Source organism: Azospirillum sp. (assembly GCF_035627195.1).
Taxonomy (GTDB): domain Bacteria; phylum Pseudomonadota; class Alphaproteobacteria; order Azospirillales; family Azospirillaceae; genus Azospirillum.
In genome coordinates, this window is sequence record NZ_DASPMG010000148.1 from 1 (window position 1) to 41,660 (window position 41,660).

The 41,660-nt window shown below is 66.0% G+C and carries 25 protein-coding genes and 1 pseudogene; 20 read left to right on the forward strand and 6 right to left on the reverse strand.

The features are described 5' to 3' along the window. Nucleotides 1-277: 277 nt before the first annotated feature. Entirely contained in the window at nt 278-1,525 is a 1,248-nt protein-coding gene (locus VED21_RS13740; RefSeq protein ID WP_324882936.1) for a glycosyltransferase, read from the reverse strand. 384 nt (nt 1,526-1,909) lie between these two features. On the opposite strand from VED21_RS13740, the pseudogene VED21_RS38970 reads away from it, so the two are divergent. The 13 genes and pseudogenes from VED21_RS38970 to VED21_RS13800 all read left to right on the forward strand — a co-directional run. Then, nucleotides 1,910-2,017: pseudogene (locus VED21_RS38970) on the forward strand (hypothetical protein); the annotation flags it as partial. Nucleotides 2,018-2,098: 81 nt separating this feature from the next. Beyond that, the gene (locus VED21_RS13745; RefSeq protein ID WP_324882937.1) at nt 2,099-3,754 is read left to right on the forward strand and encodes a hypothetical protein; all 1,656 of its coding nucleotides are present in this window, start codon (nt 2,099-2,101) and stop codon (nt 3,752-3,754) included. A gap of 41 nt (nt 3,755-3,795) precedes the next feature. Then, a complete protein-coding gene (locus tag VED21_RS13750; RefSeq protein ID WP_324882938.1) occupies nt 3,796-4,392 on the forward strand; it encodes a hypothetical protein in 597 nt (198 codons plus the stop codon). A gap of 265 nt (nt 4,393-4,657) precedes the next feature. Beyond that, nucleotides 4,658-6,778 (forward strand): glycosyltransferase family 2 protein, encoded by a 2,121-nt coding sequence (locus tag VED21_RS13755; RefSeq protein ID WP_324882939.1) that lies wholly within the window; start codon nt 4,658-4,660, stop codon nt 6,776-6,778. Between the two features lie 2 nt (nt 6,779-6,780). Further along, the gene (locus VED21_RS13760) at nt 6,781-8,535 is read left to right on the forward strand and encodes a type I secretion system permease/ATPase (RefSeq protein WP_324882940.1); all 1,755 of its coding nucleotides are present in this window, start codon (nt 6,781-6,783) and stop codon (nt 8,533-8,535) included. Further along, complete coding sequence (locus VED21_RS13765) at nt 8,535-9,845, forward strand: HlyD family type I secretion periplasmic adaptor subunit (protein WP_324882941.1); 1,311 nt, start codon at nt 8,535-8,537, stop codon at nt 9,843-9,845. The genes VED21_RS13760 and VED21_RS13765 overlap by 1 nt, the downstream gene beginning before the upstream one ends. A 14-nt stretch (nt 9,846-9,859) precedes the next feature. Continuing rightward, on the forward strand, nt 9,860-10,621 hold the full coding sequence (locus VED21_RS13770) for a hypothetical protein (RefSeq protein WP_324882942.1): 762 nt from the start codon (nt 9,860-9,862) through the stop codon (nt 10,619-10,621). Nucleotides 10,622-10,688: 67 nt separating this feature from the next. Then, the gene (locus VED21_RS13775; RefSeq protein WP_324882960.1) at nt 10,689-11,930 is read left to right on the forward strand and encodes a glycosyltransferase family 4 protein; all 1,242 of its coding nucleotides are present in this window, start codon (nt 10,689-10,691) and stop codon (nt 11,928-11,930) included. A 12-nt stretch (nt 11,931-11,942) separates the two neighbouring features. Then, nucleotides 11,943-15,425: a glycosyltransferase gene (locus tag VED21_RS13780; protein WP_324882943.1), complete on the forward strand. Its 3,483-nt coding sequence runs from the start codon at nt 11,943-11,945 to the stop codon at nt 15,423-15,425. A 41-nt stretch (nt 15,426-15,466) separates the two neighbouring features. Then, the gene (locus VED21_RS13785; RefSeq protein WP_324882944.1) at nt 15,467-16,333 is read left to right on the forward strand and encodes a glycosyltransferase family 2 protein; all 867 of its coding nucleotides are present in this window, start codon (nt 15,467-15,469) and stop codon (nt 16,331-16,333) included. A gap of 284 nt (nt 16,334-16,617) precedes the next feature. Beyond that, nucleotides 16,618-19,338, forward strand: a complete 2,721-nt coding sequence (locus VED21_RS13790; protein WP_324882945.1) for a flagellar hook-basal body complex protein — start codon at nt 16,618-16,620, stop codon at nt 19,336-19,338. 52 nt (nt 19,339-19,390) lie between these two features. Next, a complete protein-coding gene (gene flgK / locus VED21_RS13795) occupies nt 19,391-20,791 on the forward strand; it encodes a flagellar hook-associated protein FlgK (RefSeq protein WP_324882946.1) in 1,401 nt (466 codons plus the stop codon). Beyond that, a complete protein-coding gene (locus VED21_RS13800) occupies nt 20,791-22,806 on the forward strand; it encodes a hypothetical protein (protein WP_324882947.1) in 2,016 nt (671 codons plus the stop codon). Before flgK ends, VED21_RS13800 begins: the two co-directional genes overlap by 1 nt. 62 nt (nt 22,807-22,868) lie before the next feature. Here the strand turns inward: VED21_RS13800 and VED21_RS13805 are convergent, their stop codons facing one another. Further along, entirely contained in the window at nt 22,869-24,506 is a 1,638-nt protein-coding gene (locus VED21_RS13805; RefSeq protein ID WP_324882948.1) for an HD domain-containing phosphohydrolase, read from the reverse strand. A 514-nt stretch (nt 24,507-25,020) separates the two neighbouring features. On the opposite strand from VED21_RS13805, the gene VED21_RS13810 reads away from it, so the two are divergent. The 5 genes from VED21_RS13810 (at nt 25,021) to VED21_RS13830 (ending at nt 31,000) form a co-directional block, all read left to right on the forward strand. Then, nucleotides 25,021-26,022 (forward strand): ABC transporter substrate-binding protein, encoded by a 1,002-nt coding sequence (locus VED21_RS13810; RefSeq protein ID WP_324882949.1) that lies wholly within the window; start codon nt 25,021-25,023, stop codon nt 26,020-26,022. Nucleotides 26,023-26,025: 3 nt separating this feature from the next. After that, entirely contained in the window at nt 26,026-26,853 is an 828-nt protein-coding gene (locus VED21_RS13815; protein WP_324882950.1) for an ABC transporter ATP-binding protein, read from the forward strand. Next, the gene (locus VED21_RS13820; RefSeq protein WP_324882951.1) at nt 26,837-27,613 is read left to right on the forward strand and encodes an ABC transporter permease; all 777 of its coding nucleotides are present in this window, start codon (nt 26,837-26,839) and stop codon (nt 27,611-27,613) included. Before VED21_RS13815 ends, VED21_RS13820 begins: the two co-directional genes overlap by 17 nt. Before the next feature lie 221 nt (nt 27,614-27,834). Continuing rightward, nucleotides 27,835-28,953: a 4-oxalomesaconate tautomerase gene (locus tag VED21_RS13825; RefSeq protein ID WP_324882952.1), complete on the forward strand. Its 1,119-nt coding sequence runs from the start codon at nt 27,835-27,837 to the stop codon at nt 28,951-28,953. Nucleotides 28,954-29,878: 925 nt separating this feature from the next. Then, nucleotides 29,879-31,000, forward strand: a complete 1,122-nt coding sequence (locus VED21_RS13830; RefSeq protein ID WP_324882953.1) for an AbrB family transcriptional regulator — start codon at nt 29,879-29,881, stop codon at nt 30,998-31,000. 121 nt (nt 31,001-31,121) lie between these two features. Here VED21_RS13830 and VED21_RS13835 read toward each other — a convergent pair whose 3' ends face one another. Further along, complete coding sequence (locus VED21_RS13835; protein WP_324882954.1) at nt 31,122-32,276, reverse strand: tricarboxylate transporter; 1,155 nt, start codon at nt 32,274-32,276, stop codon at nt 31,122-31,124. Between the two features lie 476 nt (nt 32,277-32,752). Here VED21_RS13835 and VED21_RS13840 point away from each other — a divergent pair, with 476 nt between their 5' ends. Beyond that, the gene (locus tag VED21_RS13840) at nt 32,753-35,182 is read left to right on the forward strand and encodes a methyl-accepting chemotaxis protein (RefSeq protein ID WP_324882955.1); all 2,430 of its coding nucleotides are present in this window, start codon (nt 32,753-32,755) and stop codon (nt 35,180-35,182) included. 60 nt (nt 35,183-35,242) lie between these two features. Here the strand turns inward: VED21_RS13840 and VED21_RS13845 are convergent, their stop codons facing one another. Genes VED21_RS13845 through VED21_RS13855 form a run of 3 tightly spaced genes read right to left on the reverse strand, consistent with a single transcriptional unit; the run spans nt 35,243 to nt 40,634 of the window. Beyond that, nucleotides 35,243-37,003: a tetratricopeptide repeat protein gene (locus VED21_RS13845; protein WP_324882956.1), complete on the reverse strand. Its 1,761-nt coding sequence runs from the start codon at nt 37,001-37,003 to the stop codon at nt 35,243-35,245. Beyond that, the gene (locus tag VED21_RS13850; RefSeq protein ID WP_324882957.1) at nt 37,000-38,664 is read right to left on the reverse strand and encodes a tetratricopeptide repeat protein; all 1,665 of its coding nucleotides are present in this window, start codon (nt 38,662-38,664) and stop codon (nt 37,000-37,002) included. Before VED21_RS13850 ends, VED21_RS13845 begins: the two co-directional genes overlap by 4 nt. After that, complete coding sequence (locus tag VED21_RS13855; RefSeq protein WP_324882958.1) at nt 38,661-40,634, reverse strand: tetratricopeptide repeat protein; 1,974 nt, start codon at nt 40,632-40,634, stop codon at nt 38,661-38,663. Before VED21_RS13855 ends, VED21_RS13850 begins: the two co-directional genes overlap by 4 nt. A gap of 128 nt (nt 40,635-40,762) precedes the next feature. Here VED21_RS13855 and VED21_RS13860 point away from each other — a divergent pair. Continuing rightward, on the forward strand, nt 40,763-41,660 hold an 898-nt coding region (locus VED21_RS13860; RefSeq protein ID WP_324882959.1), incomplete at its 3' end, for a tetratricopeptide repeat protein.

The following is a 41,660-nucleotide window of genomic DNA, read 5'->3' on the forward strand; positions in this document are numbered from 1 at the left end:
TGTCGGACGTCGCACGTCCGCCCCCCCGGCTCGTCTCACGAGGAACGGACTTGTCGCAGGAAAAATCGGACACGGTCGCACGGACGAACGGCCTTCGGAGCCGCAAAAACCCTGAGTCTCAAGGACGAACGGACCGTGTCAGTTTTTAAGGCGGAGGATGGGGCGCAAGCGCCCGGAACAGCCGGAGGCCGCTCATCAAGCCGGAGCGACAGCTGTGGCGGAAGTTATTCTATTGCTCGCTTCCTTTCTGTTCGAAAGCCTCGACTATCTTGGGAATTCAAGGGGTGTTGACGGCGGGACGGCGCCCCTCGGCAAGGCTGGCCGCCATGCTCAAGAAGGCCGGCAGGCAGACCGAGGCCAGATCGTAGCGTTCCAGAATGGTTTGGCGGGCGTTCGCCCCCAGGCCGTCGCGGTACGACGGGGAAGCCAGGAGTTCGATGATCGTCTCCGCGATCCGTGGGGGCGAGAAGAAATCGACAAGAAGTCCGTTGAAACCGTCGACGATCACCTCCTCGACCGGCGGCGTGGCCGATCCGACGATGGCGCATCCCGTCGCCATGGCTTCCAGCAGCGACCAGGACAGGACAAAGGGATAGGTGAGGTAGACATGCACCGATGAAACCTGGAGGACGGCCAGGAAGCGGTCATACGGTACCGACCCCAGGAAGTGCAGCCGGGCGGGATCGATCTGCCCGCCCACCTCGGCCATCATGCGGTGCCGATGGGTTTCGCCGTTCGGCAAAGGCTGGCCGTAGCTGACGCCGTCGCCGCCCACCACCACGACATGCGCGCGGAGATCGCGCCTGTGTATCTCCGGAACCGCCCTCATGAAGCTGTGGAAGCCCCGGTAAGGCTCCAGATTCCGGGCCACGTACGTGACGATCCGGTTCTCCCTCGTCAGGGAATTGGACAGGGCGGGCACGGAAAGCCCGGCATCCGGGCGCGGCTTTACCTTTTCCGTGTCCACCCCCTCGTGAGCCACGGAAATGACGTCCTGGTAGTGCGGCGGATGAAGGCTCCTTTGCCAGTGGGTCGGGCTGTGGCCCCAATCCATGGCATCCAGTCCCATCAGGAACACGGCGTTGTTGGTGCGAAGCCGGTACGCGCTGTCGGGAGGCGAAGGGAATTCGGGGTCAAACCCGACGTCGGCCTCGCCAAGGCGATAAAAGAACTCGCAATATCCAAGCAACGGAGTGTTTGGCCAGACGTCCTTTAAATAAACAGAATCACCCCAGCCCAGATGAGTCGCCATGATGTCAGGAGTGAAGCCCTGGCGGCGCAGTTCCATTGCCGCGCGCCGAACGGCATCGGCGCTGAGCACGCCGTCTTCAAAACGGTGGACATAAGGATGAGCGGAAGGAAGTGGCCGGCGGTCGGGCTGATAAACGATGGAGTGGACACCGGAAATCCGGCCTCCTCTATTTTTGGTCAGAAAGATAATTTCATTTTTTGGATCAGCCGCAATGCTTTGAATAACATGCTTGTACTGTCCAGGAAAATGGCGATGGACAAACAGGTATTTCATGAAAATTCGACCATAGCGTGGAGCGCCACCATAGCTTTGCCAATGAGATGGCATCGTCCTGGCAAACAGGCCGTTTCTGCGGAAACCTGTCCACTCCGCAAAGGCAAAATGCCGCACGCCCACAACTTTATCGAACGGTCTGGACCGGCTGCAATGCTGGAAATATTCCGTATCCGTTGACGCATTAATAGAATTTCTCGTTTTTGGTGTGGAGCGCTTTGCGGAATTTCCGTGGTTTCTGGAGACATCGGCAAACCAATTCCGTTGTTCACAACAACTCGCTTTGGAGAGCCTCGAACGACCTTTCATACGATTGCATGGCTTGCGGTTGCACCATATAACGATTGTCAGTCAGCTTAAGGCCGACCATTGGAGATTATTAATATGGCAAAAGTTACAGGTACAGCTGGTGGTGAGGCACTGTCAGGCACGCACGACAACGATACCCTGATCAGCGGCGGAGGAACAGATACCCTTACAGGTTCATTTGGCAATGATGTTATCAACTATAAAACGTCACGAACCCGCAATGCCGGTATCGCCAATGGTGGGGAAGGGTCGGACATCGTCCGCTTGAGCAACGTCGGCATGCGGCTGACGTCCATTGACATTGAGAGCGTTCTGGGCGGCAGCGGCGCCGACGATATCCGCCTGGGCCGCGCGCAGGCATCCGGCCTGATCGATCTGGGTGGCGGGGCGGACCGTCTCTCCCTCGCCAACGGCGCCAACCGGCTGACGGTGCGTCAGGTTGAAACCATCGCGGGCGGCCGTGGCACCGACCACATTCATGTGACGACCGCCATGGCGGGTGGTGTCGTCAACCTGGGGACCGGGCTCGACCGGATCGATTTCACGGCGGCAAACAACATCGCCACGGTTGCGAACGCGGAAGCCATCGTGGGCGGCGCCGGCAACGACCGCATCACCCTGGGCACCGGCATGACCGGCGAGGTCCATCTGGGGGCGGGCCGCGACACCCTGATCCTTGGAGCCGCCGCCAGGCACGTCCTGGTGGCCAGCGGCATCGAAACCGTGATCGGCAACCGGGGCCAGGACCGCATCGACTTCGGGGCGGGCAACGATACCGTCCACATCAAGAACTTCGAGGCGATCATCACCGGCGCCGGCAACGATCGCATCACCCTGGGTGCCGGCATGACCGGCGAGGTCCATCTGGGGGCGGGCCGCGGCGATACCCTGATCCTTGGCGCCGCCGCCGGCTACACCTTGATGGCCAGTGGCATCGAAACGGTGGTGGGCAACAGTGGCTCCGATGTCATTACCCTGCGGGGCGCGGTTACGGGCGGCTTCATCAACCTGGCCGGCGGCCAGGAGGACAGCCTGACGCTCGCCGCCGGCGCCAACGTTCTGACGGCCTCTGGCGTGGAATACCTCTACGGCTGGAGCGACGCCAGCGGCGACGTCATCACGCTCACCGGCGCGTCCGGTTCCCATGTCGTGGGTGGCGATGGAGACGATGCGATCTCCGCAGCCGCCGTCACCGCCGCCGTGACCCTCGACGGCGGGGCCGGTTCGGACGTGCTGGCCGGTGGCCCGGGCAATGATACGATCATCAGCGGCCGAACCGGCGCCGATACCCTGATCGGCGGCTTCGGCAACGATCTGATCGGCGATTCCGATGACGACAGCGGCGTGCTGATCTTCGCCGGCCTCGCCAGCACGGCGGGTATCGGCGGGGTTTACGCCGAAAGCCGGGATTCGACGCGAACCCAGAACCGGATACAGCCCGGCGGCGGCAACGACACGCTCGTCGCCTCCGCCGGCGAGGACTTCTTCCAATTCATCCGGAGTTTGGCCGGCACCGCTCCCATCGATGTCCATGATCACTGGACCACGTTCGGCGTCGACACGATCCATGGCTTCCGCATCGGGCAGGACCGCCTGAGCTTCTCGGACGCCACCGCGTCCGGCGGGAGTCTCGCCTACAGCCTGACCGGCGACCAGACGACCGATCCCAAGGTCGCCTTCGCCACCCCCACGGGCACATCGGCGGCCATGGCCGCCTTCTTCACCACCACGGCGGCGGGTTCCGCGTCGGCGGTGGATCAGGCCGGCGAGTGGCACTGGAACGGCGACAACGCGGACAAGCGAGGAACCCTTACCCTGGGCATGGCCGGCGACGACACGCTACGGATCGAGTTCGTGGGCATCAAGGGAACGGTCGACCTCGCGGTCCTGGCGCTGAACGACCTTCTATACAACTGGTAATCAGCTCCCCCTATGGCAAAGACACTATGGAAAGGTGATCCATGGCGACAGTCCCCAGTGGCGTGACGACGCTCTCCAGCGGAACCAGCGGCCCTCTCGATGCGGGCACGGGCCGCGCGGTTCAGGGCGAAAAGGCGCACATCGTCGGCGCCGGCGGCGCGGCCACGGATGATGACGACGGCGCGGGCGACCATTCCCTCCTGGTCTTCGGCGGCACCGGCGACGACCCCGTCGCGGGCGACACCGGGAACGACCCCGTCGCGGGCGGCGCCGGCGACGACCTCGTCATCGGCGGCACCGGGAACGACCTGCTGATCGGCGGCGCCGGGAACGACGTCATTCACGACGGTTCCGGCAATGACGTGATGGTGGGCGGCAAAGACCGCGACGTCTTCGTCATCGCCACCGGCGATGGCCACGATGTCATCACCGACTTCGCCACCGGCGATGTCCTGGAGATCGCGCACGATGTCGATGGCCTGAGCGTCGCCGCGCCGAACGATCTTGTGGCCCTGATCAACACCGACCCTTCGGGAAACGCGGTGATCTTCCTGGGGGCCGAGCATTCGATCACCCTGCTCGGCGTCAGCGCGGACGACCTCATCCGGCACATCGACGACTATATTCGCATCATTTGATGCGTCCACCCCTGGGACAACCCGGCGGAACCGCGCTCGAATTGGCCGCGTGAATCCGCGCCGGACGTGCTTCCTCGGGTGATCGGCTGACGAGAATTGTCAGGCGCGCGTTCCGTCGGTGCGGCCTTTCACGTGATTTGAGCTTATGTTGATTTCCCAGACCTTCCCCGATCACACCTCTTCCGTTTTGCGGCGATTGGGCAGGGATGTTGTCTGCTTTTGGGGGGCGCTGACCGAGGATGACCCACCCTTGGGCCGGTGTCGCGTGACGGTCGACTCCCACCCCGTGGGTCCGCCGACCCTGTTGCGTCTGCCGCGGCAGAACGGGGAAAACCATGTGCTGACGGTGGCGCGCCTGCCGGCCGACCATGACGCCCGCGATTACGATATCCGGTTGCTCACCGCGGCGGGGGCGACGATCCTGCGGGCCGGGCACCACGGGGCGGACGGCGTGCCGGTTCTGGAGCCCGAGGAGCTGGTATCCCCGCTGACGCCGGAGGGTCGACGGCGCATCTTCCGCCATTTCCTTGAAACGGTGGGGGTCCGGTTCCAGTTGCCGGCCGATCCCGATTATATCCGGCTGTGCCGACGTTTCATGGCGCTGTTGCAGCCGCGCGCTCTCCCGCTCACGCGCATGGTGTCCCTGTCGCCGGATTTCATCTTCGGCCGCGTCTCCAGCGATCGCCTGACCGGGGCGCCCGTGAGCGCCGTTCTGATCGACGAAACCGTGATCCGCCGCAACCCTCTGCGTCCCACCCGGCTCGGCCCGTCTCTCGACGGTCGGGGCGTGGAGCTGGAAGTCATTCTGGCGCGACGGAAATCACAAGGCCGGCAGAGCCATCTGCTGATCTTTGACGACCGCGCCAACCTGGAGGTCTGCACGGTCGGGTCGGGTGGCCAGGAGCTTTTGCCCTATTTGCAGTCCCTTCCCGCCGACGCGGCCATCCGGGTCCGCAACCATCTGCTGGCGAGCCTGAAGCCCTTCCTGGGCCGGGATGAAACGTTGCGCGCCGGCTTGCGGGAGGCGCTGGCGCTCTTCCCCGAAGCGCCGCGCCCCATCCTGCCCAAGGGGCGACCGCTGGGCGCCGGGATCGACGCTCTCGTCCGCACCGAGGACGGCGGCCTGTTCGCCAAGGGCTGGCGGGTGGACCCGTTGGGCCTGATGGCCGCTCTGACCCTGATATCGCCCTCCGGCACCCGGATTCCACTGGACATCAACCGTTTCCAGTGGCCGGAGCCGGAGGGCGGCGTTCCCGCCCACCCGGATCGCACGAGCTTCATCGCTCATGCCGGCCTGTCTCCCGAACCGCTCCCCGGAGGCGCGTACCGTTTCGAGGTTCGACTGCGCAGCGGAACGACGCTGATGGGGGTGACCCCGATGCCGCCGGCCGATGCCACGGCGGCGCGCGGCGCCGTGCTCGGCAGCCTGCCGGCGCAGAAGGCGCGGGGGGCGTGCATGGCCGAGGCGATCGCACCGGCGGTGGCATCCTTGCAGCGGACGCATCTGTCGGGACCGCGGGTACGCCATCAGGACGGCTGGGGTGAACCGGCGCCGCGACCACGCGTCTCGGTGGTGGTTCCCCTGTACCGGAACCTGGAATTCCTGCGCCCGCAGATGGCGGCCCTGGCCATGGACCCGGATCGCGCCGACATCGACCTGATCTATGTGCTCGATTCACCCGAGCAGGAGGAGGAGCTCGTCCACCGGCTGCGGCAGCTGTTCATCGTGTACGCCCTGCCCTTCCGCTTGCTGATCCATGGGCGCAACCACGGCTACGCCCCGGCCGTCAACACCGGCGCCGGTGCCGCGCGCGGCGACTTCCTGATGCTGCTCAATTCCGACGTGATTCCGGCGCGGGCGGGATGGTTGCCGGCCATGGTCCAGGCCGCCGAGGCGAATTTGTCCATCGGGGTGGTGGGACCGAAGCTGCTCTTCGCCGACGATTCCGTCCAGCACGCCGGGCTGTACTTCGCCCCCGACGATCGCGGTCGCTGGTACAACCGCCACTTCTTCAAAGGCTACCCGCGCGACTACAAACCGTTGAACGTGGCGCGAGAGGTTCCGGGCGTGACGGGAGCCTGCGCCCTGGTCGGACGCGCCCTGTTCGAGCGGGTGGGCGGCATCACGGAAGACTATGTCGTCGGCGACTATGAAGACTCGGACTTTTGCTTGAAAATCCGCAGGGAAGGGCGGAGCTGCTGGTATTTGCCGCAAGTGGAACTCTATCATTTCGAGCGGCAGTCCATCCAGCTGCACGAAGGGTACACAAAAACCCTGGCGTCAGAATACAACCAATGGCTTCACTCGTCCCGCTGGCTGCCGGACATGGCCGCCTTGATGGCCGGTGAGGACCGCTGGCGCGTCCCGCTGAACAGGGGCGCCTGATCATGGCGGAACCGGGGTCATCGCCGAACCGGACCGGGGCGCAAGCCCTGACGCGGACGTTGCGCCGTTGCGTTCCCGGCCTTCTTCTGGCCACCGGGATTTCCTTTTTCACCAGCCTCGCCAGCCTGCTCAGCCCCATCTACATGACGCAGGTGTTCGACCGGGTGCTGTCGAGCGGCAGCCTGAGCACGCTGGCGGCGCTGACCCTGATCGTGTTCTTCGCGATCCTGCTCAACGTTTTTCTGGAATTCATCCGCCTCGAAGTCCTGGGAATTCTCGGCAACTGGCTGTCGCGCCGCCTCAGCCTCGACGCCCTGGAAGCGATCGTCACCCGTTCGCTGCGCGACAGGGGCAACGCTGGGCAGGCCTTGCGGGACATCAACGACCTGCGTCACTTCATGGCCGGCGGCCGGGTGGTGTCGGCCATGGAGTTCTTGTGGTCGCCGTTGTTTTTCGCCGTGCTGTTCATGCTGCACCCGGCGTTCGGCGTCTTCGCCCTGGTCAGCGGCGCCGTGATGGTGGCGATCGGCGTTCTCAACGAGATCGTGACCCATCGCCCGATCACCGAGGCCAACAACGCCGCCATCCGCAGCTACAACCAGTTCGGCGCCGCCCTTCAGAACGCCGAGGTGATCGAGGCCATGGGCCTGATGGGGCGGATCGCGCGGCGCTGGCAGGCCAGCCACGACCGCACGCTGGCGGCGATCGCCCGGGGAACGCGGCGAGCCAACCTGATCACCGCCCTGTCGCGGGCCTTGCGCATGATGGTGCAGGTCGGCACCATCGGCCTGGGGGTGGTTCTGGCGCTCGACAACCTGACCACGGCCGGCAGCATCTTCGCTGCCATGATCATCATGAGCCGGGCCCTGGCGCCCTTCGAACAGCTGATCGACGGCTGGCGTCAGTGGCTTCACGCCTGGGCCGCCTATCGCCGGCTGGGCGGAACGTTCGACGGGGCCGACCTCCTCCAGCGTTCCACCATGGCGCTGCCGCGCCCGGACGGGTGCCTGGAGGCCGATCGTCTGGTCTTCGTGCCGCCCGGCCACCGCCGCGCCGTGGTGCGCGGCGTGTCGTTCCGCCTCGATCCCGGCGAAAGCCTGGGCATCCTGGGGCCGTCCGGGGCGGGCAAATCAACGCTCGCCCGCCTGATCGTCGGCCTGTGGCAGCCCACGGGCGGCGCCTTGAAGCTGGACGGCCACGAGGTCCACCTGTGGAACCGCGAGAGCTTCGGGTCCTACGTCGGCTATGTGCCGCAAAGCGTGGCGCTGTTCGAGACGACGATCCGGGAAAACATCGCCCGCTTCGCCGAGGCGGACCCCGCCGAGGTGGTCCGGGCCGCCAAGATGGCCGACGTCCACGACCTGATCGGCGGCTTGCCGCTGGGCTATGACACCGTGGTCAGCGACCGGGGCTTTTCCCTGACCGGCGGCCAGCGCCAGCGGATCGCGCTGGCCCGCGCGCTGTTCGGCAACCCCAGCCTGCTGGTTCTCGACGAGCCGGACTCCAATCTGGATGAGGCGGGCGAGGCGGCGTTGCGCCGGGCGATCGAAACGGCGACGGCGGAAAACCGGATGGTGGTGGTGGTCACCCACCGGCGTTCCCTCCTGGCGGCGCTCGACAAGCTGCTGGTGCTCAAGGACGGCGCCCTGACCGCCTACGGCCGGCGAGAGGAGATCCTGGCGTCGCTGACGGGCGGGAACAGCGGCACGAAGACGCCGGTCGGCCTGGTGTCCCGGCCGCGCGCGGGTGAGCGGTGATGACCGTGCCGCCGACGATCGAGGACCGGCCGCGCCTGGGAAGAGTGCTGAGCTGGCTTCTGGGCCTCTGCCTTGCCGCCATGGCCGGCTTCGGCGCGTGGGCGACGCTGATGCCGCTGAACAGCGCCATCATCGTCCGCGGGACCCTCCAGGTGGAAACCCACCGCAAGAGCATCCAGGTGCTGGACACCGCCTCCATCAAGACGATCCTCGTCAAGGAAGGCGATCGGGTCGAGGCCGGTCAACCCCTCATCGCGATGGACGACACGCAAGCCCGCGCCGCGCGCGCCGTCCTCCAGAGCCAGCTCGACGCCACCCTGGCCCGCCGGGCGCGGCTGCACGCCGAGCGGGAAGGGGAGGACACCATCGCCTTTCCGGACGACCTGCGGTTTCGCCCGGACAGCCCCGACGTGGCACTCCTCCTGCACCAACAGCGCGAGCAGCTCCTGGCCCGCCGCGCCGCGCACCAGGGCAAGATCGCCCTGCTGGGCAAGCAGGCGGCGCAGACCGGCGAGGAGATCGAGGCCTTCAAAAGCGAAATCACGGGAACCCGATCCCAGCTTCAGTACACCCGCGAGGAGATGGCGGCCGTCAAGGAGCTGCTGGACAAAGGCCTGGAGCGCCGGCCGCGCTATCTCTCCTTGCAACGGACGGCGGCCGGACTGGAGGGCGACCTGGGACGCCTCGCGGCCTCGCTCGCCCGCTCCCAACGCGGCATCGAGAGCGCCCAGCTCCAGATCATCGACCTGGAGAACCAGCGGTCCCGGGAAATCGCCGACGAGCTGGAAACCGTGGACAAGGAGTTGGCGGACCTTCGGCAAAGGCTGGTCGCGGCGGAGGATGTCCTGCGCCGCGCCACCGTCACCGCTCCCGAAAGCGGCGTCGTCGTCGATCTCAAGGTCTTCACCAAGGGGGGCGTGGTGCGCTCCGGCGAAACGATCATGGAACTGGTCCCCCAACAGGACGACCTGCTGATCGACGTCCGCGTCCAGCCGCAGGACATCGATGTCGTACACGCCGGCCTGCCGGCCGAGGTGGCTCTCACCGCCTTCAACCGGCGCAAGATGCCCCCTCTGTATGGGGAGGTCGTGCGGATTTCGGCCGACCAGCTGGTCGACGCCGCGACGAGTGAAGCCTACTACAGCGCCCGGATTCGCCTGAAGGCGGATTCCCGTGCCGCCATCCGGCACCTGAAGCTTTCTCCGGGCATGCCCGCGGATGTGATGATCGTTGTCGGGGAGCGCACCGCCCTCGACTACCTGATCTCTCCCATCACCGACGGGCTGCACCGGGCGATGCGCGAACCTTGATCGGTAAAACCGCCATGCCCGACATCATGGAAGAAGATCGCCGTCAGTCTCTCGAAGACAGCGGGTCCGGGCCGCAACCGGGGGCTTGCGGCTTCATCGATGCCATCGAGTCCGGCCGTGTCTACGGGTGGGCCTGGAATCCCGGCGACCCTTCGCGGATTCTGGAGGTCGATCTCTATCGCGGCGACCGGCTCATCGGGACCGAGACGGCCAACCGCTTTCGCGGCGATCTTCTGGACCTGGGCATCGGCGACGGCCGCCACGCCTTCGTGTTCGACCTGCCCGCCGAGCTGAGGGCGGCGCCCCCTCTTGAATTCAGCGCCTGTTTCCGGGGCACCACCCTACCGCTGGCGCGCGGCGCGCGGGTCTGCGCGCCCGCTCCCGCCGACGGGGCCGACGGCTTGCGGACCGATAAGGAAAAGCAATCGGCGGCCCTGCGACACCGGGTCGAGCAGACGGAGCGAAGCCTCGTCGAAACCATGGACCTGCTGTCGCTTCTGCATCGGGAGGCCGGCGCCCTGCGCACCGGGGTGGCAACGGCAAGCCGGGATGTCGAGGAGGTGAAACGATCCCTGGCGACGGCCGAGCGCTTCCTCCTCCGCTTCGATGAGTTTATGAAAAACCAGATTGAACTCGGGGAAACCGACGCAAGAGAGGGCCGCTGTCTTCGGCATAAGGATTTCGCCTTCAGACTGATCGCGGTCTTCTCCACCGTCGGCTTCGTCGGCGCCATGGTCGGACTGGTGACGATGGTCGCCCGCCTGTTCAGCGGCTGAACGGCGCGAATGCGGAAAAACCGGCATGCCCCCGCGATGCCGCGTATTGGGTTGAGAGATGAAGCCGATGCGAATCCTGTACGTTTGCCATAACGACCCCCGGCTCCACGCCGGCGGGACCGAAATTTTCGCGCGGGAATTGATGCGGGCCGTCGCACGCCGGCCGGGAGTGGCGACCTTCTTCATCGGCGGGGTCGACCCGCTTCACCGGCTTCGTCAGGCGGGAACGGTCTTCCAGACGGTGGATCGCGGCGCGAACGACATGCTGTTGTGGGCCGGTCACTTCGACCCGTTCTTCATGCAACAGGCCGACGTCTTCGGTGTGTTCACCGAGTTCGCCGAATTCCTGAAGGAATTCGAGCCGGACGTGGTCCACTTCCATCATCTGCTGCTGATCGGCGTCGAGGCCATCGCCCTGGTCCGGCGCCTGTTGCCCAAGGCCAGGATCGTCGTCACGCTGCACGATTACTATCCGCTGTGCCATCACAACGGCATCATGCTCAAGGTGCCGGAGCTTGACCTGTGCGACCGCCCGACGCCGGGCGCTTGCGCCAGATGCTTTCCCGACATCCCGATGAACGCCTTCCGCCTGCGCGAGATCAACCTCAAGACTCACCTGTCGGCGGTTGACCGCTTCGTCGCCCCCAGCCGGTTCCTGCGCGACCGTTATGTCGCCTGGGGGATCGATCCCGACCGCGTCACGGTGATCCGCAACGGCCGAGCCCTGCCGCCGCCGGTCCCGCCGCGCGCCCTGCCGTCGGGCGGACGCCGCGACGCCTTCGCCGTGTTCGGCAACGTCAGCCCCTTCAAGGGTACCCGCGTCGCCGTCGAGGCGGCACGGCTTTTGATGGAAAGCGGTGAGACGGACTTCACCCTGACCATCCACGGCGGCCTGGATTTCCAGGCGGACTCCTTCCGGCAGGGCTTCCTGGACGACGTCGCCGCGGCGCGGCGGGTCGTGCGCCATGGCGGCAAATACACCGCCGATCAGGTGCCGCGACTGATCCGCGACGTGGACTGGGTGATCATCCCGTCGATCTGGTGGGAAAACGCGCCTTTGGTGATCCAGGAAGCTTTCCATCATGGGCGGCCGGTGCTGTGCGGCGACATCGGCGGCATGGCCGAAAGCGTGCGCGACGGCGTCGATGGCCTGCATTTCGCGCGCGGCAATCCCGACAGCCTGAGGGCCGTCCTGAAGCGGGGGCTGACCGAGCCCGGTCTGTGGGAGCGATTGGCGGGAGCGATCGCGCCGGTGGTGGGCATCGACGAGTGCGCCGATGGCTACTGGCCTCTCTACACGGCATCTTGAAGGATACGTACAATGGAATCCGTGCTTGATCTGGCCAAATCTCGCGAACATCCCATTTGCGTGCGCGTGATTTTCCCAGATTTTGCAAAAGAGCTTTCCGGCTCCATTGAGATTGAAGGAGACCACCAGGAGCTTTTCATCGAAATCCTGGCGCGCGGAATTGTCTTGGGAAAGGCTGAATGCAAGGCGGTCGAACCGCGGGGCGATGGAACGGGGGGGGAGCCCTCGTTCAACGCCCTGTTCCAGGTCCCCGCCTGGGCGTTGCCGCTCAAGGCCGACGACATTGTGATCGGCCTTCCCAAAAGCAACGCCGGAACGGGCAACATACGGTCGGTCACGGTCAAGCCCACGGATTCGGATGCCGCTTCCGGGCTTCCCCGGCCTGTCCCGGCCGGAGAGGCTTCCGACCCGCCGCGGCCGGCATCTTCCCGCAAGCGCGCCCGGAAAAAGACCTCTCTCTCGAAGGGAGCCAGGAAAATTCCCGGCCAGTTGGATGGCTTTTCCTCCACGGGAGCGATCTCCGGTTGGGCTTTCTCGGACTTGGCGCCGGTTACCGTCGATATCCGCGTCGACGGTTCGCCAGTCTTGACGGTGATCGCGGACACGTTTCGCCGCGACCTCGAGGAAGCGGGATACGGCAACGGCCGCTGTTCCTTCGAGGCATACCTGCCGGCCCGGTTTTGTGACGGCCGGGAGCATGAGATATCGATCGCCTGTTCCGAAGCGGCCGTGTCCATCGGGCCGGCGTTGCGGGTTTGCATCCCGCCCCTGCGCTTCGCCGTCGACACGGTGACCGGCACCGGCCTGATCATGGGCTGGATATGCGCCAACGCCACCGACACCCCGTATTCGCTCATCCTTACCATCGACGGCGATCACCGGGAGGAGGTGACGTCCAGGCACATCCGCCCCGACCTGGCGGCGATCGGCCTGCCAAGCGGCTCCCACGGGTTCACCGCCCAGGCGCCGGAACGATTCCTCGACGACTTGCCGCATCGCGTGGAACTCACCGCGGAAAATGGCGAAGACCGCGTAGCGCTCCTGGATCGGGAAATCGTCCTCCATCACCCCGTCCGGCTGCTTGGCTGGCCCTACAGGGGCGGTGCAGGAAAGGCTTTTCCGCGGTCAATGCCGGATGGCCGCCCATGGCCCCGGATTTCGATCGTCACCCCCTCCTTCAACCAGGGCGCCTTCATCGAGGAGACGATCCTGTCCGTCCTGCGGCAGGACTATCCCAGCTATGAGCACATCGTGATCGACGGCGGGTCCACCGACGACACCCTGAAGGTGCTCGACGCCTACCGCGATCGCCTGGCCCATCTGGTGTCCGAGCCGGACAAAGGGCAGAGCAACGCGATCAACAAGGGGTTCCGGCTCGCCACCGGCACCATTCTCACATGGCTGAACAGCGACGACATGCTGGCCCCCGGCGCCTTGTACGCCGCCGCCCTGGCCTTCGCTGAAGGCGATGCCGACATGATCGCCGGCATCTGTCAGGTGCAGCGCGGCGGCGTCATCAGGCATGAGCACCTGACCGCGTGCGACAACGGCGTGTTGCCCATCGACGACCTGCTCGACATGGAAAATTGCTGGCTCAAGGGGCAATTCTTCTACCAGCCCGAGGTCATGTTCACGAGAGAGCTCTTCGAAAAAGCGGGCGGTTACATCGACGAAACCCTCTACTACTCGATGGACTACGATCTCTGGGTGCGGTTTGCCGCCCAGAAGGCGCGTTTGCGGGTCGTCGGGCGGCCGATCGCCATTTTCCGGGAGCATGGGCAGCAAAAAACCGCGTGCTCCTCCTACAAGGGCGAACTGCAAGAATGGGCCGAGGCGCTGCGCCGGACATACGAGAGGCCGCCGCCGCGCCCGGTGCTCCGGACGGCGAACGCGCCGCTTCGGCTGGCGTTCTTTAACGACGTCGCGTTCAACGGCGGGGCCGGGATCGCCCATCGACGCCTTGCCGAAGCCTGCCGCCTTGCCGGACACGAGGTCTTGCCGGTCGCGATGAACGACCGGACCTATTCGCGCATCGCCTTTGCGGAAGCGGCCTCTTGCGTGGAAACCATCGCAAACTTCGCACCCGACCTCATCGTCGTCGGCAACATCCATTGCGCCCAGCCCGACAGCGCGATCTTATGGCCGCTGACCAGCATCGCGCCGATTCTCGCCGTCATGCACGACCAGTGGTGGATCACCGGGCGTTGCGCCTACACGAAGCGATGCGCCGCCTTTGTCGAGGGCTGCAAGGACGACTGCTCCACCCCGACGGAATACCCGCCGCTTACCCCGTCGAAGATCGCCGCCGCCTGGCGGCAAAAGCGCGATTTCTTCGCCTTGCCCAACGTCCACGCGGGAAGCGGCAGCCTTTGGCTCGCCGAGTTCGCGGCGCGGCACCTGTCCCCCTCCAGACCGGCTTGGACTGAGGATTTTTGCTTCGGCTACGGTCTCGACACGCAGGCCTTCATGCCCGGCGATCGCGTGTGGCTCCGCCGGCGGCTCGGGCTTCCGGAGCACGCCTTCATCGTGTTGATGGCGGCCTACGCTTTCTCCGACGAGCGCAAGGGCATGAAATACCTGCACGAGGCGCTCGACATCGTCGGCCGCCATCGGGTGCAGATCGTATGCGTCGGCTATCAGCATGCGGTGCCCCCGGCCTTGCTGGCGGAACTGGAGGGCAAGGTCATCTTCACGGGCATCTTGCAGGAGGATCGGATGCCCGACTATCTCGCGGCGGCCGACCTGCTCGTCGGCCCCAGCCTGGAAGAGGCGTTCGGGCAGGTCTTCATCGAAGCCGCGGCCTGCGGAACCCCCGCCATCGCTTTTCGAACCGGCGGCGTTCCCCAGGCGATCGAAGACGGCGTCACGGGCATTCTCGTCGATACCATCGACGCCGCAGCGCTCGCCGCCAGCATCAACCGCGCCCTGCGCGACCAGGATCTGCAACAGACCGTGGCGACGGTCGGGCGCCTGCGCATCGAGGCCCATTTCAGCCTCGAAGCGCTCTACCACCGATTTTACCATTTCCTGGAGCGCCGGGGGATACTCAAGGAACCGCTTCCCCGCAAGATCTCGTTCGATCGCGCCGCCCCGCCCCTGCCCGCCCCCGTGATGCCCGACATCGACCATCAGCGCTGGCGCCCGGTGGGCGGCATCCACGAGCGGCTGGCCCCGGCTCATTCCTCGATCCTGCCGCCGATCTACTGGTGGCTGTCGGAAGAAGGCAAGATCGAGTTCGCATCGCCCCCGCCCGGCAAACGGACGGTCCGGCTTGTTCTGCGAAACTGGTTGGCGGATCAGGTTCTGACGGTTTCGCAAGACGGTCGGGAGATCGGCCGGTTCTCCGTGCCGGTCGCCCATGAGCACGCGCCCACATCCGAAGCGGTCCTTGAATTCCAGTGCGCCGGATCGCGCCTGACGTTGCGGGCCTCGCGATGGGCCCTTGAAGGTGAAAACCGCTTATCCATTCTCCTGTTGAAAATGTTGCTTTCATAGAATGGCCTAAATATCCGGCATGATACTATAGGGAGGATCTCGTGAAGTTCACCATTGTCACTCCATCATTTAATCACGGCTCTTATTTTCGAACGGCAATCGAATCGGTCCTCAGCCAAAACTACACTGCCGTTGATTATATCGTGATGGATGGCGGATCGACCGATGGTTCGGCCGAGATCATCAAGGAATACGCCGGCCGGCTGCACGGCTGGCGGAGCGCGCCGGACGGCGGGCAGTATGCCGCCGTGCAGGAGGGCTTCGGCCTGTCCGACGGCGAGATCATGGGCTGGCTCAACGCCGACGACTTCTACCTGCCCTGGACGTTCCGTCTCGTGGCCCGGATCTTCGATCAATTCCCGGAGATCGAGTGGATCACGTCGCGCTTCGCCATGGTTTGCGACGCCTTCGGCATCGTCCACAGCTGCCATCCCATGCCGGGCTTCAACAAGGACGACTTCGCGAAAGGCGAGAACCTGGGAGGGCTCGGCCTGCCGAGCACGGGGTACATCCAGCAGGAAGCCACCTTCTGGCGCCGCCGTCTTTGGGACGCGGCGGGCGCGTCGTTCGACAAGGGCCTCTCCCTCGCGGCCGACTTCGAGCTGTGGTCGCGGTTCTTCGATCTCGCTCCGCTGGTCGCCGTGGACGCGCCGCTCGCCGTGTTCCGCCGCCACGACCGCCAACGATCCCAAGAGCAATCGCAGGCCTACCTCGCCGAGGCGCGGAGCGTCCTTGAAAGGAAAGGGAAAATCGACTGGGACGTGCGCAGCGCGAAGGTGCGTGTCCTGGCCAAAAGCTCTTTTCCCCCGGAGATGAGGCAACTGGGCATTTCGCTGGGCCTTTTCCAGCCGTCAAAGCGCCTCGTGTACGATCCGGAGGAAGGCAAATTCAACGTGGTCAGCTACTGATCCGGCGGGATTGCGGCTTATCGTCACACCGCACGCCTCCCGGCGCCCCTGATACCAAAGGCGATTGATGGAAGCCGTGAACCCTGTCCGGCATGGCCGGGCCGGTGTTCCGCCCTCCCTGGGAAAATCTGACCCGGGCACCCGGCAAAAACCCCCATCCCGGGCACCATGAGCCTCGGATAATATTGCCTTTTTTCAATGACTTAGCCGATAGCGCCGAGTGGCCCGAAGTTTGCAAGCCATCCTGACCAAAGAATGGTTTTGCCTGGTGGAGACCCGGTAACATGAGCATCTTCGGCGCAATGGCCACGGCCGTCCTCGGGTTGAACGCGCAATCGCGTTCGCTCGGCCACATCTCCGACAACATCGCCAATGCGCAGACCGTGGGCTACAAGCGGGTCGACACCAGCTTCCAGACCATGGTCTTGCAATCGAGCAGCCATATCCACTCACCGGGCGGTGTCGTCGCGGCTCCCAGCTTCACCAACAACATCCAGGGCAACTTTTCCCAGGTCCAAAACGCGACCAACATGGCCATCCAGGGCCAGGGCTTCTTCGCCGTCTCGGCGGCGGAGCCGCCGGCGTCCGCGGCGATCGGGGCGTCCAGCATCGAGGAAAGCAGCGCCACCACGGTCTATACCCGCACCGGCGACTTCGACCTGAGCCGCGACCGCTATCTCGTCAACAGCGCCGGCTTCGCGCTCAACGGCTTCTCCATCGATCCGGTGACCAAGGGCGAGGACACCACGCTGCGGCCGATCCGGGTGTCGTCGCTGGGTGAAAACCCGGTGCCGACCGCCAAGATCGATCTGCGCGTCAACCTGCCGGCCACCCCCGACCTCGACCGTCCGCTGGCCCCCACGCCGATCCAGATCTACGACGCCCAGGGCGCGCCGCGCACCATCAACCTGAAGTGGCGCCAGCAGTCGGCCAACGATTGGCGCCTGGACGTCGACACGCCGGACAGCACCGTCGAGCCGATTCAGGGCACCTTCCCGGGCTTCGCCGTCGGCGCCACGCCGGGTCCGGTGACGCAAGGCCAGGAGCCGCGCGCCCAGGTCGATACCCACACCTTCTCCGGCTCCAACATCAAAGTCGGCGACACCTACGCGGTGACGGTGGAAGGCAAGCCGTTCTCGATCCAGGTGACGGCCGCCAACATCGGCGGGCTGGCCAACTTCAACGGTGTGGCCGCGGCGCTGGCCGACAAGATCAACTCGGCCGTGCCGCCGACCGGCGTCACCGCCTCCACCGAGCCGGGCGGCCGGTTGGAGCTGACCTCGACCCGGCCCGGCACGCGGTTCGCCTCCACCGCCAAGGTGGAGAACTCGATCCCGTTCACCAACACCGTGGGCTCGGCGTTCCTGCAACAGACCGCCACCTCGACGCTGCCGCAGATCAGCTCGCTGACCTTCTCGGGGCCGGGCATCGACGTCGGCGACGTCTTCAAGATCAGCGCCCCCGACCCCACCGTCGCCGGCGGCGTGCGCGAGTACACGCTGACCATCACCACCGCCAACATCGAAGGCCTGGGCGACATCAACGGCGTGGTCCAGCGCATGGCCGACAAGATCAACGCCAACACCGCCACGCCGGTGATCGCCACCGCCAGCGGCAGCTTGCTGAGCCTCACCGGCAAGGCCTTCGCCACGCCGTTCACGACCCCGGTGGCCAGCGTCTCCAACGGTTCGGCCACGCCCAACACCACGGCCAAGTCCACCTTGCCCACCAACGTCGCCGGCGTGCGCCAGCGCCAGACCATCTCGCTGACCGGCACCATGGGCGACGTGGGCGCCATCTACGCCGTCAACCTCAAGAGCCCGACCTACTTCACCGGCACCATCGACCTGACCGGCACCGGCACCCAGGCGGCGACCTCGACCCAGCCGCAGATCAGCCACGTCAGCTTCGCCGGCCCCAACATCTCGATTGGCGACACCTACCAGTTCCAGGTGGACGGCACCAAGTACTCGATCCTGGTGACCGAGGACAACGCCAGCGAGCTGAACGACATCAACGGCGTGATGCTGGCGTTGCGCGACAAGATCAACAACGACGGCGGCGCCTCGGTGACGGCGGTGGCCTCGGGCAACCAGCTGACGCTGACCGGCAAGACGGTCAGCCGCACCATCGAGGTCGAGCCGGGCTCGACGCCGACCGCCTTCAACCGCACCATCGAATACCGCACCACCGGCGAGGAGATGTCGCTGAACGACATTTCCTCGCGCATAGCGACGATGGTCAACGCCCTGGGCATCCCGGTGACGGCGGCGTCGGTGGGCGGCGTGCTGACGCTGTCCTCGACCGCCGACGGCGGCCAGTTCGTCTCCACGCCCACGGCCACCTCCGGCTCGACCCCGGCCCACATCGGCCTGTCGTTCGGCGGCACCGATCCGCTGACCGGCGTGATCTCGCCGCCGGGCACGCTGACCCGCATCGACACCGCGCGCGTCGGCAACGGCACCGCCACCACCCCGGTGCGCCGTGAGCCGGGCGCCCCCGCCAACCTCAGCTTCCGCGTCAACTACGGCTTCGGCGACCAGGAGATCACGCTGAACCTCGGCCACTTCCAGGAGGCCGACGGCCTGACCCAGTTCGAGGGCAACGTGGTGTCGGTTTCCCAGGCCACCGCCGACGGCAGCCCGCGCGGCAACTTCAAGGACGTGCAGATCACCGACGGCGGCTATGTGGTGGTGAACTTCGACAACGGCACCAGCCGCGAGGTCGCCCGCATCCCGGTGATCATGTTCAACAACCCCAACGGACTGAAGCGGGAGTCGGGCGGCGTCTTCTCCGAAACCATCGAGTCCGGCGACCCGCTGGCCAAGTACACCGGCATCGAAGGGGCGGGCAACATCAAGGTCAACAGCCTGGAGAACTCCAACGTCGATATCGCCGACGAGTTCACCAAGCTGATCGTCACCCAGCGCACCTACTCGGCCAACACCAAGATCGTCACCACGTCGGACGAGATGCTGCAGGAGATCATCAGCCTGAAGCGCTGATGATCCCTTGAAGCCCCCCTCCTCCCCCTGAAGAAGCGAAAGGCAGAAGGCCATGTCGTTGTTCGGAGCCCTCAACAGCGCCACCGCGGGTCTGAGAATGATTCAGACCCACGTCAAGCTGGTCTCGGACAACGTCGCCCAGGCGGACGATCCGGACCGCACGCGGCACACCATGCGCCGCACGACGGACTCCACGGGCAGCTCGATCCTCGCCTCGTTCAGCCGTCAGACCGACACGGCCCTGCGCATCAAGCTGGAGGAGTCCACCGCCCGCGACGGCGGCGACAGCACCCGCAACGTCTATATGAAGAAGGTGAGCGACCTGCTGGGCGCCTCCCAGGGCTCGCCGCAGATCTCGGAGCTGGCGCAGAAGTTCGCCGACGCGTGGCGCCAGTTGGAGACCACGCCCGAGAACGACACCGCCCAGCGCGAGGTGATCCAGCTGGGCGACCGGCTGGCCACCGAGATCAAACGGGTGGCCGGCGAGGTGGAGAGCCTCGACAACGACATCCGCGAGAACACCGCCAACTCGATCGACGAGTTGAACCGGCTGACCACGGAACTCGAAAAGATCAACGCCGACATCGCCTACGTGAACACCCGCGGCGAGCCGACCGAGGATCTGCTCGACAAGCGCGACGCGCTGGTCAAGCAGATCAACGAGATGGTCGGCGTGCGCACCATGGAACGGTCGGACGGCCGCATCTCCGTCTTCACCACCTCGGGCCTGACCCTGGTCGACGTGACGGCGACGCAACTGCGCTACGACGGCCAGAACATCACCGTCCCCAACGCCCCCGAGCTTCCCGTCAACAACCAGATCCGCGACGGCAAGATCTCGGCGCTCCTGGAGATGCGCTACGACGGTTCCAAGCTCAACCCGCCGCAACCCGCGTCGGGTCGGCCGACGGCCGAGATCATCCGCAAGCTGAGGGGCCAGCTCGACACCCTGGCCCAGGCCTACACCGCCCCGGCCAAGGACGGCCAGCCGACAAGCTTCGCCCAGGCCTACGACCAGGCGGCGACCAAGGACGGCGAGCTTCAGTACCAGTTCTTCTCCGGCGGCGACCGCTTCTCCCTCTCGGTCGCGCATGAACTGGTCACCGGCACCGCCAAGATCAAGAAGGACGGCATCAAGGCCGCCGCCGACGCCATCCTGGACACCGGCCGCCAGTTCAAGACGGACGGGCTGGCGGTGTCGGAAGGCAGCTACGCCACCCTGGCCAACGGCATCGTCGGCGTCTGGATGTCGGCCGGTCGCAGCGTGTCGGAAACCGCCTCGGTTTCCTCGGAAACCAAAGCCCTGATCGAAACGCGCCATCACAACGAAACCGGCGTGAACATCGACGAGGAGGTCGCGCACCTTCAGGTGCTGCAAACCTCCTACGCCGCCACGGCGCGCGTCGTTCAGACCATCAACGCCATGTTTGAAGCGCTGGAGCGCGCCGTGTGATGAGCCAGGTAACGCAAGTCAGCAGCTATGCCAGCCACCTGAGCCTCGTGCGCAACATGACGCGCAACCAGGAAAAGCTGGACCTGTACCAGACCCAGATCGCCACCCAGAAGAAGTCGATCGATCTTCAGGCGTACGGCTCCCAGACCAAGGAGGTCCTGGACCTGCGCACCGAACTGGTGCAGCGCGAAAGCTACGTCCGCAACATCGACATGGTCACGCCGCGCCTGAAGGGCTACGACAAGGTGCTGACGCGCCTGTCCGACATCGCGGCGGAGCTGACCGGCAACACCGTGTTCCCGCGCGGCCCCGGCCCGGCCAAGGTGTCGACCGTAACCGACGTCAACTCCAGCAAGATGAAGGTCACGGTCAACACCGACGGCTCGACCTTCAAGCAGGCGGGCAAGTACACGGTGACCGCCGTGCCGTCGACCGAGGGCCGCCCCAACACCATGGACATCACCGTCACCGACGGGCTGGGCGGGACGTCGGTGCGCTCGGTGGAACTGCCGCCGGTGCCGCCGGGCGACGGTTACCGCTTCAACTTCAAGATGGGCGGCGGTCCGGGCGACGGCACGACGCTGAACCTGACCTTCGACCGGCTGGTTTCGGGCTCGTCCAGCAGCTTCGACGTGACGTTCCCCGAGATCGACAGCACCCGCCAGAAGGTGGAAGGCACCTTCCAGGAAATCCGCCAGCTCCTGAACGAGCGCATCGGCGACCGCTACCTGTTCGCGGGCGCGCGGTCGGCCACCGAGCCGGTGGGCAATCCGGCCCCCACCCGCCAGATCAGCGTCGTCACGCTCAACGGCGCGGTCGGCGAGGCCGGCGAAACCTACTCGGTGGAGCTCAACGGCCGCCGCTTCAGCTACACCACCCAAGGGGTGGACGGGGCGGCGCCCGAGCCGAACATGAGCTTCATCGCCAAGCAGTTGTCGGCCCAGATCAACGCCGCCATTCCGGCGATGAACGTCACCGCCTCGGTGGTGGGCAAGAGCAACACCATCACGCTGATCGCCAACGCCCCGGGCGAGAATTTCACCGCCAGCGCCGATGTGGTCGAGCGGCCCGAAACCTACAACAGCGTCTCGCACCTCTTCACCACGCAAGAAGCGACCTCGACCCAGCCGCAGATCAGCACGATGAAGTTCAACGGCCCGACCGTCGACATCGGCGACCGCTTCGGCGTCAAGGTCACCTACAGCCGGCCGGGCCTGTTCGACCATGCCGTGTACGAGGTCGCCTATCAGGTCAACGAGGCGAACGTCCACGACCTGCCCGGCATGAGCCGGATGGACATGGTCACCACCCGGCTGGCCGAACAGATCAACAAGACGATCCCCGAGCTGCCGTTCGCCGCCCAGGTGACCGGCGTGCCGGGCGACCTGCGGCTGGAAGTGGTGGGGCGCAAGGACGGCAAGCCGTTCGAGCTGGCCGTCAACGACGGGCTGAACGGCAACATCCGCAACACCATGACCGTGGCGACGCTGCCGCCGGGAACGGTGGCGCCGGTGTCGGACGTGACGGTGGAAGAGCCGCTGCTGCCCGACTACGACGCCGAATTCAACCCCCTCTACCCCAACCGCCCGCGGCCGGAAGCCTGGGAGAAGGCGGCGATCACCCTGGACCAGGGCATCACCGTCACCTATGGGATCACCGCGACCGAGCCGACCTTCCAGACGCTGATCCGCGCCTTCCGCTACGCCCGCGCCGCCGTGGACAACCCGGGCCAGTACACCGACCACATGGCCAAGGCCAAGGAGCTCCTGACCGACGCCAAGATGGCGCTGCGCTCGATGAACGCGAAGGCGGCGGTCGACATGACCAGCCTGGAAGCCTCGCGCAAGACCCACGAGGGCGTGTCAAACGATCTGGTGGAGCGCACGGCGCAGATCGAAGGCATCGACTACAACACGGTGGCCATGCAGTTGAAGCAGACCATGAGCACCATGGAGGCCAGCTACACCGTCGCCGGCCGCGCCGCCCGGCTGTCGCTGATCAACTACATCGCCTGATCACATCGCCCGATGCGGCGGCCGGGCAGGGAATGCCCGGCGGCCGGCACCCCGCCGCTCCGTCAGGCGCGGCCTCCCAGCAGCATGCCGAGCAGACCGCGCTTGGCTTTGGGTTTCGGCGCGGGCGCCGCGCCCATCAGCCAGTCGGGGGTCGTCGCGGTCAACCGCTCGATGGCGGCCTTGAAGGCATCGATGACCACCGGGTCGAACTGGGTTCCCGCCCGATCGACCGTCCAGCGGATGGCATCGGCCGCCGGCCAGGCCCGCCGGTGGTGGCGATCCGACACAAGAGCGTCGAACACGTCGGCGACGGCGACGATGCGGGCGCTTAGGGGAATATCCGAGCCCTTCAGGTTGCTGGGATAGCCGGAACCGTCGAAGCGTTCGTGGTGGTGCAAGGCGATCTCGGCGGCGGTCGCCAGGAACGAGGGGCCGCGCAGCGAATTGGCCGCCTCTTTCAAAAGCCGGTAGCCGGCGTCCGCATGTTGCTGGATCAGCTCGTAGTCCTCGTCATCCAGCTCGCCTTCCCGGGTTTGGATGTGCTCGGGAACAAAAAGCATGCCGATGTCGTGGAGCAGGCTGGCCAGACCGATGCGGTCCACCAGATCCTCACTGATTTCGTCAGGGCAGGCGTTGCGCTCGTGAAGAATGCGGGCGATTTCCGTCGTCAGCAATTCAAGGCGCCGCAACTGTCCGGCGTTCAGCTCGTCCTTGTGTTCCGACAGGCGGGCCAGGGTCAGAACCGTGGCCTCCTGCACCGCCCCCAGTTCCGAGATCAGGAGGGTGTTTTCGAAGGCGCTTTCGGCCTTCATGCGGAAGACTTCGACCCACTGCCAGTTATAATCCCGCAAGGCGCATTCGCCGGCGACATAGGCCAGCCCGGTGACGCCGCGCGCCTTGATCGCGAAGGAGACGCATTGCGGCGTACGCACCGTCTCGCCGCTGGCGAGGACGTGGCGCACGGTCGCCGACACCGACTCTTCGGGCACGGCGGCGACGTCGCCGCCCTTCCACGGGGCGAAGCGGCCGGAGGCCGCCATGACGCGAATGGCGCCGTCGTCCGGCGAACTGCCGTCGCCATGGACGCACAAGAGCCCGTCCTTGCCCATGCCCAGCATGAAGGTCAGGCGGTCCAGGAGGTCCTGGTGGAAGTGCTGCGGCCTCTTGATCTTGGCCAGCTCGCCGGTGGCGACGATCAGCTTGGCAAGACCGTAGCGCAGCGACCCTTCGGCGCGGACCCGCCCCAAGGCGCGCAACGCCGTCACCAGCGTGGTCCTCAGACGGTCGGCGGTCGCCTCGGCCTTCGTCAGGTAGCCGTCGACCTCGTGGTTGTCGACCACATCGCGCTCGGGAGCCATCTCCGGATGGCCGGTGTGAACCATGATGCGGATGCGGTGATTGCCCAGGGCGTTCCGGATGAACGGCACCAGTTCCAGACCCTGATTCGCGCCGCCCAAAACCGGCTCCAGCAGGACGACGGCGATGTCCGGATGTTTGCCCAGCAGCTCCTTGGCCCGGTCGACGGTGTCGGCCGACAGAAGGGTGAGCGGGGTGTTCTTGTAGTGGATCCCGGCCAGCAGGCGCAGGGTATCCTCGATGGCACTGCCATCGTCGACGACCAGCACCGTCCAGGCCGCCGGCGGGGCGGAGCTTTCCGGAGCACCCGCGCCAGGCAGAGTCAAGGCATCAGTCAGGTTCATGGCGCTTACCGCTCCTCTCCGGGGCCTGTCAGGCATCCGGTCCTTCGGGGGAGCCCCTCCCATACGCGGCTTTCGGGCGCCCCTCTCAGCGATGGTGCCGCCACAGACGGCCCCTCGTGCAGACAGGCCGCGAAAATGGGAATGGCCAGGATATCTGGTCAAATTCTATGCCATAGATTGATTAACATTCAAATCATAAAATCTGCAGGCAGCATATTATAATATGCAGTCGCGGACGGGGATATTTCCTGTTCAGTTTTTCTTCCGTTGATGAGAGTATGCCGAGGAAACACACGAAACAGAATGATTAGGCAGCCAACCGATTTACCTTGGCCGGTCCCACGGCGGTGGCGACTGATTGAGCGAAGGCAAACCATGACCTCGACCGTGCTGGCCGATGAACTTTACATGAAATTTTGGTCGAATTTATCCGACTGTTGTGAACAGGACTGACCTGCGGCGGCGGCTGCTTGCCAAAAGCCATCAGCCAGCGAGAAAGTGGAAGGAATTTCTGATGAAACGGGTGGTGATCACGCTCTTGGCCCTGCTGATGACGGGGCCTGCGTTCGCGAAGGACAAGATCTCGATCAGCGTCGGCTCGTACAACCTGAACAACCTGCCATTCCCGTTGACGGAAAGTCTCGGCCACTTCAAAGAGCAGGACCTTGAAGTAAAGACCGAAAATTTCGCCGCCGGCGGCTCGAAGGTATTGCAGGCATTGCTGGCCGGCTCCACCGACATCGCGGTGGGGTTTTATGACCACACCATTCAGATGCAGGCTCAAGGCAAGGAAGTTGTTGCCATCGCTCTTCTGGCCCGCAATTCGGGTCTGGTGATGGCGGCCGGCAAGGACAGCGCCTTCGATCCGGCCAAACCGGAAACCATCAAGGGGGCCAAGGTGGGCATAACGGCCCCGGGCTCCTCGTCCGACTTCTTTGTCCGCTACTTCCTCGACCGCCACGGCTTGCCCGGCAACACCGCCGCCCTGGTGGGGGTCGGGTCCGGGGCTTCGGCGGTCGCCGCCCTGGAGCAGAAGAAGGTCGATCTGCTCGTCAACTACGATCCGGCGGCCACCCTCATCGTCGACCGCGGCGCCGGCCGCATCGTGATCGACGCCCGCACCGATGAGGGCGCCCGCGAGGTCTACGGCGGCGTGTACCCGACCTCCACCCTCTATACCACGGCGGAATTCATCCGGAAGCACCCGGAAACCGTGCAAAAGGTGGTGACCGCGACGGTCAAGACCTTGAAGTGGATGCAGGCCCATTCCGCCGAGGAAATATTCGCACGCATACCGTCCAACTACGTTGTCGGTGAAAAGGACAGCTACATCAAGGCCATCATCAATTCCAAAACTTTATTCTCATCAGACGGCCGGTTTGTTCTTGAAGATTTGAAAACCGCGGCCAACGTCCTGCGCGCTTTCAATGAAAAAGTGGAGAAGACTCCAATCGACCTCGATAAAACCTATACGAACCGTTTCGTCGATCACGCCCTTACCCAGGTGGAGAACTGAACCGTGGCGTCCCTTGAACTGGTGCGATCCCGCGACGTGTCGGTGGAACGCGCCGAACCGCTGGTCAGAATCAACCGGGTGACCATGGCTTTCGGCTCCTTCACGGCGGTGAAGGATGCCAGCCTGGAGGTGGCCGAAGGCGAGTTCCTGGCGATCGTCGGCCCGACGGGATGCGGCAAGAGCACCCTTCTCAACGCCGTCGCCGGTCTGTTGGCCCCGACGGCGGGAACGGTCACCGTCGGCGGAGAGCCGGTGACCGGCCCCAACCGGCGGGTTGGCTACCTGTTCCAACAGGACGCCCTGCTGCCCTGGAAAACCGCGCGGGAGAACGTGGAGCTGGGGCTTTTGTTCCGCAAGGCCGAAAAGGCGGCGATGCGGGACGAATCCCTGCGCTGGCTGGTCAAGGTCGGCCTCAAAGGCTTTGAGGACCGCTATCCCCACCAGCTTTCAGGCGGGCAGAAGAAGCGGGTGCAGATGGCCCAGGCGCTCATCTACAACCCTGAAGTCATTTTGATGGACGAGCCGTTCTCGGCTCTCGACATCCATACCCGCCACCTGATGCAGAACGAGCTGCTCCGGCTGTGGACGGAGCACCGGCGGTCGGTCGTTCTCATCACCCACGACCTGGAAGAGGCCATCGCGCTGGCCGACCGTGTCGTCGTGCTGTCGGCGGGCCCCGCCAGTTCGCTCGTCGCCTCGTTCGAGGTGCCGCTGGCCCGCCCGCGCAACCCGGCGGAGATCAAGCTGGACCCGCTTTTCATCGAACTTTACCGCGAAATCTGGTCCCGCCTGCGTGTGGAAGTGGAGAAAAGCTATGCCCAGCGTTCATGACCGCCTGATCCAGCTGGCGATCCTCGTCACCATCTTCGGCGGCTGGGAGATCGGCACGGCCACCGGGTTTCTCGATACCTTCTTCTTCCCGCCGCCCAGCGAGATCGGCTGGCGTGTGGTGACATGGGCCGTCGATCCGGAGTTCTACGGCGATGTCTCCATCACTCTCCTGGAAACCGTGCTGGGCTATCTCATCGGCACGCTGCTGGGCGTCGCCATGGGCGTGGCGCTGGGCCTCCATGCCCGGGCCGCGCGCATTCTCGATCCCTTCATCAAGGTGCTGAACTCGATTCCCCGCGTGGTTCTGGCGCCCCTGTTCATCCTGTGGCTCGGCCTCGGCCTGTGGTCGAAGGTCGCGCTGGCCGTGACGCTGGTGTTCTTCATCACCTTCTTCAACGCCCTGGAGGGGGTGCGGGAGGTCAGCCGGATTCTGCTGAACAACGCCCGCATCCTCGGCGCCGGCCCTGGCGAGCTGCTGCGGCATGTGTACCTGCCCTCGGCCGCGACGTGGATTCTCTCCTCCCTGCGCACCTCGGTCGGCTTTGCCGTGGTCGGCGCCATCATCGGCGAATACCTGGGGTCGTCGGCGGGTCTCGGGCACTTGATCTCCCAGGCCGAAGGCACCTTCGACGCCGTCGGCGTCTTCGCCGGCATCGTCGTGCTGGCGGGGTTTGTGCTGGTGCTCGACAAGATGCTCACGGTGGTCGAGCACCGGCTGATCGTCTGGCGGCCGCGCGCCGAGTCCGGTGCCAATCCGTAACCGGGCTCAATCTTAGGCCGGAACCACCCCCCTCAAACGCAACCTCTTGGAGCAAATTAGACTTCTATTTATCTTATGAGCTGCCGACATGTTGACTCACGCCCCTGTACCGCTGCACTATTAATAGGAATATTCCTCATAACGGGATATGACATGCCATCCTCTGACATATCGGTGTATTCGGTGGATGTCATTCTTCCCTAAAAGCGGTGGGAGTGGCGATGCTGCATCGGATTCCGTGTGCCATGATGCGAGGCGGTACATCAAAGGCCCTGGTTTTTCTGGCCGATGACCTGCCCAGTGATTCAGCGGAACGGAACGCTGTCTTGCTGAGGGCCATGGGGTCGCCGGATGCCCGGCAGATCGATGGCGCGGGCGGAGGCGACCCGCTGACCAGCAAGGTCGCCATCATCGGTCGGCCGACGGACCCGTCGGCCGCCGACATCAACTATCTTTTCGCCCAGGTTTCCCTCGACCGCCCGATCGTCGACACCACCCCGAACTGCGGCAACATCCTGGCCGCCGTGGGGCCGTTCGCGATCGAGGCCGGTCTGGTGAAGCCCCGCGGCGCCGAGACGCTCGTTCGGGTCTTCAACATCAACACCAACTCGGTGGTCGAGGTGTACGTGCCGACTCCCCACGGCGAGGTCACCTACGAGGGGGAAACCACCATCGACGGCGTGCCGTTTCCGGGCTCCGCCATCAAAATCGACTTCCGGGACGCGGTCGGTTCCAAGACGAAGATGCTGCTGCCGACCGGTCTGGCCTGTGAGGAAATCGACGGCGTGCCGGTTTCGTGCGTCGACATGGCCATGCCCATGCTGCTGATTCCGGCGGAGGCCGTGGGGAAGACGGGCTACGAATCCAAGGCGGAACTGGATGCCGACACGGCACTGCTGGCGCGCATCGAAGCGTTGCGCCAGAAAGCCTCGTTGCGCATGGGACTGGGAGACGCCACGGACAGGGTGGTCCCCAAGATGGCGCTGATCGCGTCGCCCCAGCACGGCTCGGGTGTCTCTTCGCGGTATTTCATGCCGTTCTCCTGCCACGCCGCGCATGCGGTTACCGGCGCCGTATGCATCGCCGCGGCGGCCGGCATCGAGGGCAGCATCGTGCATCGCTTGGCCAGGATTTCCGACTCCCCGCGTCGGATCGTGCGCATCGAACACCCCAGCGGCTTTCTGGACGTGGAAATGGAAACGGAAGGAACGGGTCCTTCCACGGTGATCCGGCGGGCCGCCGTGCTGCGAACGGCGCGCCGCCTGTTCGACGGCCATGTGCTGGTGCCCTCCTCCTCCCTGCCGGCCGCCGCGCGGCTTGCGGCGGAAACCGCCGCCTGAGAGCCTGTCCGAGAGGATGCTCAACGCTATCAGGGTCTTCACGTCATACCAAAGGCGGTTGACGGCTTCCATCAACCGCCTTTGGTTCAAACCCGACAGCACAGTGCGGAGCACTGTGCGGAAGAGGGATACGGGTGGCAAATCATGGAAGTGTTCAAACGCCGCCCGTATCACACCGTCGTCATGGCCGGACTTGATCCGGCCATCCACGCCCGCGACCACTCCGCGGCCCGGCGTGGAAACGTGAGGCAAGCCCGCGCCTGACGACACAAAGCAACGTCGTGATAGGGGGCCGATTGTTCCCCGACAGGCTCTTGAACGTCGGGTCCGGCACAAGCATCCCCTTTCGAGGGGATACTTGTGCAAAATCAAGCTGTTCTTGGAAAAAAAAGAACCCGACGGCGCGCACCGGCAATATTGCCGCACATATCATAGTATTCACGCAGATCCGGTTCAAATAAGCCACGGGCGATACCGTAAAAATATTTCCGTTTCATGGAATGATTTGCCATAAAATAACAAAAATTCATATTGCACGCCTCTATCGTTCTATTGTTCTATATATCTTAGTGATAAAAGTAAGCACTCAATATATTTCTACCCATTGTCGCGGCGGCAAACCGGCCACGCGGTCGGCCATCATTCGTTTTGCTCACATATTGCAGAAGGCGGGCGGCTCTACCCAAGCTTCGTCTTGGCCCCTGGAAACAGGGATGAGCGTCGTCTTCGGAACCACCTCTTCTCGACATGCCGATCGATGGGGTGGAAGGAGAGAGGCTCCCCACCGTTGCCCGGCGGCCGTTTTCGGCCGCGATGCCGGAACGGGCGCGCGATGGGGATGGGCAAACCGGCACGCAAGCCGGCATCCGAACCGGCTGGTTGGCGACAGCAAGCCGGGCAAGGAGTGGAAAGGGGGATACCAGAGATGGCGCACAGCAGCCCGGAAAAGAAGAAAATCTCCCATGTCGGCCGGATCGCCCGAACGGCTCTCGGGTTGGCCGCCGGGGCGGGAGGCGGATACGCGTTCCAGGTGATGGACCTGCCCCTGGCATGGATGCTGGGCGCCATGTGCGCCTCCATGGCCCTTTCGCTGCCCGGAATGAAGGTGACCATTCCAAGGCGGCTGAACAACTTCATGCTGGCGGTGATCGGCGTTCTGCTCGGCAGCACCTTCACGCCGGAACTGTTCGGCGATGCCCTGCGCTGGCTGCCGTCGATCGGCATCATGATCTCTTCGCAGATCGTCATGGGGGCGATCCTCGTCTTCATCTGCTACAAGCTGTTCCGTTACGATCCGCCGACCGCCTACTTCGCGCCTTGTCCGGGCGCCCTCAGCCAAGTGGCGGTTCTGGCTCCGGAATACGGGGCCGACGTCCGCAAGGTGGCGCTGTGCCATGGGACCCGGGTGTTTGCCATCGCCCTTGTCATTCCCCTCCTCGTCTCGTGGTTGATACTCAAGCCGGAAGGCGCCGCCGCCCCGATCGCGACCGGCATCGCCCAGCACCTCAGCGTCAACGACATTGTCCTTCTGACCGCCTGCGCCCTGGTCGGTCCCTCCTTCGCCATCGGCTGGAAGCTGCCCAACCCCAGCCTTTTCGGCCCCATCATCCTGTCGGCGCTCCTGCACATGACCGAGTCCACCAGGGCCATGCCCCCCATGGAGCTGGTGAACGCCGCGCAGGTGGTGATCGGGGTCGGCATCGGCGGCAAATTCGCCGGAACGACGCGCACCGAGTTGCGCAAGATCATGGGCGTGGCGATCTTCATCAGCGCTTTCATGCTGGCCTGGGCTTTCGGCATGGCTTTTGTGATGGCCAAGGCCACGGGCCTGTCCGTCGCGGCCTCGCTGCTCATCATGGCCCCCGGCGGTCTGGCCGAAATGAGCGTCGTCGCCCTGACGATGTCGGTGGAGCCCGCGGTCGTCGGCATTCATCACGTCATCCGCATCTGCATCTACCTGGGCCTTGTCCCCTCCCTGTTCTTCTTCTGGCGCTGGATCCTGATGGGCAAGAAAGAGCTGTCGGCCAAGTTGCGGCTGGCGAACTGACCCTCGCCCGGCGTCGCCCCCTCCCGCGAAGAAACAAAAAAAAGCAAGGCTGCCCGCGGGCAGCCTTGCCGTATTCTCACCCGACCGGACGGAGGGCGTCCGAACGCCCTCCTCAGAGCGGTCAGTTGTTGACCTCGGTTCCCGGCGTGATGCCGTACTTGTCCTTCAGCCAGCCCTGGACCCAGCGCTTGGCTTCCTGGGAGATGGCCGCGCCACGCTGCAGGGCCTCCGTCGCCGCCTTGGCCTGAAGCTGCGGGTAATCGCCCAGCTCGGCCGCCGCCTTGGCCTTGAACTCCGGGTTGCTGAGGGTGGTGGCCATGGCCTTTTCATAATCGGCGACGATGTCATCCGGCGTTTCCGGCGGCAGGCAGATCATCTTCTGCATGCCGAAGGAAAGGTCGTACACCGCGATATAGGCTTCCCAATCCGGGCCCGAGGGCGGCTTGCCATGAATCATCTCGTAAGCCTCGACCATGCTCGGCACGTTCGGGAATGCCGGGTCGCGCTGGATCTTGCCGCCCGGCCCGCGGATGCCGAAGCTGAACAGCGGCACGGCGGTCCCACTGTCGAGAAGGCTCTTCGTGGCCTGCTCCAGCACCGCCGAGGTGGTTTGGTAGTCCAGGGAGGCTTCGCCCTTTTCCAGGGCGACACGCCCATCGTTGCGGCCCTTGATGCCGAACATGGGCTGGACGTCCAGCTTGAGAAGGTCGAAGGCGAGCAGGGCGACGAGATCAAGGGAGTTGGCCGGCTGGCTGGCGAACTTGAGCGGCTTGCCGGCAAGATCCTTCACCGTCTTGGCGCCGACGTCGGAGCGCACCATGACCAGGCCACCCGTGGGCGACGCCACGATCGCCTTCCACTTGCCGTAGTCGTACTGCACGCGCGGATCGTCGAGCAGCTTGGCAAGCTGGGTCGAACCGGAAATGGCGATGGTCGTCAGGCCGTCCGGACGGGCCAGCTTTTCGAACTGGTTGGTGCCGGTGATGGAACCGCCGCCCGGCACGTTCTTGATGCTGAGCTCGGGGTTGCCCGGCAGGTTCTTGACAACTTCCGTGGCGAAGAACCGGGCCCACACGTCGGTGCCGCCGCCGGCGCGGAAGGGGATGATCATGTTGACCGTCTTGCCCGCAAAATCCGCCGCGGTGGCCGTTCCGCCCGCCACGACCAATGCCGCCGCCGCCGTTAAGGCGAGAACGGACCTTTTTGCCACCTTAAAGAGCATGGGTAACCTCCTTATACGCTCGCATCCGTTGATGTTTATAATATGATAGGCCAACTAAATGGCGCATATCAAGGCAGCTCTCTACAAATGAGGCAACGCGACCGCTTGTCATCCGTATTAATAAGTGATTGACTTACAAAAACTCTCTTATCTTTTTCGCGTTTGAGCCGCGGATATCGGATAAGGATTTCAACCAACATGACCGATGAATAACAGAGTATGTTAGCAAGAATGGTTGCATTTACATGGCTTGTTCCAAATTGCTGATTGATAAAACCGGCAAAAGAGTGGTAAGATAGCTATCTATGACTGCCGACACAGGGTCTTTGCATATCCGAGTATTCTTTATCGGCTATTCATTCGCTAGCATTCTAATTATAGCGAGGAAGATAGCTTTCTAAAAGTCAGTAATTCATCGGATATGGAAGAAACTTTGACAAACGACCGCTTGGTAGGAAAAGAGCCTGAAAATGAACGCCGATAGCAGCTCTGACTTTATGCCAAAATCGCCTGCCTCTACGGACGGATCTATGAAGGTCTCAAAGTCCACGCACCAGCGTTGGTTCGGCATCAAGCACAAGCTGTTCGCCGCGTTTGGCCTGACAGCCTCGCTGACCCTCGTGGCAACTTTGGTCGCCTCTCTCTCCTTCAAGGCGATCGAAGATGTCATCGACATCATTGCCGGCGAAAGCCTGCCGGCGATCACCACGGCGCTCAAGCTCGCCGACCGGGCATCGCGCCTCAGCAGCACGGCACCGGCCCTGGTTTCCGCCGCCGACCAAAAGGAGCGCCTGGAGCGCTTTGCCCTGCTTCGCCAGGAAGAGCAGCAATTGGGCGAACTTACCGCCGCCATGGCCGGCTTGAGCGTGGCAGGGGATCGGGTGGCCGACATCAAGCGGCAGGCGGATCAACTGAGCGGCCTTCTCGATGAACTGAACGTCTCGGTGGAGCAGCGGCTCACCACCAGCGCCCGCCTGGAGACGGTGAAGGAGCAGTTCATCAAGTCCCATCGCAGCTACGTCGATACGCTGACACCGATCGCGGACCAGATCGGCATCGCCATGAATTCGGCCCTGCAGGAGGCCACGAGCAGCCGGGATTTCCAACAGATCGACAAGGAGTTGGCCCGCATCGCCGACGAGGAGATGTTCGCGATGCAAGCCATGCTCGACCTGATCGCCCAGGGCAATCTGTTGAGCGGCCAGCTTCTGGAAGCCGCCTCTCTCGACACGGTGCCGCAGATCGAGGCGCAGCGTCAGCGTTACACCAAGACAAGCGACTGGATCACCCGTCAGGTCGGCTTTATCGATCACCTGGAGGACGGCGCGAAGGTACAAAAGTCCGTCAAGACGCTGTTGGGCTTTGGGACGGGCGATTCGGGCATTTTCGCCCTGGCTCTGGCCGAGGCCCGCTCCCGCAGCCATGAACAGGAACTGCTGGCCAACGCCCGCGCCCTTACCGATACCTTGGGAACGGAGGTGGCCCAGCTTGTGCTGGCCTCGGAAAGCCAGGCCAAGCTCTCCGTCGACAAGGCCGACAGCGAGGTCAGCCGCTCAACCGCCCTGCTCTACGCCGTCACCCTGGCAAGCCTGGTGATCGCGGCGGCCATCGCCTGGCTTTACGTCGGGCGCAGCCTGCTGGGCCGCCTGGAGCGGCTGGTCGTCGCCATGCGGCGCATTTCGGACGGCGACACCCGCGAACCGATCCCGCTGTTGGGGTCGGACGAACTGGCGGATATGGCGCATGCCCTTGAAATTCTGCGCGGCGGGGTTGACGAGGCTTTCCGGCTGAAGCAGATGGTCGATGTCCAGCCCGCCAAGGTGATGCTGTGCGACCCCCATGACTTCACGATCACCTACATCAACCAAGCGGCCCAAGGCCTGCTGCGCAAGATGGAACACGCCCTGCCGTGCAGCGCGGCCGATGTGATCGGTCGACGCTTCATCGATTTCCATCGCAATCGGGATATCTTCGAAAAGGTCCTGGCCGATCCCAGCAAATTGCCGTACCGCGGAAAGTTCAACATGAGTGGAGTGGTAATTGATAACCACATCCACGGCATCTACGACAGTTCGGGCAACTATGTCGGTCTTATGCTCAACTGGGAAGATGTCACGCATCAAGAGGAACTGGCCTCCAGCTTTGAGAAGTCGGTGAAGTCGGTTGCCGGAACCATTGCCGCGGCGTCCTCCGAGCTGGAGGAGTCCGCCCGGATCATGACCTCGACGGCCACCGACGCCAGCGTGCGCAGCAGCGCCGTGTCGGCGGCGGCGGCATTGGCCACCACCAGCGTCCAAACCGTTGCCGCCGCGGCCGAGCAGCTTGCCGGCGCCATCGGCGAAATCGGCCGGCAGGTTACGGAATCCGCCGGCATCTCGAACGAAGCGGTGGACGAGGCTCTGCGCACCAACCAGGCCGTCAGAGGACTGTCCGACTCCGTCCTGCGCATCGGCCAGGTGGTGGAGTTGATCAACTCGATCGCCAGCCAGACCAACCTGTTGGCGCTCAACGCCACCATCGAGGCGGCGCGCGCCGGCGAGGCGGGCAAGGGCTTCGCCGTGGTGGCCCAGGAGGTCAAGCAGCTGGCCACCCAGACGGCCCACGCGACGGACGAGATCGGGCAACAGATCAGCGATATTCAAAGCGCGACGCGGGATGCCGTCACCGCCATCAGCTCCATCACCCATACCATCGAACGGCTGAGCGAAATCTCCTCGGCCATCGCCGCCGCGGTCGAGGAGCAGACGGCCGCCACCCGTGAAATCAGCCGCAACGTGGTCGAGGCCAGTCACAGCACCGAGGAAGTCACCTCCAACATCACGGAGCTGTCCCATTCCGCCGTGCGTGCCGGTGACGCGGCCAAGCAAGTGCTCCACGCGGCCACCGACCTGTCGAAGCAATCCAACGCGCTTGACAACGAGGTGGACAATTTCCTGAAGTCGATCCAGGAAGTCGCTTGACGTTCGCTGGCCTCCTCCCCGCCCCATTTCATCCGGAATGGGGGCTGGGCGGGGGCTTTTTCAGGGCAAGAGCGGCGCGCCATCGCCAAGGGACGCCAGCTCGGCGCCGAGGCGCGCCAGGACGCCGGCCATCCCCTCGCCCGGCCGGGGCTGGAACGGGCGTTGCGCCGGGAACCACGGGCGCGCGGCGGTGCCCAAGGCCGACCAGTCGCCGCCCGGGGCCAGCCGCCAGGTCGGCACGCCCAGCGCCCCGGCCAGCTCGGCCACCGCCGTCGGCGCCGAGATCACCAGATCCAGCGCGGCGATCAAGGCCGCCGTCTCCTCCAGATCATCCTTGAGATCGAGCCCAGGCCAGCGGTGCAGGGTCACGCCGAACCGCGCCTCGGCGTCGGTGAGCGCCAAGGCGCAGCGGTCGTACTGGAGCGGCACCAGCACCAGCCCCGGCACGGTCAGCACCGGCGCCCACTGGTCCAGACGGGTGTAGGCCGGGGCGCGGCGGCGGGTGGTCAGACCGCTGCGCCATGCCAGCCCGACCTTGGGGCCGGCGCCCAGCGCCGCCAGCTCCCGCCGCCAACGGTCGGCGCGGGACGCATCGGGGACGAGAAAACCGGGGGCGTCCGGAAAGGCGGCGAGCCCGGGACGCAGCCAGCGCGGCAGCGAACCCGCCGGAATGTGGCAATCGGTGCCCAGGTCCATGGGGGCGGGGTCGCCGGTTTCCGCCCGCACCGCAGCTCCGGGGAACGAGCGGGCGAACAGCGGCACCAGTCGCCGGTCGCACTCGATCACCACATGACCGGCGCGCCGGATCAGGTCGGGATAGAGGCTGGCGAACATCAGCTCGTCGCCCAGTCCCTGTTCGCGCCACACCAGGGCGCGCTTGCCGGCCAAATCCTCGCCTTGCCATTCCGGCAGCGCCATCCGGCGGCTGGCCTGGATGTCGGGGGATTTGAGACGCCAGCCGTATTGCTCCCACGCCTCCGCGTCGGGGCCGGCGCGCTCCAGCCGCAGCAGGCCCAGGTTCCAGCGGGCCCCGGCGTGGTCGGGGGCCAGTTCCACGGCGCGGCGGAAACCGGCCTCGGCGCCGGCGCGCGCCCCCACGGCGCGCAGCGCGTTGGCGAGGTTGTAGTGGATCTCCGCCGCGTCGGGCCGCGCCGCCAGCAGTTGCCGGTAGGTATCGATCGCCTCGTCCGGCCGCCCCAGCGCCTCGCGCACCGCCGCCAGATTGGACAGGGTGTCGGCGTCGCCGGGGCGCAGCGCCAGGGCTTGCTCCAGATACGGTTCGGCCTCCTCCGGCCGCTCCATCACCTGCAACACGCCGCCCAGGTTGTTCAGCGCGTCGGCGTGGTCGGGCCTCAGGTCGACGGCCCGGCGGAACGCCGCCGCCGCCGGTTCCAGCCGGCCGGCGGCGCGGCGCACGGCGCCCAGGTTGTACCAGCCCTGGGCGTAGGCCGGCTGAATCTCGACGGCGCGGGCGAGCGCGGCCTCCGCCTCCTCCAGCCGGCCCAGGCCGTGCAGCGCCGTGCCCAGGTTGCCGAGCGCGTCCGGCTGGTCGGGCGCCACCGCCAGCGACCGGCCGATGAGGGCCACGGCGGGCTCCAGGTGCCCCGCCTGGAAGGCGACCACGCCCAGGTAGTGCAAGGCCCCGGCATGGTCCGGGGCGGCGTCGAGGACGCGGCGGTACAGCCCCTCCGCTTCCGTCAGCCGTCCCGCCTGATGAAGCTGCAACGCCTGGGCGAACACGGCGTCTCCCTCGGGGGGCGCCGGTGGGCAGACGGGCGGCCGGGCGGCCTTGTCGCGGGCGCGGCGCTGCTGGCGGTTCATGGCAAAACTCCCGAAAGGGCGGCGCCCAGCCGCTCCAGCACGCTCGCCAGCCCTTCGCCGGGCCGTGGCTGGAACGGGCGTTGCGCCGGATACCACGGCCGGGCGGCGGTGCCGAGGCGGGTCCAATCGTCGCCCGGCATCAGGCGCCAGGTCGGCACGCCCAGGGCGCCGGCCATTTCCGCCACCGCCGTCGGCGCCGAGATCACCAGATCGAGAGCGGCGGTCAGGGCGGCGGCGTTTTCCAGATCGTTCATCAGGTCGAGGTCCGGCCAGCGGGCGATGGCGATGCCGAACCGCCGCTCGGCCGCCTCCAGCACCGCGTCGCAACGGTCGTACTGGAGATTGACGAACCGCACCCCCGGAACCGACAGCAGCGGCCCCCAGGCGTCGAGCCGGGCGTAGGCGCCGCCCCGCTCCCCGGTGGTGAGGCGCGAGCGCCACGCGATCCCCACCGTGGGCTCCGGCCCTCCTTCCGCCAACCGCCCGCGCCACGCCGCCACCCGCGCCGAGTCGGGCACCAGCCAGCCGCCGGCACCGAAAGCGGCCGGCGAGGGGCGCAGCAGCGCGGGCAACGAGCCCGCCGGGACATGAAAATCCATGTCCCCCGGCGCTCCGCTCTCGGCGCGCACCTCGGCCGCGGGGAACGAGCGGGCGAACAGCGGCACCAGACGCCGGTCGCACTCGATCACCGTCCGGCCGCCCTCGGTTTCGGCGTGGCGGATCAGGTCGGGATAGCACGAGGCGAACATCAGCTCGTCGCCCACCCCCTGCTCGCGCCATACCAGGATGCGCTTGCCCGACAGTTCCTCGCCGCGCCATTCCGGCGCGGCGAAGCGGCGCCCCCGGTGGTCGCGCTGGGCGGCGAAACGGGCGGCGTAATCGGCCCAGCCCCGGGCCAGGTCGCCGCGCTCCAGATGCAGAAGTCCGCGATTGAGCCGTGCCAGCGCCAGCTCGGGCGATGCCGCCAGCGCCCGGTCGAAGGCGGCCAGGGCCCGGTCCGCCCGGCCCTGCCCCTGCCAGACCTTGCCGAGGTTGCTCCACGCCTCGGCACTGTCGGAAGCCTCGGCCGCCCGCTCCAGGCAGGCCAGCGCCGAGTCGGCCCGACCCAGGCGCTCCAGCACCGCGCCCAGGCTGGCGAGGACGGAAGCGGCGCCGGGGGCCAGCTCCAGCGCCCGCCGCAGGGCGGCTTCCGCCGCCTCCGGCCGATCCAGCGCCAGGAGAATGTTGCCCAGGGTGTGGTGGGCGTCGGCGAAATCGGGGGCGAGCGCCACGGCGCGGCGGGCGTGCTCCAGGGCCTGGTCATGGGCGCCGCGATCGGTCAGCACGACCGCGAGGTTGTGCCGGACGTCCGCCCGGTCGGGGGCGACGGCCAACGCCTCGCGCAGGCGCTTTTCCGCCCCCTCCGGCCGCCCCATCCGGTGCAGCAGGGCGCCGAGGTCGTTGAGCGCGTCGGCGTTGCCGGGGGCCGCCGCCAGCGATTGCCGATAGGCTCGGCGCGCCTCCTCCAGCCGGCCCAGATCCTCAAGCGCGCGGCCGAGAAGGTATCCCGCCAGCCCCGGCTCCACTCCCAGCGCCTGCCGGTAAAGCGCCGCCGCCTCGTCCAGCCGGCCGGCATGATGCAGGCTCAGCGCGCGGTCGAGGAGGGCGTCGGCGCTGGTCATGCCTGACCGGCGCACCAGCGCCGCCACAATCCCCGGAACGCCGCTTCCATGATGCGGGCGAAACGCGGCGCGTCGCACAACGGCGAGGCCCGCATCCGCTCGCGCAATGTCCCCCGCAGCTCGGCCAGCTTCGCGGGGTTGGCGGCCAGGGCGGCGGCCAGATCGACGTAGCCGTCCTCGTCGCAGGCCGCCAGCCCGGGCAGGCCGATGCGCGCCAGGATGCTGGCGCTGACGCGGGCGGCGTGGCGGTCGCCCGCCCACGTCACCACCGGCACGCCCATCCACAGCGCCTCGCAGGTGGTGGTGGTGCCGTTGTAGGGAAAGGTGTCCAGCGCCACGTCGATCCGGCCGTAGGCGGCAAGATGGCCGCCCTGGGTGGAGATGCGGCCCATCAGGTCGACGCGCGCCGGATCGATGCCGTGGCCGGCGAACAGCTCGCGGTAGCGTTGGCGCGTCGCCTCGTCGGCCAGGGGCGTGCTCTTGACGATCAGACGGGAGTCGGGCACCCGCCGGAGCACCCGCGACCACACCCGCACCACCTCGGGCGTGACCTTGGAGAGGTTGTTGAACGAGCCGAAGGTGACGAAGCCGTTGGCGGCCATCGGCGATGTCGCCACCGGCCCGGCGTTGTCGGGGGCGGCATAGCACAGGAAGCCGTGCGGCAACCGGACCAGCATTTCCGTGTGCAGCGCGTCGGCGACGCTGACCGGGTCGGCGATGGCGTCGGTGATGCGGTAGCCGATGGTGGTCATGCCGGTGGTGTTGGGATAGCCCAGCCACGTCACCTGCACCGGCGCCGGCCGGTGGGCGAAGGCCGGCAGCCGGTTGTTGGCGGTGTGCCCCGCCAGATCGACCAGGATGTCGATGCCGTCGGCCCGGACCCGGTCGGCGACGGCGGCGTCGGACAGGCCGAGCGTCGAGCGCCAGCCGCGCGACAATTCCTGGAGCCGGGCCGTCACCGCGTCGGGCTCGGTCACCTCGGCGTAGCAGAAGACCTCGACCGCCCTGGGATCGAGCGCCGCCAGCAGCGGTTCGAGGAAATGGGCGACCGAGTGGGCGCGCAGGTCCGGCGACACGAAGCCGATTTTCAGGCGCCGTTCCGGGTCGCGGGGGGGCGGGTGGACCGGCTGGGGGTGGCGCGCCAGTACCGGCTTCTCGTGCCGCTCCGCCCAGGCGCGGTGCGCGGCGAAGACGGCTTGGGGCGTGAGATCGGCGCGATAGTTCAGCGCGAACAGCAGGTTGCAGTGGACCGGCCGGCAATCGGGATCGAACTCCAGGGCCTGACGGCAGGCGGCCTCCGCCTCGGCGAGCTGGCCGCGCGACTTCAAGACGTTGCCGAGGTTGCCCAGAAGCTCCGGCGAGCGGGGATTGAGCGCCAGCGCCTGCCGCAACGCCGCCTCGGCCTCCGCCAGCCGGCCCAGGCGGTCGAGCGCGCCGCCCATGTTGATGTAGGCCTCCCAGTGGTCGGGCTTGGCCCGGATCGCCTCGCGGTAGAACTCCACGGCCCTCTCGATCCGCCCCAGCGCCGCCAGGACGATGCCCAGGTTGGACAGGGCCTGGGCGTAGCCGGGCCGCAGCTCGGCGGCGCGGGCATAGGCCTGGGCCGCCGCCTCCATCCGCCCCAGCTTCTGCAAGGCGACGCCGGTGTTGTAGTGCGGGTCGGCGAAGTCGGGCTTGAGGCCGATCACCCGCCGGTAGACGGCGATGGCCTCCTCCAGGCGCCCCAATTGGCGCAACGCAATGCCGAGGTTGTTGAGGGCGTTGACGTGGTCGGGCGCCACGGCGAGAAGACGGCGGTAAAGCGCTTCGGCCTCCGCCGCCCGCCCGGCGCCGTGAAGCCGCACGGCCTCGGCGAACAGGGCTTCGGCGGGGGCGGCGGGGGTGGGGGTGGCGGTGGCGGCGGGGGCCGCACCGATGCGTGAGGACGGCTTCGGAAGCTTGGCGCCGACGCGCCGGTCTTTGCGGCTCATGGACTTTGATTAGCATAAGGCCCGCCTGGGGGTCAAAATCGAAGCCTGTCAAAAGCTTGTGGCTTGATGGGACGGCGCTATGGTGTTCAGGATGGAAACCCGGCCGGCAGAACAGACGACGACGTGACATGACCCAGGGCAAAGCGGAAGCGGTGCTGAGCGAGGCCATCGCCCACCATCGGGCGGGCCGGCTGGCGGCGGCCGAAGACACCTACCGGGCCGTCCTCGACCTTGCCCCCGAACACGCCGACGCCTTGCACCTCCTGGGGGTGACGGCCTATCAGCGGGGCCGACCCGCCGACGCGCTGGAGGCCATCGGCCGGGCGCTGGCGCTCGACCCCGACTTCCCCCAGGCCCACAACAACATCGCGCTGGTCCTTCAGGCGCTGGGACACCTGGACGCGGCCGAGCGCCACGGCCTCGGCGCCATCGCCTTGAAGCCCGACTACGCCGAGGCCCACACCAACCTGGGCAACATCCTCAAGGACCACGGCCGGCTGGAGGAGGCCGAAACCTGCCACCGCCGCGCGCTGGAGTTGCGGCCCGACTACGCCGAGGCCATGACCAACCTGGGCGCGGTGCTGGAAAAACGCGGGCAGTCCGCCGCCGCCATCGCCCGGCACCGCGAGGCGCTGGCCTTGCGTCCCGGGCTCGCCGACGCCCACAACAACCTCGGCATCTCGCTCCAGGCCATCGGCCGCAACGAGGAGGCGGAAACCTGTTTCGAGCGCACCCTGGCGCTCGACCCCGACTATCCGCTGGCCCACTGGAACCGGGGCCTGCTGCGGCTGGCCAAAGGCGACCTGGACGCCGGCTGGCCCGAATACGCCTGGCGTTTCCAGGGGCCGCAGATGCTGAAACGCCGCCGCCCGCGCGTGCCGGAATGGCGGGGCGAGGGCCTGCCGGGCAAGCGCCTGCTGGTATGGCGCGAGCAGGGGGTGGGCGACGAGCTGATGTTCGCCTCGTGCTATCCCGACCTGATCCGCCACGCCGAAACCGAGGGCGGCCGGACGGTGATCGAGTGCG

Excerpts from the sequence above, each read along its gene's own strand:
- VED21_RS13740 (WP_324882936.1), bottom strand. The coding sequence starts at position 1,525 with ATGAAATACCTGTTTGTCCATCGCCATTTTCCTGGACAGTACAAGCAT.
- VED21_RS13845 (WP_324882956.1), bottom strand. The coding sequence starts at position 37,003 with ATGAACCGCCAGCAGCGCCGCGCCCGCGACAAGGCCGCCCGGCCGCCC.
- VED21_RS13820 (WP_324882951.1), top strand. The coding sequence starts at position 26,837 with ATGCCCAGCGTTCATGACCGCCTGATCCAGCTGGCGATCCTCGTCACC.
- VED21_RS13825 (WP_324882952.1), top strand. The coding sequence starts at position 27,835 with ATGCTGCATCGGATTCCGTGTGCCATGATGCGAGGCGGTACATCAAAG.
- VED21_RS13770 (WP_324882942.1), top strand. The coding sequence starts at position 9,860 with ATGCCCGACATCATGGAAGAAGATCGCCGTCAGTCTCTCGAAGACAGC.
- VED21_RS13840 (WP_324882955.1), top strand. The coding sequence starts at position 32,753 with ATGAAGGTCTCAAAGTCCACGCACCAGCGTTGGTTCGGCATCAAGCAC.
- VED21_RS13850 (WP_324882957.1), bottom strand. The coding sequence starts at position 38,664 with ATGACCAGCGCCGACGCCCTCCTCGACCGCGCGCTGAGCCTGCATCAT.
- VED21_RS13765 (WP_324882941.1), top strand. The coding sequence starts at position 8,535 with ATGACCGTGCCGCCGACGATCGAGGACCGGCCGCGCCTGGGAAGAGTG.
- VED21_RS13810 (WP_324882949.1), top strand. The coding sequence starts at position 25,021 with ATGAAACGGGTGGTGATCACGCTCTTGGCCCTGCTGATGACGGGGCCT.
- VED21_RS13750 (WP_324882938.1), top strand. The coding sequence starts at position 3,796 with ATGGCGACAGTCCCCAGTGGCGTGACGACGCTCTCCAGCGGAACCAGC.
- VED21_RS13790 (WP_324882945.1), top strand. The coding sequence starts at position 16,618 with ATGAGCATCTTCGGCGCAATGGCCACGGCCGTCCTCGGGTTGAACGCG.
- VED21_RS13800 (WP_324882947.1), top strand. The coding sequence starts at position 20,791 with ATGAGCCAGGTAACGCAAGTCAGCAGCTATGCCAGCCACCTGAGCCTC.
- VED21_RS13760 (WP_324882940.1), top strand. The coding sequence starts at position 6,781 with ATGGCGGAACCGGGGTCATCGCCGAACCGGACCGGGGCGCAAGCCCTG.
- VED21_RS13780 (WP_324882943.1), top strand. The coding sequence starts at position 11,943 with ATGGAATCCGTGCTTGATCTGGCCAAATCTCGCGAACATCCCATTTGC.
- VED21_RS13830 (WP_324882953.1), top strand. The coding sequence starts at position 29,879 with ATGGCGCACAGCAGCCCGGAAAAGAAGAAAATCTCCCATGTCGGCCGG.
- VED21_RS13805 (WP_324882948.1), bottom strand. The coding sequence starts at position 24,506 with ATGAACCTGACTGATGCCTTGACTCTGCCTGGCGCGGGTGCTCCGGAA.
- VED21_RS13855 (WP_324882958.1), bottom strand. The coding sequence starts at position 40,634 with ATGAGCCGCAAAGACCGGCGCGTCGGCGCCAAGCTTCCGAAGCCGTCC.
- flgK (WP_324882946.1), top strand. The coding sequence starts at position 19,391 with ATGTCGTTGTTCGGAGCCCTCAACAGCGCCACCGCGGGTCTGAGAATG.
- VED21_RS13775 (WP_324882960.1), top strand. The coding sequence starts at position 10,689 with ATGCGAATCCTGTACGTTTGCCATAACGACCCCCGGCTCCACGCCGGC.